A 55,255-nucleotide genomic window follows, 5' to 3' on the forward strand; every position below is an offset into this window, starting at 1 on the left:
GCCCGGTTTCGCACACCAGCCGACATCGCAGCATTCCTCGCTTCCGGCCCCAACCAAAGCAAGATCAAGATGGTGAGTTAAAGATCTGCACGCCCTTAGAACTCCTAACGAAATAGACCTGATGGTTGACGGGAACGAGTAAAGCTCCAGCGGTCCGCAGCAGTTCCCCCGAGGCGGGCACCACGACGAGCGGGCCCGATGTCAGTGCCGTGTGGCACCGTCGGCGCCGTGATCACCGTCATTAGTCGAATCGATCGGGGGGTGCCCAATGGCGGCCAGTGATGAGGCGGCCGAGGAGACTGTGGAAGCCGGTAGCGTCCCGGTCCCAGAGGCGTACGGCGAGAGGCAAGGCCAGGGCCGGCTGCCTCGGGCCTACACGCTGTGGTTCGTCGGCATCCTGGTGTCGCTCATGGGGAATGCGGTCTTCTACTTCGCCCTCGGCTGGGCGGCCAGCGAGTACGGCGGGAGCATCGCGGCGCTGGCCCTGAGCGCGATCACGCTGCCCCGCGTCCTCTTCCTCCTCGTCGGAGGAGCGGTCAGCGACCGCGTCAGCGCGCGCCGTGTGCTGATCACCGGCGACGCGGCGATGCTGGTGTTCTCCGTCGTTCTCACGGCCGTCGCCTACTCCGTGGGTGCTCCGCCCTTGTTGCTCATCGCAACAGGCATTGCGGTCGGTGTCGTCGACGCGTTCTATCTACCGGCCTCGGGATCCATGCCCCGCCGACTGGTACCCAAGGCCCAGTTGCCTCGCGCATTGTCTCTACGCCAGGTCGGCGGTCAGGTGATCAACATGGGAGGCGGTCCGCTGGCCGGTGTGCTGGTCGGCCTGGCAGGGTTCGCGGGCGCCGCTCTCGTCAACGCGGTCACCTTCGCCTTCACCCTCGTCGTCCTGACAGTCATCCGCCCGCAGCACGACGTGCCACCGGCCCCAAGGTCGGACGGTCTCCTCAAGGGAGCCCTGAGTGGGGTGAAGGTGGCCTTCTCCCATCCGGTGCTGCGCCCGGGACTGTGGCTTACCGGAGCGGCGGCCGGTTTCCTGTTGCCGGTGATGTCCCTGCTGGTCCCCCTGCTCGCTCGGGAGGAGCGGTGGAGCGCGGGATCCGCCGGGCTGGTGCTCGGCGCGCAGGGCGTGGGCATGGTGGCGGTCACCCTGGTGGTGGTGAAATGCGGCCCTCTGGGGCGGCCTGGACTGATGGCGGCGAGCGCGCTGATCCTGGCGGGTGTGGGCGTCCTTGCGCTTGGTCTCTCTCCCAGCGCGGCCGTAGCCGTCGCTGCCGGCCTGGTCATCGGCGTCGGTAACGGGACCTTCTCCGCACACATTGCGCCGCTAGTGCTCGCATCATCACCCGACTCCCACCTGTCGCGAATCCAGGCGGTGCTGGTACTCGTACAGAGCTTGGCCCTGTTGCTCATGAACAACGTGCTCGGCGCACTTGTCGACCTTCAGGGCGCCACCGTCATCGTTGTCGCCTGTGCCGTCCTGCTCATCGGCGTGGGGCTCACAGGTCTGACCTCCGGCCCGCTCCGAAACGACCGAACGGGGCTGAGACGCCGCTGACTTCACCCGCCGCTGGGAAGTGCTACCACAGCGATTTGAGACGCCGCCAACAGATCAGAGCGCAGCCGAGGATGAGGAACGCCTCGTGGATGTCATCGCGCATCTCCCAGCGGATCCGAAGTCGGCGGAACCAGTGCAGATGGGCGAACACGCGCTCGACCACCCACCGTTGAGTCCCCAGACCGGAACCGTGCGCAGTGCCGCGGCGGGCGATCAGCGGCTTCACGCCGAGGTCCCAGACCAGTCGGCGGTACTTGTCGTGGTCGTAGCCGCGGTCGCTGAGCACGATGTCCGGACGGCGCCGGGGCCGGCCGTGCTTGCCATGCACGGGAGGCACAGCCTGGAGCAGTGGAATGAGCTGGGTGACGTCGTTGCGGTTGCCGCCGGTCAAGGTGGCGGCAAGCGGGATGCCGGTGGCATCGGTGATCAGATGATGCTTGCTGCCCGTCCTGCCCCGGTCGACAGGGCTTCGTCCCGTCTTGGGCCCCCCTTTAGAGCCCGGATGTGGGAGCCGTCGACGGCTGCCCGGGAGAAGTCCAGGGCGTTCGCGCCGCGGAGTTCGGCGAGCAGGACCTCGTGCAGCTGGGGCCACACCCCGGCCTCGGTCCACTCGGCCAGGCGGCGCCAGCACGTCATGCCCGAGCCGAAGCCGAGTTCCTGCGGCAGGTGTTCCCAGGAGATTCCGGTGTGCAGCACAAACAGGGTGCCCTGGAACACCAGTCGGTCCGGATGCCGCTTGCGTCCCGGGTGCCGAGTTCGGCGCTCGACCTTGGGCAACAGCAGTTCGACCATCGCCCACAACTCGTCATCAACTTCCCACGGCTTCGGCCGAGCCACCCCACACCCCCGGATCAACAGTCCCGGAGTGATCCAACCACCTCGAAGATCATTTCGTTAGGAGTTCTTAAGGGGCAGGCCAGGAAGTGTGCTCCCCGCCGACGCGGGGGTGTTCCTGGGATAGCCGCATCCGAAACATCTCTGCTGCAGTCCTCCCCGCCGACGCGGGTATATGGCGTGGGGATGCGCTGGACTGGGTTCGCCACAGCATTCCCGCTGCCAGAGTGCTGGGGCCCATGTGGGGCGCGGCCTTGCAAAGGCGTTGTGTTGCCGCTCGCGGGTCTGGGCGCTCTGCCGCCGATCCTTGTCGGCGAGGGACAGCATCGTGATCGACGTGCATTGTTGTCGCCTCGTTGTTCTGGGACGAGGCGTTGGCTTGTGCTCTTACCGCGAAGGCTCTGCGCGGACGCCTGCCTGCTTGGGCTGGCCGGTTCCTTGATGTGACGTCGAGGGGCGGGGTCACCCCGTGCGTGCTGGTGGGGTTGGATGCCGTTCTGGAAGTGGACAGCAAACCATGCCAGCAACACGCAACGGCCTGCCCTCGGCGGCTGGGGAATCTCGGCTCGCGCCGCCGAGCTATACCGAGGGGGACCCCCGAGGTTTGACCTTGCTGGATGTCAACGCCCGCTACCTTCCCCATGAACAGTTCCGCCAACTCGTGGCCAACATTCGCTGAGACGGTTGCCTGACCTCTACTCCGCTGGTGTGGAACGTTGAGAGTGGACGGCGCATCGTGCTATCCGGTAATCACCGGACCATGGCCGCGATCGAGGCGGGCTTGGAGCGCATTGGGTGGCTGGAGATTACGGAGCCGCTCCCGCGTCAGCGGCAGATCGCGCTGCAGTTGTCGCACAACGCGATCGCGGGCCAGGATGATCCGGCGATCCTCAGGGAGCTGTATGACGAGCTGGAGTCGGTGGCGTGGCGGCAGTACACGGGCTTGGACGATAAGACCCTGGATCTGCTGGAGCAGGTGGACGTGGCTTCTCTGGGTGAGGCGAACCTCGACTTCGCCAGTGTGCAGTTCATGTTCCTGCCCCACGAACTGGAGCGGGCCGAGGCCGCGTTCGATGCGGCACGGGCGGCTGCGGCTGCGGATCGGCGGTGGGTGGCCGGGCTGGAGCAGTACGAGCCGGTGCTCGACGCGCTGGAGACCTCACGGGCGGCGTACAAGATCGGTAACTCGGCGACGGCGCTCGGCGTGATCCTCGCGGTGTTCGAGCGGCATCTGAGTGAGCTGGCCGAGGGTTGGTTCGATGCGCGCTCGGGAGATGCGGTCCGGGCGGGGACGGCGCCGCTGGAGACGGTGTTCGGCGTACGTGAGATACCGGTCGAGACGGCGGCCGCCGTGCGCGGCGTCATCGACCGCATGGTGCAGGACGGCACCGTGTCGGCGGATGAGCCGTGGCGGGCCCTGGAAGTCCTGGCCGCACAGAGCGAATAGTCGGCCGTCGGCCAGGAGGTGGGCGGTGGCTGAGGGTACCGTGGAGTCCTGGGAGCGGCAGAGGGGGGAGTCGTTCGAGGCGTTCGCCGTGTACCGCGATCTCGGCCCGGTGCGGAGTGTCACGAAGGTGGCACAGGAGTTGGATAAATCCCGTGCGCTGGTGGGCCGGTGGTCGCGGCAGTTCGCGTGGGTGATGCGGGCGACGGCGTACGACCGGGAGCAGGACCGGCTGTTCCTCGCGGAGCAGGCGCAGGCGCGGCGGGATATCGCCCGGCGGCATGCGAAGTTGGCGCAGGCCGTGCAGAGCAAGGCTGTCGCGCGGCTCCAGGTACTTGACCCGCGGGAGCTGTCGCCGTCTGAGTTGCTGCGGTACCTCCAGGTCGCGACCGAGATCGAACGCCGGGCCGTGGGCGAGGCGCCAGCGGCCGAGGCGGGTCAGGGCGAGGGGCAGGGCGCGGAGGTGGCGGCGCTCTCGGATGAGGATCGCCGGGCCCGGATGGAGCAGCTGCGCCGGGAGCTGGAGCGGCGGCTGTCGGACGGGGCGTCGTGAGCAGCGGCCGGGCGAAGCGGCGCATGATTGAGGGGTTCGCGGACCCGTCGACGATGAGTGAGGAGCAGATGCGGGCCGAGGTCGCGGCGCTGGTGCGGGCGGATGAGGCGTCGGCTCGGCGGTGGGCGTGTGAGGTGGCGGACTGTGATGGTCTGCCGCATGAGGGGTGGCGGCACCATCATGCCCGTGCGGCGCAGCGGCAGCCGTCGTGGCCGTGGACGGTGTGGATGCTGCTCACGGGGCGTGGGTGGGGGAAGTCGCGGACGGCTGCGGAGGCGGTGCGGGAGTGGGCGCGGACACCGCGGTTGCAGATCGCGGTGGTGGCGAAGAACGCCACGCTGGTGCGGGACATCTGCTTCGAGTCGCCGAAGTCGGGGCTGCTGGCGGTGTTTCCTCCGGAGGAGGTGGTGAAGTACAGCTCGTCGTTGGGTGAGACGCGGCTGTTGTTGAAGAACGGCACGTTGATACGCGGGTTCGGTGCGGAGACGCCGGACAACTTGCGTGGCTGGGCGTTCGACAAGGCATGGCTGGATGAGTACGCGGCATGGTCCCGGCATACCGCCCAAGAGGTCTACGACATGCTGTGGTTCTGCCTGCGCGAGGCGGAGACGCCGCAGGCGATGATCTCCTCGACGCCGAAGCCGCTGCCGCATGTGAAGCGGTTGGTCGAGCGGGGCCGGGCGCGGGAGAAGGCGCATCGCGAGGGCGGGGAGCCGCCGCGGGTGGTGCTGACGCGCGGGCACATGCGGGAGAACGACGCGAACCTGTCGGCTGCGGCCCGGGAGGAGCTGGAGGAGGAGTACGCCGGCACCCGGCTGGGCCGGCAGGAGCTGTCCGGTGAGCTGCTGGAGGACGTCGAAGGGGCCCTGTGGAAGGGATGGATGCTGGAGGTCGAGGGGTTCCGGCCGAAGCTGGAGCACCTGCCTGACATGCAGCGCCTGGTCGTCGCGGTTGATCCGGCGACCAAGAGCCATGAGAACGCGGACATGACGGCCTTCACCGTGGCGGGACGCGGCTACCCGGTGGAGTCGCTGTTCGGCGACGACCGGCCGCGCGGCTTTCTGCTCCATGCCGAGCAGGACCGGTATACGCCGACGCGGTCGATGCGGCGGGCTGCCGAGCTGTATCACGAGCACCGGGCGGATTGCGTGGTCATGGAGGCGAACAACGGCGGCGATTACTTGCCCGCACTGTTGGAGCAGGTGGATCCGACGGTGAACTGGCGCATCGTCCACGCTACGCGGGGGGAAGCGGGCGCGGGCGGCCCCGGCGGCCCAGCTGTACGAGCAGGCGAGGGTCAGCCATGCGGGCCCGGCGCGGGGATTCGCGGAACTGGAGGAGCAGATGACGACGTTCGTGGGCCAGAGCGAGACAGAGGACTCCCCGGACCTGCTCGACAGCGCGGTGTGGGCGCTGTGGGACCTGTTTCTGGACCCGACGATGCCTCCGCCGCGAGGCGGGGATGACCAGCGGTTGAGCGGTCGGCGGTAGGACGTGGTTGTCGCTTAAGGCTCTACGCGTATAACTTGGCCCGAGCAGCGTTGCGTATTCGTGGTTCGGTGTGTATTTACAGCGGATCGCCGGTGCAAACAGGCGATGACCGCCCCTACGTGTCTAAGGTTGAGGCGGCCTTCGCGGGCTTACATATGGCTGCTACATGAGTGGGTGATGGTCCAGATCAAGGTTGCCGCCTTGATCGCGATCATCGCCCGCTTGCGGCGCTCTTGCGCCTTTCCACTCTCTTCTTCCGTTTTGTTGCGTTTACGTGGTCGTGCGTGCTTGGCCACTGTTCCTCCCTCCGGCCATGGCCGACATGGATAAAGCACTGGGCATGCCCAGCAGGAGGAACAGGGTCAACGTCTGCGATCTTAGGGCGGATTGAGCGGGCTGTCGTACCGTTGCGGATGCAGCGGCACGGGGCGGGAAAGAACCTCCGCTGCCGTCCCGTGAGGCGGGAGCGGGAGTGTCGGGGTCGGTCTTGTGCTGGTCGAGGTGTAGCGGCGCTCGATAGGGTGGCCGACGGCGCGGGGCCGAGTCGTCTGGAGCAGACGTGGACTTGCGTCAATTCGTGATCGACGCCTGGTCGTGGCTGAACTACAAGCCGGTCATGGCCACTGCCGGCCGCCCCGGTGACCGGGCGTTTCCTGAGCTGGCGGCGTACAAGGTGCTGGCGTCGTACGACAACAACCAGGCCGGGCAGCTCGCCGCCGTCGCGGGGGACGATGCGGCGCTGGAGCGGCGGGAGTTGGGGGATGCCGCGAACCTGGTGGACACCGCCCTCGCCTACCTCCTGGGGTCGGAGCAGAAGATCGTCGTGGAGGGCGCGGAGCACGCGGACGAGGATGCGCCCGCCGCGGGGGCGGTGGAGGCGGCCGCGGTGCAGGAGCGGTTGCGGACGTGGGCGGAGAAGGAGCTGCTGTCGTTTCGGATGCAGCAGGCGGAGCGGGCGGCGGTGCTGCTGGGCGACGGTGTGATGGTGCTGGCGTGGGATCCGGTGCGGCGGCGGCCGACGTTGCGGGTGCATGATCCGGGGTTCTTCTTCCCGCAGTGGGCGGATGAGGACGAGGACTTCCCGGCGCGGGTGCATCTGGCGTGGGAGCTGCCGGAGGACGAGGCGGTGGGGCTGAAGGCGAGGGTGCGGCGGGTGACGTACGAGCTGGGCCCGGTCGCCGAGGACACCGAGCCCGCCGGGGACGCGGGCGGGGGTGGTGCGGCTGGGGTGCGGGAGTATCCGTGGGATCTGGGGCGGGCGTCGAACGTGACGTGCTACCTCACGGACGCCGAGTGGCTGCTGGAGGACATCAAGCGCGGTCAGACGCTGGACCAGCTGCCGGCGGACAAGGCTGCCTTCCGGGTCCGGCCGGACGGCACGGAGCTGAACCGGCTCGACTTGATGATCGATTTCGTGCCGGTGGCGCACCTGGCGAACACGATCCCGGCGGCCGGGGAGCACTGGGGGCGCTCGGCCCTGGCCCGGGTCCTCCAGGGCCTGGACGAGCTGGCGGCCACCGATTCGGACGGGTCGGCGGCGTCGGCGACGACGGGCACGCCGATCATCGGGCTGGCCGGGGCGCGGCTTCCGGTGGACCGGGCCACGGGGCGGCCGGAGCGGCTGACGGTGGAGGCCGGTGCGGTGTGGCAGCTGGGCGAGACGGGCCGGATGGATGCGCTCGATACGTCGCCGCAGTTGGCGGAGTTGCGGGCGCGGGTGGATCACCTGCTGGATCGGATTGCCGCGAACTCCGGCATCACGGCTGCTGGCCTGGGGACGTTGGATGCCTCCGAGGTGCCGTCCGGGTATGCGCTGAAGCTCGTGCTGGGGCCGTTGGACGCGCTGACGGCGTTGAGCCGGTCATCCGCTTCCACGATCAATTCCCTCTGGACGCCCTCCAAGGATTGGGTGAATTCTCCCACTTGGAGGTTATTTGGCGCTTCCACCTGGCATCGCCGGGCGATGTTGCGCTCCATGCGCGCAGTCCCCGCAACAACCCGGCCTGGCCCTCGACCGGCACGTTCGCCCACCGGAATCACCGTCGACCGAATCAGCTCGCGATCTCACATCCGCGCCTGCTGCACATCGACGGCAGAGACCTCCACGTCACGGACCTGGACGCCATCGATGGAACACCGATCATCGACATCAGTCCGTGGTTCGTTGAGATGGGCCCCCGAGGAGAAACCCAGCAGCCCAGCTGGCCCACGGAGATGTTGGAAAACTATTGGGCGAGCCCGCCCCGGGCGTGAGCGCTGTCTCGCGCCCAGTATTGCGGTGGTGGCTACTTTGGGTCACCAGGGCGATGGAGTCGGCAAGCAGCGGTAAGGGCGCGGCGGCTCTGTGATGACAGGGTGGTGCGAGGGTCGAGGAGATAGCGCACAAGCCTCAGGAGCCTGGCGACTGTGAGCGAGGGGGCGGTGTGGCGAACGCCTAACCAACTCCCGATCGAACGGGATCGAGGGGGATGTGGCGGGAGGGAAACGGATAGATATGTCCGTTCGTTCGATATTTTCGCAGGTGAGACCGTCACTGGAATGGGTTCGAGTCCCACCCGCCCCACCGTTCATCCCCGGGCAGAATCGTTCTGACCTGGGGAAACGTGCTTTTCGGGGGCGTCTTGCGGGTGGCGCTCGCCTCGCTGAGGTGTGGCGAACGTGAGTTCTCGCGCATCCCAAAAAATGGTCCGTGAGCGCCTTTGACCTGGGATTTTGCGACCGTGCGGCTGTGGGAGTGTCGTGGAACGGTCCCACGGCCGACGGATTATGAGTCCGCTGCGCCGAACGTCCGCACGCTTGGTTCTCCGGCGAGGCAGTCCCGTCTTCTCGGGTTGTAGTGCCCGGCCAGGGGTGTCGTGGCGTCCGTGGCTCGCGGCCGCCTCTCGGTGGCCCGGTCGGGTCTGCCTCGTGTGTGTGGGCCCTCGCAAGGGAATGTTGGTGATGTATCGTGGTCATGTACATCATGGACTCTCGGTGAGGGGTGGCTGGTATGTCTGTTACCCAGGTCGATCTCGATGACGAGGCGCTGGCCGAGGCGATGCGGCTCATGGGCGTCTCGACGAAGAAAGAGACGGTCAACGGGGCTCTGCGGGACTACGTGGCGCGCATCAAGCGGCTGGAGGCCGCCGAGAAGCTGGCCGCGCGGGGCGAGCGGGGTGAGTTCGAGGCCGCGGCTGCGGCGCATGCGGCTGCCAAGCGTGCCCGGCAGGCAGCCTTCGAGTGATCACCTACCTCCTTGACGCTTCCGCCCTCTGGCACCTCTTCCGCACGCCGGGGGCGTTGCTGCCCTGGGAAGGGCACATCGCCGCGGGCGTGTTCCATATCTGCGAGCCCACGCGGGCGGAGTTCCTCTACTCGGCCACCAGCCCGGCCCACCGCGATGAGTTGGCCGAAGAGCTGGATGCTCTCTGCCAGTTCTCACCGATTCCCAAGAACGCGTGGCGCTGGGTAGAGACTGCGCAGTACAAGCTCACCCAGCAAGGGCAGCACCGCGCCGCCGGCGCCATCGATCTCCTGGTGTGTGCGACAGCGGTCCATCACGGTCACACGGTGCTCCACATGGGCAACGACTTTGCCACGGTGGCGGCGGTCCTCAAGGAAGTGCAGCAGCGGGACGTCCGCGCTTGATGCTGTCCAGGGGGCTGCTTCTCGGGGCTGCGTGAGGCGGGGATCTGTCAGGTCTTGCAGGGAGCACCTCCGGTGCACGCGCGCGGACCTGGGATACGGGATCACCCTCGCGTCTGCGGGGTGATCCCTGGTATTTGCTCTGGCTATTTGTGTGTTCCCCGCTCCTGAGGGGCTTGGGGCGGATTCGCAGGTGCTGGCACGTTCATGCCCAGAGTCGTCCCCCGGGAGACCCCGCGTGCCGAGTCCGCGTCACGCCTGCGGAGCTCGCCCAGTATCTCAAGCAAACGTACTTCGTCCTGGCCGTCGAGACGGCCGGTCCCTCGACAGTCGTGATGACCAGCCCCGACGCCGACCAACTGCGGCGGCTCGCCCACCAGTCGCATAGTGATCCGATCCGATCCGATCCGATCCGTTGCCGTGGGTGTGCGGTACGGGTTTCAGTCCTCGGGGGCTGCCATGGTCGCGGCGGAGCGGATGATCTGTTCGATCCCGAACCGGAAACGGGCTCCGAAGTCGACGGACATGAAGTCGTCCAGCGCCGGTGCCAGCCCCGGGAAGCGCTCCGCGTCGGCGAACTCGCGCAGCTGCTCGCGGTCCTGGGTGAGTGCGGCCTGTTCCTCCTGGACCAGGCCGAGGGCGAAGTAGAAGACGTTCCAGGCGGTCCAGGCGGCTGTCCGGGGGGTGGGGCAGCCCTGTCGGAGGGCGCCCACCATGCGGTCGGTGAAGGACACGGTCCGTGCTGCCACGGGGAACGTGCCCGCGACGAGCGCGGCGCCGTCGCGGTGGCCGAGCATCGCCTGCCGCAGTCGCTCCAGCAGCTCGATCACCTGGTCGTCCCACTTCTCGGGCAGGGTCTCCAGGTCGACCTCCCCGAGGACGGCATCGGCCATCGTGTCCAGGAGCCGGTCCTTGGTGCGGATGTGCCACATGACGGTGTTCATGCTGACCCCCAGCTCGCCCGCGATCGCGCGGGTGGAGAGCTTGGCGAGGCCGCCCCGGGCAAGTACGTCGAACGCCGCGTCGATCACGTTGTCGAGGGTGATCCCGACCTTGGCGCGATCGGTGCCGGCTTGCTTCTTGGTCACTGAACAAGTATACCTGCCGCATGGCCATCTTGGTCAGTGATAGAGAAACAGGGTGTGGTGCGGGTGACCGCCCGTCAGGCCGATGCGGCTGCGGGCGGATACGTCGTCGCGGATGTCCGCGACCCCCGCGCCCCACAGGTCGAAAGGCAACACGCATGACCCATCACATCGAGCCGGATGGCGCCTTCGGCAGCCCGAGCGCGGTCGGTCGCAGGCTGGTACCTCGGCCGCTCGGCCGAGTGCTGGAACCCGTTGCGGGCGGGCGGGTACTGGAGCCCGTTCCGGGAGGAACGGTGCTGGAGTCCGTAGCGGGCAGCCTGGCGCTCAGGCCCCTTCCTGGTGGTCTGGTGCTGGAGTCCATCGCGGGCGGACGGGCGCTGGAGTCCGTTCCCGGCGGTTTTGCGCTGGAGTCCGGTCCGGGCGGCTTGGCGCTGTGCCCCGTTCTGGGTGGTTTGGCGTCGGGCCCCGTTCTGGGCGGTCGCGGCGGTCGCGGCGGTCGCGGCGGTCGTGGCAGCCAGGTCGGAAGCGGACAGGAGCTCGTACGATGACCGGCACGAGGGGCCGTACGGCCCGTACAGTCCGGCCCGGCCTGGCGTTGTTCGCGCTCACGCTGGCCGTCTCGGCGGTGCTGCTGGGCAGCACCATCCTCAACGTGGCGCTTCCGACGATGCAGCGCGAGCTCGGGGCCGGCAACACCGAGCAGCAGTGGTTCCTGAACTCCTACACCCTTACCTTCGCGGGCTTCCTGCTCGTGGGAGGCAGCGCGGGCGACCGGTTCGGGCTGCGGCGGCTGCTGGTCTGGGGGACCGCGGCCTTCGCCGTCACGACGGCGGTGACCGGTTTCCTCGGCTCGCCCGTCGCGATCATCATCGTCCGCGCGCTCATGGGCATCGCCGCGGCCATGATCATGCCCACCACCCTCGCGGTGATCCTGCGGGTCTTCCCGGCGGAGAAGCGCGCCCAGGCGATCGCCTCGTGGGCGGCCGCCTCCGGGCTGTCCATCTCGCTCGGCCCGCTGCTCGGCGGCGCGCTGCTGAGCGCGGGCATGTGGTGGGGTTCCGTGCTGGAGCTCGTCGCCCTGATCACCCTCGTCGCCCTCGCCGCCACACTGGCCTGGGTGCCCGAGATCCGGGCGAGCGGGGCCGGGGAGCTGCGCATGATGCCCGTCGCCGGGTCCCTGGGCGGTATCGGCCTGCTCGTGTTCGGGGTGGTGCACGCCACCGACAAGGGCTGGACCTACGTGGGCACCTGGCTGCCCGCCGCCATCGGCGTGCTTGTATTGGCGGTTCTCGTCGTGATCGAGGCGCGGCACCGCGAACCGCTCGTGGACGTCGGCCTCTTCAAGCACGCCTCGTTCACCATCGCCGCGGTGGCCCTGACGCTCGGCTCGTTCGTCGTCTTCGGCTACCTGTACTTCATCACCTTCTACCTGCAAATCCTGCGCGGCTACTCGCCGTTGCAGACCGGGCTGCTGCTCATTCCGCTGTCCGTGGGGCTGGTCGTCGGAGCGCCGCTGTCGCGTGTGGCGGCCGGGCGGTTCGGGGCGCGCGCGACGATCGCCGCCGGGATCGCGCTCATGACGGTCGGGTTCGTCTGCGTGGTCGGGCTGGGAGCCCGTACGGGGGTGGCCTGGTTCGTGGCCGACGCGTTCGTACTGCAACTCGGCTTCGCGCTCGTCCTCGCGCCCGGCATGACACTGGCCTCCTCCTCGGTGCCGACCGAGCGCGCCGGCGCCGGATCGGCGCTGCTGAACACGTTGCGGCAACTCGGCAGCGCGCTCGGCGTCGCGGTCCTCGGGTCCGTCCTCTGGTCGCGGTACTCGGGCCTCGTGTACGACCGGCTCGCCGGCTCCTCGGAGGGCGTCCGTCGCGCGGCGTCGGACTCGCTCGCCTCGGCGCTGGCCACGGGCGACTCCGCCGCGGTGAAGGCCGCCGGGTCGGCGTTCCTCAGCTCCATGCACACGGCGGCGCTGGTCGCGGCCGGGGTGAGCGCGGTCGCGCTGCTGATCACGGTGGTGGTGCGTACGTCCGGGGGGAGGGGGGTCGTTGCTTCGGGTGCTTCGGGTGCTTCGGGTGCTTCGGGTGCTTCGGGTGGTTCCGGCTCCGGTTCTGGCTCTGTCTCCGATTCCGGCTCTGGTTCTGGTTCTGCTGCTGTTTCTGAAGTGTCAGTTCGGGGGTGCGTTTCCGCTGATCGTGACTGATTGCGACTGATCGCGGCCGGGTCCGGTCGGGGTGCCTTGTGGCTCCCGGCCGGGCGTTCGGCTCAGTTCTTCGGCGCAGTTCTTCGGATCGGCTCCTCGGCTCAGGCCTTCGGCTGGGCGAGGCGGGGGAAGAGGGCTTCGGCGTTGCCCCGGTCGATCGCTTCTGCCTGGCCCGGGGCGAAGTCGGGGTACGTCTCCAGGAAGCGGTTGTAGTAGGTGCCCGCCTCCTGCGGGGCGAAGGGCCAGTCGCTGCCGTACAGGACGTGGCCCGGTTCGGCGAACGCCAGGAGAGAGGGCAGTGAACTGGGGCTCGCCGCCAGCGCGGTGTCGAAGTAGAACCGCTTGAGGTCGTGGATCACGTCCTCTGCTGTACGGCTGGTGTCGAGCGCGGTCGCGTTCAGGCCGGCGAAGCGGTAGGCCGCGTAGGGCAGGAAACCGCCGCCGTGCGACAGGATCACCTTCACCTTGCGGTGCCGGCTCAGTACACCGTTGAGCGCCATGTTCAAGGCGGTACGGGTGGTGTCGAAGACGTAGTCGGCGACGGGTGCCGGGGTGCCGGGCAGCAGAGGCATCGGGGGCTGCGCCGGGTGGACGAACACGACCGCCGCGCGCCGGTCGAGTTCGGCCCACAGCGGCTCGAACGCGGGGTCGCCGAGGTAGCGGCCGCCGGTGTTGGACATCAGCACCACTCCGTCGGCGCCGAGGGTGTCCAGCGCGTAGGCGGCCTCCTCCAGGGCCGCGTCGACGTCGGGGAGGGGGACTGAGGCGAAGGAACCGATACGGGTGGGGTGGTCCTTCGCCATTTCGGCGCCGTACTCGTTGACGGCGCGGGCGAGGGTTTGTGCTTGGGGTGCGCGTTGGTTGTCGGTGCTGCGGCCTGTTCCGGTGCCGGTTGCTGTTCCGGTGCCCGTGGTGGTGCCGGTGGTGGTGCCTTTGCCTGGGGCGTTGTTGCTGAGGTGGACGCCGGGTGCTGTGACCGACAGGACGCCGGTGGCGATGCCCTGTTCGTCCATCATCGCGATCGCGTCGGCCGCGCTCCAGGCCGGGATCGCCCAGCCGCCGGAGTCCAGGCCGAGGTCGTTCAGGGCCTTGGCCCATACCGGCGGAACTATGTGCTGGTGGACATCGATGCGTTGCGAGGCGTTCATTTGCCTAACCGCCTAAAGGTTAGCTTGCTAACGACTTCATTTAGTAAGCTAACAAGCGTGGGGGGTATAGGCAACGGCGGAGGGCGTGTGATGCCGGACTCAGGCGTGGGATCAGGTTCGGGTTCGGGGTCGGGGTCGGGGCAGGATTCGGGTGTGGAGGAGCTGGCGCAGGCCGCTGACGCGCTCTTCTATGCGATGCGCCGCGCCCGCTCGGCCGCCGGGCAGGAGGGCTCCGGCCTGACCCTTGCCCAGTTGGCGCTGCTCAATCCGCTGGCGGGCGAGCGGGAGCTGCCGGTGGGGCAGTTGGCCGCTGCGGCAGACGTCAGTGTTCCTACCGCCACCCGGATGCTTCAGCAACTGGAAGGCAAGGGCAGTGTGCTCCGTCGGCGCTCGCCGACCGATGAGCGCCGGGTTCTGGTCAGCCTCACTGAGGAAGGGGTCGATCAGCTCGCGGCCGTACGTGCCCGGCTCCGTGAACGTCAGGCTCGCCTCGCGCGGTTCTCGCCTGCCGAGCGCGCCCAACTCGCTCGTCAGCTGCGACGGTTGTCTGATTTGATCGCCGGTGTGGATGATTGATCGGTGGCGCTCGGCTGGTGGTACCTGGCTGGCGATGCTCGACCGGTGATGTCCGACCGGCGATGCCTGGCTGTCAGTGCCTGACTGTCAACGCCTGGCTGCCGGGAAGTGAAGTTGGGAGCTGAGAGTTGAGGGGGCATCACCTATGGCCATCACGTTGAACCACACCATCGTCCCGGCCGTCGACCATGAGGCGGCGGCGCGGTTCTTCGCCTCTGTCATGGGCTTGGAGTACGGCGGTCCGGACCGGCATTTCGCACCGGTGCGGGTCAATGACTCGCTGACGCTGGACTTTATGTGTGTGGAGAATCCTGTCGGGCATCACCTGGCGTTCGACGTCGACTCGTCGACCTTTGACGGGATCCTGGCCCGCATCCGCGCCGCCGGTGTGCCGTACGGCAGCGACCCCAACGAGCCGGACAACGGCCGGATCGACCACCCGCTGTGCCCGCGCGGACTGTACTTCGTCGATGACGCCCGGAATCTCTATGAGGTCATGTCGTCTGGGTGATTGTCTCTCGCGGCCCCTCGTCGTCTCTCGCCGTCTCTCGCCGTCTCTTGGCGTCTCTTGGCGTCTCCTGGTGTCTCTTTTGTGGGGGGTGTGGTGCTGGGTGGGGCGGTATTGCCGGTGGGTGGGTGCTTGTTTCGTCTCGGACCCTCCGGGTCCAAGGCGCTAGCAGCGGGAGGGGAGGGGGCCGGGCTGCTGTCGGTTTGCTGGCTGCGGGCGGGGTTGTGGCTGGGGTTAGAGAAGGCTCGCTGCGCTTTGCCTGCTGGTTGCTGCCGCGATGGGGTTGGTGCAGGGCTCTTCGGGTGCGGGTGGGTTTGGGGCTCGGGCCTGTGATCCACGGCAGTTGGCAGTGGAGTGCGGCTCGCTGCGCTGCGTCTGGTCGTGGTTTCTGTCCGAGGGGGGTTTCCGCACCCAGGGGAGGGGTCTGAGGGTGTGGAAACTCCCCTCCGACGCCCGCGTGCCCGATATGCCCGGCCTGGCAGGTTGAATGGGCAACCGGTTGGGGTTTCCATCCGATTCCGCGCCCGTTATGGCGCTTTTGCCTGATGGAAACTCCTGCCTACTTGTCGGTAGTCAGCGAGGCCCTCGACGAGGCGGCGGGCCGGGCCGCGCAGCGCAGCGGAGCCCTCCCTGACCTCAACCCCAGGACCGGGCGACAGCCAGCGAACCGGCCCACGCCGCCCACTCCCCGCCCCTGCCGGATCATTGGGCCGCAGCCCACTCCCACCCCCGCACTCGAAAGCCCCACCGAGACCACTTCGCGGCAGCTACCAGCGGGCAAAGCGCAGCGAGCCTTCTCTGACCCCAGCCATGCACACGGCGACGGGCAGCGGACCGACAGTGGCCCGGCCCCCTCCCCTCCCGCTGCTGGCGCCTTGGACCCGGAGGGTCCGAGACGAGAGCCGCAGTCGGCCGGGCGCAATACCGCCCCACGCAACAACAGCCGCCGCGAAGCGCAGCGGCACCATTTCGTGGTCGGAGCCGCGCGGGCCGGCATGGACGGCGAACTTGCCCGTCTCCTGCGCGGAGAGCAGCCGTGGCCAAACGCTTCCCGCCCGTGGAGCGGCACGCCGACCTGATCCGTACCGCCCCGGCATTCGCCTTGATGGGCCATCACTTGACCGAACGGCGCGACGTCGCCCACGGCTTGCGTGGTGCCGGAAGCTGCTGCCCGATCATCACGCCGGAGCCTTTTGAGCCTGGTCACAGGGCAGTCCGGCGTATCGGCCGGAAGATCTCGGCGGTATCGGACCCCTAGGGGTACCTTCCGGCGCCTTTGGGCCGTACGCACCAGAGGGCACTTGCTGATCCGGCCGGAGTTCGGCCTCCGACCCTACTCAGCCCCGCTCAGCAGTCGTTTTGCGGCTGTCGTCGGGCCGTCCGTCTGGATCGTGGATGACAGTGTCTTCGCTCGTGCGCGGGTCGCGGGTGAGAGGGCTGTTGTGAGTGCGGCCGACAGGGAGGCGAAGGTCGGGGTCGGGTCGGGGTGGGATGTGCCGATGGACAGTTCGGAGACTCGGGCGGCCCAGTACTGCTGGTCCGCGATGCGGGGGAGTACTACCTGGGGGGCGCCGGCTCGGGCCGCGGTTGTTGTGGTGCCTGCGCCGCCGTGGTGGATGACGGCGGCGACGCGGGGGAACAGTGCTTGCTGGTTGACCTCGCCCACTGCGAAGCAGTCTTCGGCGTCGTCGATCGGGGTCAGGTCCGCCCAGCCGCGGGCCAGGAGTACGCGGTGGCCCTGGGCGCGGGCTGCTTCGGTGGCGGTGCGGGCGATGCCTTGCGGGGCGTGTGCGGCCATGCTGCCGAAGCCCACGTAGACCGGGGGCTCGCCCTGGTCCAGGAACCGTTCCAGTTCTCGTGGGAGTGGGCGGGTGTCGGGGAGGGTCCATGGGCCCGTCCGTACCAGGTCCAGGTCGGTCAGGCCCACCGACGGGCAGAGCGTCGCGTCGGCCGCCAGCCACGGGCGGTCGGTGAAGACGTGGTCGCGGACGTTGTCCACCGGCGGCAGGCCGAGCGCCGCCCGATGGCGGTTGAGCGCCTCGCCGTACAGCCCGTTCACGCGCTGGGCGTCCTGTTCCCACAGCACCCGGTGGTCGGTCTCGTCCTGCGCGGACTCGGCGCCCGGCCGGGCGCCGGGACGGAAGTGCCGTGACGGCAGGCCGAAGATGTGGAAGCACGCGTACACGTAGGGGATGCCCAGCTTCTCGGCCACGTCCCGTGCGCCGGCCGGCATCAGGCCCGTCGCCAGCAGTGCGTCACACCCCTTGGCCGCCTCCATGAGCGTGGTGAACCGCGCGGCCACCAGCTCCGGGGCGAGCCGGAACGCGTCCTGTGCCGTCGGCGGCTTCGGGCCGGCGACCACTGAGCGCACTGTCGGGCCGAGCGGTACCAGCGGTGCGCCGGCCCGTGCCAGCAGCGTCCTGAAATCGTCGTCCGGCGGCGCGCACACCACTGCCTCCGCCCTGAGTTCCCGCAACCCCACCGCCAGTCCCGCCAGCGGTTCGACGTCTCCGCGCGATCCCCATGCCGTCAGACACACCCGCATTTCGCGACCCCCAGTTCCGCAAGTTCCCGCTTTCGGCCGCTGATTGTGCGGTACGGGCCGGGGCTTGTGGCAAGCCCCCCAGTGCGCTATAGCTTGGAAACGGCAGGGAGAGGTTCGTTCTCCTTGCCTTTTTGCTTTGCCCTCCGGCACCGGTGTCTCGGCTCGTAGGGGAATCCGGCGAACTCGCTGACCGGCGCGGGGCCGGCCACTACCGTGATTGCTTTCCGTAGTGGCGCGAACACGCCCGCCCCGGCCGTCCCCGAGGAGCCGCACATGTCCGATTCCCTGGAGCTGGAACCCCGTGGCCTGGTCCTCGACTTCGGCGGGGTGCTCACCACGTCCGTCGCCGAGTGCGCCCGCGCCTTCTGCCTGCGTGAGGGGCTGGCCCCGGACGCCTTTACGCAGGTGATCTCGGCGGACCCGGTGGGCCGGGCGCTCTTCGCCGACCTGGAGTGCGGCGCGATCGAACAGGCCGAGTGGAACGAGTGCACCGGGCCCCTGCTGGGCGTCGACGGGACCGGTCTCCTCGGCCGCGTCCTGGCCGACCTGCGCCCCGAACCCCTCGTCGTCGACGCCGCGCGGGCCGCCCGGCGTGCGGGCGTACGCGTGGGCGTCCTCTCCAACAGTCTCGGCCGCAGCCCGTACGACCCCTACGCGGGGTACGGGCTCGACACGGAGTACGACGCCGTGGTGCTCTCCGGCGACTACCGGCTCCGCAAGCCCGACCCGGAGCTGTACCCGATCGTGCTGGGGCTGCTGGGGCTGCCCGCCGGAGCGTGCGTGTTCGTGGACGACTCCGCCCGTAACCTGCTGCCCGCCCAGGATCTCGGCATGGCCGTCGTCCTCGACGCCGAACCGGCCGACACCGTCGCCGAGATCACCAGGCTCCTGCGCGGCGCCCCCGCCGAGTCCGGTTCCGGGAGCGGAGAGGGCTGAACGGAGCCGTAATAGCCGCCGGTGGAGGTGAGTTGGTCCATCCGCCCCGCCTGTCGTCAACCGCGACGGACCCGCCGCTCACCGTTCAGGTGGCATTCGGCGTGGCACCCGCGCAAGAGCGCCGCCCCCGCCTCCCGCCCCGCCAAAGTGATCACTTCCGGGGCGCGCAGCGCGCCCCACAACTGGAAGGTGATCGCATGCGAGCGTTCACGCGCGCCCTCGTGGTGGCGGTCTGTGCGGCCGGCGCCGCCCTGACCGTCGTTCCGGTGGCGCAGGCCGCCCCGGACGCGGCCGGCTGCCGCTACTACTACACAAGCTGGGGCCGCGGCCCGAACGGCGAGACCACTGGTTCGGGCGAGTACGGCGAGGGCGCCACCGACCCCGAGGGCCGCGTCTGCCAGAACGGCTGGTGGATCGACCAGAACCCGGACGACGGCCGCTACTAGGAGCTGCCGCCGGCAGTCTTTCGGCGGTATTCGGGTGACATTCCGGGTGCGGGAACAGACCGTTCCGCACCCGGAATTTCTGCTTCCAGGGGATGGTTCCCCGCCCCCGGCGAGCGCGCGGCGCGTACGTGTGCGGGGGCACCGTACCTGGTCGGCTGCGGTGGACGAGGGCCCGGGGCTTCGGAATACGGTGGGGGAACAGCTGGTTTCCCGGCTGGGGATCCGGACCGTATCCGCGAGCTGAGAGGCAAGCATGAGCACCGTTGAGCTCACCAAGGACAACTTCGACGAGATCGTCTCCGGGAACGGTTTCGTACTGATCGACTTCTGGGCCGAGTGGTGCGGCCCCTGCAAGCAGTTCGCCCCGGTGTACGAGAGCGCCGCCGAGCGCCACGAGGACCTGGTCTTCGCCAAGGTCGACACCGAGGCGCAGCCCGAGCTGGCCGCCGCCTTCGAGATCCAGTCGATCCCCACGCTGATGATCGTGCGCGACAACATCGCCGTCTTCGCGCAGCCCGGCGCGCTGCCCGAGGCCGCCCTTGAGGACGTCATCGGCCAGGCCCGCGGTCTCGACATGGACGAGGTGCGCGCCTCCGTGGCCGAGCAGCAGGCCCAGGCGCAGGCGCAGCAGGGCAGCGGGCAGGAGCAGGGCGACCGTGGCTGACCTGCTGCTGATCCGGCACGGCGAGACCGAGTGGAGCCGGTCGGGTCAGCACACCAGCTGGACGGACCTGCCGCTGACCGGCCGCGGCGAGGAACAGGCGACCGCCCTGCGGCCGCTGCTCGCGGGGCTGACGGTGGTACGGGCGCTGGTGAGCCCGCTGGCGCGGGCGCAGCGGACCGCCGAGCTCGCGGGGCTCGGCGACGTCAAGGTCGAACCCGACCTGCACGAGTGGGACTACGGCGCGTACGAGGGCATCTCCACCGCCGAGATCCACCGCACCCGGCCCGACTGGGACCTGTGGCACGACGGCGTCGCGCCCGGCCCCGCCGAGCATCCGGGCGAGACGCCCGAGCAGGTGGGGGCGCGCGCGGATCGCGTGCTGGCGGGCATCGAGCCGCTGCTGGGCGATGACGGCGACGAAGGGGCGGGCGACGTCGTGCTCGTCGCGCACTCGCACTTCCTGCGGGTGCTGACCGCGCGCCGGCTCGGGCTGCCGGCCGCCGACGGCGCGCTGTTCCGGCTCGACACCGGAACGATCAGCCGCATCGGCACCGAGCACGCCCGCCCGGCGATCGTCGCCTGGAACGTCTCCTCGGAGCTGCTCCCCGGGTAGGCCGTGACGGGGGCCGCCGTGGTGGTCCGCTGAGGTTGGTCAGCGGGGTGGATCAGCGAGATGGATCACCGAGGCGGATCACCTAGGCGGATCATCGATATGGGGCGGCGCACGCGGCTTTTGCGGCCCGTGCCCCGCCCCGTTTCGGCTGTTCGGTCCTGTCCGGCCTCGTCTGCCCCAGCCTGCCTTGGTCGCCTCCGCCCCGTCCCGGCGCCCCGAAGCGCGTACGTACGCCCGGCAGCCCCACCGGACCCGGCCCCGCCGCCCCTCAGCCGCTCCTTCGCCCCAGCAGCCCGTACGTCAGCGCCACCAGCGTCACGCAGATGGCCGAGATCGCCAGCGGCCAGTGAATTCCGTGGTGCAGGACGAACCACGCGCCGGCGAACGCGCCCAGCGCCATTCCCAGCACCGAGCCGACGCGGCGGGCCGCCCTCGGGTCGGTGCCGCCGGCCAGGGACGAGTCGGCGGCCAGGCCCGTGAGCGTCATGGTCAGCACCGTCGTGGTCATGTCGGGTACGGCCATCCGGCGGACCGTGGAGTTGCGGATGCCCATGGCGACCGCGAGGACCGCGACCACCGCGTATCGGCGGCCGGTGCCGGTCGTGGTGGCCGCGATGGCGGCGGCGGAGCCGGTCAGCGCGGCCTCGGCCGTGAGTGCGCCGCCGAACCAGGTGTGCGTCGGGCGTTCGGTCATCGCCACCGCGAACCGGCCGGCGAGCACCGCCCCGAGGAGGAAGCCCGCGACGGAGACCAGTGACGCGTAGGCGGAGAAGCCGGGCGCGCCGGCGGCGGCGAAGCCGAGGACGACCACGTTGCCGGTCATGTTGGCGGTGAAGACCCGGCCGAGGCCGAGGTAGCTCACGGCGTCGAGGAAGCCGCTGACGACGGTCAGCGTCAGCATGACGGCGGGCAGTCGGTCCTCCGCGGCCTTCGCGCCGCCGCCGCGCGCCGCGCTCACGCGGGGGAGTGGCCGGGGTCGTCCGGCGGCCCCGCCGTGACCCGTTGCAGCAGTCCCCAGGTGAACTCCGCGACGTACGGCCGCCGCGCCCCCGCCGCGTCCGGCGCCGTGAACGCCAGCCGCCAGCGGGTCGGGGCCGTGCCCTCCATGGGGCGGGCCGGTGCGAACGCGCGCGCCGCCTCGTCGACCGTGCACGTCCACGGGCGCAGGTCCTCGGCCGTACGGAGGCCGGGGCCCGCGGCGTCCGGGGCGCGGATCAGCCACTCGTTCCACACCCCGCCGCCCGGCGCGGTCAGCACCTCGAACCGCAGGTCCGGCCAGAGCGGCACCGGCCAGGTGAGGGCCTCGCAGGTCAGGTCGCCGATGCGGCGTTCGGCCGCGGTCTCGGGCGGGCCCAGCACCGAGCGGTAGCGGGAGACCGTGCCGCGCCGCCGGGAGGAGTGCAGCATGGCCTGCCAGCGGCGGTTCGCCTCGCGCATGTCCGGCCGCTCCACGCCCAGTTCGCGCAGCGCGTCCTCGACCAGGCCCGGCTGGTGGTCGGCCATCCGGCGCAGCAGTACGAGCTGGAACTGGAGCGGGCCGAACGGCGGCGGGGCGGTGGTCGTGTCACGCGTGGAGCTCATGCGCCCCATCGTCGCGCACTCCCGCCCCGCCGGGGCGTGCGGTTCCGGGGAGGAACAGCACCGAATTCACGTAACGGAGCCGGTGGGGCGGGAGTGAGCGGCGCAGCAGTCCGTGGTCGGCGACGTGGGCCGTACGGGCCTGGTGGGCGGCCAGGTCGAACTCCGCGAGCGGCACCCACTCCGCGCCGGGCAGCACCCACCCCCGGTAGCCGTGCTCCGCCAGCAGCGCGAGGACCGGGCCGGGCGGCTGGATGCGGCATTCCAGCTCGACGAAGAGCGCGGGGCGCTCGCGGCGCAGCAGTCGCCGCGCGCCGCGCAGCACGGCCGCCTCGCCGCCGTCCACGTCCACCTTGAGCAGGGTCACCCCGGTGAGCCCGAGGTCGTCCAGGGCCAGGCACGGCACGGTGAGCGCGGCGCCGTGCAGGGGGCGGCGCACGAGCGAGGAGACGCCGCGGTCGCCGCGTCCGCCCGGCGGCAGCCAGAGCGTGGCCACGCCGGACCGGTCGGCGGCCGCGGCCTGCACCACGTCGACGTTGCCGGGCGCGGTGGCGGCCAGCGCGCGGGCCAGGTGCGGCACCGGCTCGACCGTGACGACCCGGTCGGCGCGCCGGGCCAGGGGGCGCGACCACGGCCCGTACCAGCCGCCCACGTCGACGGCGGTGCCGCCGCGCGGGCAGAAGTCCGGCAGCCGGCGCAGCTCCGGTTCGAAGCGCGGGTAGAGCCGGGCGGCGGCCGCGGCGACCAGCCGGGGCGGCAGCCGCCGGGCGCAGCGGGCGGCGAGGGTCACGAGGCGCCGATCCGCTTCAGCAGCCGCTCGTGCTCGTCGTCGGAGACCGGCTCGCCGCTGGTGGGGAGGAGCTGCGGGATGCCGTCGACGATGGGGTAGCGGCGGCGCAGCCGCGGGTTGTAGAGGAGGTTCTCCGTCTCGACGAGGGAGAGCGGTCCCTTGTCGAGCGGGCAGGCGAGGATTCTCAGCAGGGGGTCGTCAGCTCTCATGGCTCAAGTCCTTTGCAGGGGAGGGTTGTCGAGTGCGCGTGTCGTCGCGCGGCAGGGCCAGGAGTACGGCCACGGCCAGTGCGGCGCCGCCCAGGCGCAGCGCGAGGCGCACCGGGTCGGCGGGCAGCGGCTCGCCGAACGCGAACGTGCCGCAGGCGACGGTGAAGACGGAGGTGACCGTCGTGCACACGGGCACGATCAGCGAGGCGCGGCAGCGTTGCAGGGCGGTCTGCGACAGCACCAGCCCGGCGGCCCCGGTGAACAGGAGCAGATACGGGTACGGCGAGGCCAGCAGGTCGAGGGCCGCGCCGCCGATGCCGTGCGTGGTCAGCAGGCCCGACACGCCCTTGATGGCCAGCGAGCTGACCCCGTACAGCAGGCCGACCGCCGACCCGTACTCCACGCCCGTGGGTCGCCGCCCGCGTCCGGCGCGGCGCTCGGCGGCCCCGTACAGCAGCAGCCCCGCCGCCAGCGAGGGCAGGCAGACGGCGAGCAGCGTGCCCGTCGGCGCGGAGCGGCTGATGGGGTCGGCCGCTCCCTGGAGGGAGGCCACGACCATCAGGAGGGCGCAGAGGATCACGGCGATCGACCGCCGCTCGCGGGCGCTCGTACGTTCCCCCAGGACCACGGAGGACAGCAGGAGCAGCAGCACCATCCCGGAGACGAACAGGCCCTGCGCGGCGGCGATGGGCAGCGTGCGGTAGACCGCCAGCTGGGCGGCGAACCCCAGCGCCAGCGCGCACGAACCGCCGATCCACAGCGGGCTGCCGAGCAGCAGCCGCACCACGCGCAGGGGCCTGCCGGAGCTGAGCGCCGGCAGTCCGGTGAGGGCGCGTTTCTCCAGGACGAAGCCCGTGCTGTAGAGGACGTTGGCCAGCAGCGCCGCCAGCACGCCCCACAGCACGGCTACACCTTCCGGGCGTGCGCCAGGAGGATCGAGGCGAGCGAGGGCGCGCGGCAGGCCGCGCGGTCCAGGGGGCGCAGCGGCCGGGGCACGTCGTGGTACGGGGCCCCCGCCAGGCGTACGGCCGCGAATCCGGACGCGGTGAGCAGTTCGCGCAGTGCTCGTGCCGTGAACAGCCGCAAATGGCCCACGACTTGAGTGCCTGGGCGCCCATGGATCTGACGCAGGCTCACTTCCGAGAAGACCGGCTGCACCCCGGCCAGCAGCAGCGCGCGGTTGTACCAGGCGGCCAGATTGGGCGTGGACAGCAGGAGGTGGCCGCCGGGGCGCAGCACGCGGCGGATCTCCTCCAGCGCGCCGTCCGGGTCCACCAGGTGTTCGATCACCTCGCTGAACAGCACGGCGTCGGCGACGCCGGACGCGAACGGCAGCCCGCCGCCGGTCACCTCGCCCCGCACCGCGTACGGCATGCCCCCCGCCGCCCGCCGCAGCGCGCCCTGCGACCAGTCGACGCCGACGAACCGGTGGCCGGGCAGCGCGGCGGACGCGATGGCCGCCGCCGTGCCGTCGCCGCAGCCGACGTCCAGGACGGTGGCCGGCCCGGCCGCCCCCATCGGGCCCAGCGCGCGGGCGAGCATACGGGCCTGGCGGCGGCCCCGGTCCGCGCCCGAGGCGACGGGTACGGCGGGGTCCTCGTAGAAGTCCCGCAGTCGGGGCGCGGTGGTGGCGGTGCCGCTCATGTGCCCTCCTTCGGGCGTCGGAGGTCTGTGGGGTCTGTGGTGTCTGTGGTGTCTGTGGGGTCTGTGGAGTTCGTGGGGTCTATGGATCCTGTGGAATCCGTGGGGTGTGCGGGCGTCGCGGACGTCGCGTCGAGCGCGCGCGTGAAGATCTCCGCGAGCTCCGCGCCCGCCGCGTCGTCCAGCAGCGCGCGGGACCAGCGCAGCGCCACGTGCAGCCGCCCGCCGGTGCTCGCCGTGGTGACGGTCAGGCCGCGCGGCATCCGGGCCGGGGCCGAGAACCACACGGCGTCCGCCCGCCCCGCGTCGCCGAAGTCCAGCGGGTAGGGGAGGCGGCCGATGTTGCTCAGCAGCGTCGTGGAGGCCCAGGGCGCGGCGGCCCGGCGCAGCCCGCGGGTCACGGCCGCTCGTACGCCCACCGGCAGTACGGGCGCGGTCAACAGGGTCTCTCCGAGGCCGAGTTGGGGTCCCGACGTCGACTTGAGCGTACGGGTCCGGGCGGCGGTGCGGCGCAGTAGGCGGGCCACGGCGGCCGGGTCGGGGCGCTCGGCGGTCAGCGCCGCCTCGTCGAGCGGCTCGTCCGCTCCGAAGCCGACGTCGACGAGGCGGGTGCCGTTGCCGATGGGCATGTCGCTGCCGCGGGTGCGGTCGTCCACCGGCATGGTGATCCGCACGGGCCGGGTGGGGGCGGCGCGCAGCAGGTTCCAGCGCGCCACCATCAGCCGGGTGGCGACCAGGAGTTGGTCGTTGACCGTGTACGGAGCGCCGCCGCCCGAATCCCGGTGCGGTCGGCCCGGCACGGGCAGTTCGGCGAGCAGCATGCCGTTGCCGTGCGCCGGGGCGGCCGTCGAGGCGGCGACGCGCACCGGGCGGCCCCTGCCGCGCCGGCCGGAGGCGGGTTCGGGGGCGGGGCCGGGGGCGGGCTTCGCGCGCCGGGGAGCGGGCGGAGCGGCCCGCGCGGGCGAGTTGTCCCGCCCGCCGTACAGCTCGGCGGCGGTCGCCAGCACCCGCAGGCAGGCCGGGCCGTCGAGCGCGGTGTGATTGATGGTGAGCAGCAGGATGCAGCCGCCGCCCGTCCCGTCCGCGCCGGTCACCACGTCCAGCCGGACGGGCGGCGACGCGGACAGCGGCGGGCAGTCGGCGAGCGCGCGCTCCCGGGCCCGTACGAGCGCGTCGGCGCCCCGCGGCGGGAAGGCCACCGGGTCGGTGTCCGGCTCGCCGGTCTGCTCCCACTCGTAGCGCCTGCGCCACCAGGCCGACGGGGCCTGCCGCACAAGGATGCGGGGGTGGCGCAGCAGCGCCTGGTGGAAGGCGGCGCGCAGCCGGCCGGGGTCGGGGCGGGCGGGGAGGTGCGCCTCGATGTGCACGGTCTCCGGGTCCTCGTCCTGGAGGCAGTGCCGGGAGATCTCGTCGACGGTGGGGAAGGGGATGCGGCGCGACGCGCTCCCCTCTGCGCCCGGGCGCGCGGCGGTTCCTCGGTCCACGGTCGTCATGCTCCCTCCGCTGGGGGGTTCGGGGGCGGTGAGGGCTTGGGAGGTGGCGAGGATTCGGGGCCCGGCTCGTACGAGGGGGCGGGCGGAGGGGGCTCATGGGGCGGGCCAGGCGGCGGCTCGTACGCGGGGTCGGGCGGCGGCGGCTCGTAAGAAGAGTCGGGCGGCGGGGCGGCGGCGAGAACCGGGCGCGGCGTCGGCCGCGGCACCGTGACGATCGCCGCCGTCAGGGCGATGACGGCGAGCACCTGGGCCGCGCCGCCGAACGCGCCCTCGCTCATCGCCACCGGCTGCCCGGCCCCGGTCGTCGCCGCGATCATCGCGCCGACCATGGCCAGCAGTGCCGTCGGCACCAGCAGCCAGGGGCGGGCCCGGGCGACCACGGCCAGTACGGGCACGACCAGCGCCAGCGGGCCCGCGACCACCACGAGGACGGCGGTCAGCGCCACGGCCCCCAGGACCCAGCCCGGCGCGGGCGGCGGTGCGGGCGGCTCGGCGGCCGGGCGGCGGCGGACGGAGGCGAGGAGGGCCAGCAGCGCGATGCCCGCCGCGCCGCCGATCAGCCCCGCGTCGTAGGTCGTCGACGGCGCGTACGAGAGCTCGACCGTGCCGCCCTGCCCGGCCGGCACCAGGAAGCCCTGCTGCCAGCCGTCGACGCGCAGCGGGGTCAGCCGTTTGCCGTCGAGGGTCGCGTGCCAGCCGGAGTTGGCGTTCTCGTACGTCTGGAGGTACGCGGCCGGGCCCGCGCCGACGCGCACGGCGCGCCGGTCGCCCGCCCAGTCGAGGGCCTTGGTCGCGCGCGCCGCCGCCGGGGCCGCCGCCTTGCCGCGCGTCAGGCCGACGTCGGTCAGGGCCAGCGGCCCCTGGTCCCCGGCCTCGACGGTGTGCGTGCCGGGCGCGAGCGGCAGCGCGCCGCCGCGGGCCTCGTCGCCGCACAACTCGACCTTGATGGGGCGCCGTTCGGTCAGGTCGCGGACGCGGCCCGACGCCTTGGTCGCGTGCAGGGTGCCGTCCACGGCGAGCGCCGGGCCCCGGCCGCAGGGCAGCGAGAAGCGGGCGGACGGGTCGGGCGGGGGCGTGCGCAGGTCGTCGAGGGCGGGCACGTACACCTCGCTGAGCCCCACGGGGAGCTGTAACTGCCGGTCGGCGAGGGGGTTGTGGACGGTGAGCGGGGCGACCTCGCTGATGGTGATGTCGAGCTGGTCGGTGACGATGGGTTCGAAGCGGGCCTGGCCGTTCTCGTCGACGCCCGCGGTGGCCGCGCCGTACGGGGAGTTGATGAGGACCTGCTGGGGCCGGGTGGAGAGGCCGCCCGCCGCGGCGAGGACGATGTTGTCGATGCTCCGCCGGCCCGGCCAGCGCAGATGGATGACGGGCCGGTCCCCGGCGATCCAGGCGGTGGTGAGGTCGCCGTCGACCAGGTTGCGGGCGCTCAGGGAGTTCCCGGTGCGGGCGGTGGAGTCGGCCGTCGCGGTGACGCGCCGCCGGCTGCCGGGCGCCACGAGGTCGAGGAGCCGGTCGAGTTCGTCGCCGGGCACGGGGAGGGCGGAGGCGGTGACGGAGAAGCGTTCTTCCGCGGAGGTGGTGGTGAACCGGCGGTGCAGGCCGGCCTCGGCGGCGGCCGGTGAGAGTCCGCCCGGGTCGCTGCCGCGGTGCAGCGAGTACGTCTCGCTCGCCGCGTCCGTACCCTGCGCGTCCGTCGGCAGCGCGAGCAGCCGGGCCACCTGGACGCCCGGGATGGAGACCTCGGAGAAGCCCGCGCCGGACAGCCCCGGCTTGGGGTCCTGCGAGGCCAGGATGGTGATCTTCAGCCATTTCGCCTGCCCCGTGGGCGCTTTGACAGGTTGCGTCAGTCCGTTCGGCTGGAGCGGGCTGTCGGCCGTGCCCCGGTCGGTCTGCACGCGTACGAGCGTGGGGGCCGCCCGCGTCCCGTCGCCCGGCAGCGGCGTCAGCTGGATCGAGGCGGGGATCGAGGTGGGCGTGTCGAAGCCGACGCGCAGCCACTGGCCGACCGGGTGGCCGGGGGTGCCCTCGGCCCACGCGGTGTCCGGGTTGCCGTCGAAGGCGTTCGCCGGGTCGTACTGCGGGAGCTGGAAGAGCCAGTTGCCGCTGCTGGAGGCGGTGACCTGCGCCGCGCCGCGCAGCACGGCCGTCGTCTGGTGCCGCACGCCCTTGACCGGCAGGATCTGCTTCGGCGGCCGGCCCGCGTCCTGGAGGCTGTCGGGCAGGTTCCGCTCCTTCGGCCCGTAGGTGTACGAGGTGTTGGTGTTGACGAGCCCGAAGCGGGTGTCGGCGCGGCGCAGCCCGTCGCCGACCGCCTGGAGCGGCGGCGAGCCGATCCCCGGGTGGTTGTCGCCGGTCAGCACGGCGGGTCGGCCGCGCATCGACGGGTCGGCGGAGAGCGGGAGCAGCGACTCGGGGCCGCCGCTGACGACGGCCGTGCCGGAGACCGGCTTCGCGGTGACCGGGCCCGGCCGGGGGGTGTTGACAGGTTCGTAGATCTCGACGGCCTGCTGCCGCGGGAAGAGCCCCTGTACCTGTACGGGCGTCTCGGCGGGGATGCGGCCGCCGGTCAGCAGCGGGCCGAAGGCGGCGGCCCTGCGGTAGCCGGAGGCTTCCAGGGTGCGCTTCACGGTCTGCGGGGGGACGTAGCCGATCTGGTCCGGGTCGAGGTCGTTCCGTACGACCACGTCGTACAGCCCGGCGCGCCCCAAGTAGTCCCGCAGGCCCGGCACTTCGGTGCCCGACATCAGCGCCTGCTCCACGGCGTCCATCGCGCGCCGCGAGCCGGGGGCGCCGAACGGCACGTAGTCGCGCTGCGCCCAGCGGGATTCGGCGAGGACGTCGAGGGGCTGGTCGATGGGGGAGCCCCAGGTGTAGATGCCGTGCGCGGTGGCCGGGACGACGAGGGCGCGGCTGTCGGGGGAGTGCTCCTTGAGCCAGTCCGCCGCCTTCGACCAGTGCGCGGGCAGCTTGGTGAAGGAGCCCGGCTGGAGCACGGTGCCGTTGAGATACGGCCAGGCGAGTCCCGGCAGGAGCAGCAGCGCGGCCAGCGCCGGGGCGAGCCGGCGGCCGGGCACGGGGCGGGCGCCGCGCCGCTCGGCGGCGACGGCCGTCAGGTGCGCGAGGCCGAAGGACAGCGCGAGGGCCAGCCCCGGCTGGAACTTGTAGATGTTCCGGAACGGCCGCAGCCAGCCGTCCAGCCACCCCTGGACGGTGGCGTGGAAGGGCGCGCCGTACGCGCCGCCGTACCCGGCCAGCGCGATGAGCGCCACGCTCAGCACGGTCAGCAGAAGCCAGCGGCGCTCGGGCAGGTCGCGCCGGGCCAGTCCGGCGAGGCCGAGCGCCGCGGCGAGCCCGGAGCCGATGATCGCGACGAGGGCGGTGGCGGCGGCCCAGCCGCCGGGCAGCCAGGGTTCGCCGAAGTTGAGGTAGGCGACCCAGTTCCCGGCGCCGCGCAGCAGCTCCGTCGCGGACATGGTGGCGGTCGTGGTGTCCGCCTGCTCGATGTACGGCATGAAGTTGTCGCCGTAGTGCCCGAGCAGCAGCAGCGGCACGCTCCACCAGGCGGTGGCGAGGACCACCCCGGGGACCCACCACGCGAGGAGGGCGCGCTGGCGGGGGCCGCGCGGCCGGGAGAGCAGGTACAGCGCCACGGGCAGCAGCGCGGCGAGCGTCGAGGCGGCGTTGACGCCGCCCATGAACGGGATCAGCAGCGCGGACCGGGCGGCGGCCACCCGCGCGCTCGCCGTCTTCGAGGCGAGCGGCAGCAGCACCCACGGCAGCAGCGCCCCCGGCAGCGCCGCGGCGGCGGTGGACCCGATGACGATGGTGAACGTCGGCCACAGCGCGTAACCGACGGCGCCGAGCAGCCGGGTCGCGGGCGAGCCGACGCGCAGCCGCTCGGCGAGGCGCAGCGCGCCCCAGAACGCGGCGGCGACGATGACCGACATCCACAGCCGTTCGGCCAGCCAGACCGGCAGCCGCACGAGGTGGGCGAGGGCGTAGTACGGCAGGGTCGGGAACGCGTAGCCGACGTACTGGTCCGAGATGCCCCCGAAACCGCCCCGGTCCTGCCACAGCGACCCCAGGTCGTGCAGGAACCCGAACGGGTCGGCGACGACGCCCAGCTTGGTCTCGAAGGTCATCCGGCCCGGCGCCCGCACCAGGAACGCGACGAGCGCGAGGGCCCAGAACCCCAGCAGCCACCGCCGGCCGCGCGGCGGCTCCGGCCCGTCGCCCGCACGCCGGGCGGCGGCGCGCGGCCGGTCCGGCCCGGCGGGGGAGGGGACGAGCGTCGCCTCAGTCACGCCCCTCACCCCGCCGTGGAATCCGTCGCAGGGGCAGCAGACCGCGAACCGTCATAGGGGGACCGCCTCAGTATCAGCAGCAGATTCCAGGTGGCGACCTCCCGCAGCCCCGGCACCCGGGTGACCGCCTCCGCGAGGAACGGCGCGTAGCGGGAACGGGCCGTGAGCACGGTGACATCGGGCAGGGCGCGCACATGGCGGAGGGTGGGGCCGATATGGATGGGGAAGAGGTTCTCGCCCACGGTGTGCTTGGCGGCGCGGCCCGTGCGCCGCCGGTAGCGGGCGCGGGCGCGGTCCGCGCCGAGGTAGTGCCAGGGGCTCGTCTCGTGGCCGCCCCAGGGGGAGAGCCAGTTGGTGAACGCGACGTAGACCAGCCCGCCGGGCCGCGTCACGCGGATCATCTCGCTGAGGAAGGTGCGCGGGTCCGCGACGTGCTCCAGCACGTTGGAGGAGAAGCAGACGTCGGCCGCGCCGTCGGCGAGCGGCAGCAGATAGCCGTCGGCGAGCACCGCCCCGGCGGGCGGGGGCCCGTGCGCCGTCAGCTCCCGTACGTCGGGTTCGAAGAGGTAGCCGCGGGCGCCGCGGCGCCGGAACTCGGCGGTGAAGTGCCCGCTGCCGCCGCCCACGTCCACCACGAGCCGGTCCCGCAGCGGCTCGTACCGCTCGATCTGCCGGGCGGCGTCGCGCGCGAGGAGCGCGTAGCACCGCTCGGGCTCGGACTGCTCCCGCAGGAAGGCGCGGAAGAGGGCGGCGGACCGGGCGATCGAGGGGTCCCGCACCGCCGCTCACCGCCCGTACGGGGCCGGCGCGGCCGCCAGGCACGCCTCCGCCGCGACGGCCCGGAAGCCGCGGACCGTGCCGCTCCAGGGGAACCGCTCGGCGCGCAGCCGCGCCGCGCGGCCCAGCGCGGCGCGCCGCTCCCGGCTGAGGGCGAGCGCGCACCAGGCCTCCGCGAAGGCGGAGTCGCCGGCCGCGAGGAGGCCCGTACGGCCGTGGTCGACGGAGTCGCGCAGGCCGGGGACGTCGAAGCCGATCGCGGGCGTCCCGCGCACGGCGGCCTCGGTGACGACCAGGCCCCAGCCCTCGACGAGGGAGGGGTGCAGCAGCAGCCAGGCGGCGCACAGCAGCCGGTGCTTCTCGGCCTCGTGGACCCGGCCGGCGAAGGTCACGCCGGGGCCCGCGAGCGCCTGGAGCCGGGCCCGTTCAGGACCGTCGCCGACGATGACGAGCCGGCCGCCGGTCAGGGGCCGCACCCGCTCCCAGAGCCTGAGGAGCAGATCGACGCGCTTGTACTCGACCAGCCGGCCCATGGCGACGAACAACGGCTCCGGGGATTCGGGGAGCGGCGCCGGGGGCCGTTCGACGCCGTTGTGCACGACGCGGATACGGTCCTGGGCCACGCCCAGGCGCAGCAGCGCCGAGGCGGTGGAGCCGGACACGGCGACGATGAGGTTGCGGCGGTGGGCGTCGGCGAGCGCCCAGCGTTCGAGGCGGGCGCCGAGCCGCGCGGCGGGGGCCGGGTAGCGCAGCGGCCACAGGTCGGTGTGGACGTGGTTGACCAGGCACAGGGTGGGGCCGCGGTGCCACAGGGGCGCGAGGTAGGGCATGCCGTTGCAGACCTCGACGAGGAGGTCGCAGCCGCCGACCCGCCGGTCGAACTCGTGGCGCGCGCGCAGGAAGTGGGCGGCGTCGCCGCCCGCGGAGACGACGCGGTAGCCGTGGTGGGCGGTGGGGCCGCCGCATACCAGGGTGACCTGGTGGCCCTGGGCGGTCAGGCCCTCGGCGAGGCGGTCGACGAGGATTTCGGAGCCGCCGGCGGCGGGGTTGCCGAGGTCGCGGCGGGCGAGGAAGACGATCCGGCGGGGGGTGGGGGAGGGGGAGAGGGAGAGGGAGAGGGAGAGGGACGGGGGGTCGGATCTGGGTGTCGGGGTGGGGGTTGGTGTCGGGCCCGATCTCGGTGCCGTGTCGGATCTCGGCGTCGGGCCGGGGCACGGCGGAAGGGCGGAGCCGGGCGTTGGGCCGGGCGTTGGGCCGGGGCCCGGCGTCGGGGCGGGGAGCGCGGCAGGGGGGACCGCGGTAGGGGACGGGGACGGCCGTAAGTGCTGGGGCATCGCCGCTCCAACTCGTCTTGGGGTGCGGAGCTTTGTGGGGGAACGGTGCCGGGCGGTGCGCGGGGTGAGTTCGTCAGTGTTCGCCGACGCGTGCGGCGCGGCTACTCACCGAGGTGACAATTTCCGCCCTTCCTGGAGCTGACGGCTCGTCACTTCATGCGCCGTCAGTCGGCACGAGTGGCCCCGCGCACCAGCAGCAGCACGCCTCCCGCCGCCGCGAACACCCCGACGACCGCCGCGCCGAGCGGCGCCGTCTCGCCGATCAGCCGCAGCTTGCGGTTCTCGCGCCGCGCGACATCGACCTGTTCGCGCTGGGTGCCCGGGGTGAACGCGACCCCGTCGCCTTGCAGCAGCGTCACCGCGTCCCGCCGCCCGCCGGGCGCGCGGAGCGTCACATGCGGCGACAGCGAGGCGTTCAGCACCCGGCCCGTACGGCGGTCGACGACCAGGTCGATACGGTCGTTGGCGTACCACTCCTCGGCCTGCACCTGACTGCGCCGGGGCTGGCCCACGACCGCGCCCGGCACCTGCCTGCTGCCGGTCCGGGTCGGTCGCACGCTCCCCGTGAAGCGGTACCCCTGGTAGCCCCGCACCCGCTCCACACCCGCGAAGCGGAGCGGGATGGTCGAGCCCAGAGTGTTGTCCCACCAGCGGTAACCCCGCTTCTGCACATCGAAGGGGAACTTCAGGTAGGCCTCGCCCTCGAAGGGGGAGGGGGACTCGCCGCAGCAGTGCACGGGCGCGTTGGTCCGGCGGTCGGTCACCAAGCGCTCGGTGGTCCACTGGAACGATCTGCGCGGATCTCCGAGTTTCAGCGTGCGCGGGGTGTCGATCGTCGTGGACACGTCCCAGACCGCCCGGCCGCTGCGGTCGGAGGCCGCCACGTCGCCGAGCACCCGCCGGGTGATGGTGATCTTCTGGCCGCTCCTGACCTCGGTCGCCTCGGCGTCGTAGTAGCGGCCTTCGCCGGTGAACACCGTCGTGGCGTTGACGTCGACGGACGTGCGTTTCGCGTGGGGTTCCACGTACCAGGTGAGCATCGGCGCGAGCACCAGCAGGAAGACGCCGGCGCCGAGCAGGATCAGCGGGACCGGCGGAGTCGGGCGACGCATAGGGGCACTCCTCGGGGGGAGGGCGGGGCGATCCGGGCGCGCACATCGCGTACGGGCCGGGAACCGTAGGCGGCCCTTGACGGAGTGTCAATGCTCCAACGATCCTGCACACGTTCGCAGTTACCGGGGCCGGGCCGGGGCGCAGCCATCGGAAAGGGGCTCGACGCGCCATGTCCAGACTGCTCGCCGCCGCCGTGACCGCCGCCTTCGCCGCCGCCCTCGCCGTCGGCGCGGCGTTCGGCATCGTCGCACTGCTCGGCATCACCCCGGACCAGCCGAACGACCCGCTCGTGACGTTTCCGGCGGTCACGGCGGAGGGCACGCCGGCGCCGTCCGCGAGACCGTCGCCGTCTTCTTTGGGCCCGTCGCCGTCTTCGCCTTCGGGACCGCCGTCGTCTTCCAGCCGGCCGTCGTCGCCGGGCCCGTCGCCGTCGTCCTCTTCGAACCCGGCGCCGGGAGGCCGGTGACCGTGCCCGCGCCGCGCTCCGCCTGGCAGGACGTGCCCAGCTCGCAGGTCCGCCGGTTCTCCGCGCTCGCCCTCGCCGACGTGCCCGAACTCGCCCACGACATCCTCCGCCAGATCCGCCGCGAATTCCCCCACCTCACCCTCGTACCCGACGAGTCCGGCGAGCCCATGGCGCTCGTCGGCATCCGCAGGGCCCTCGAACAGTTCGTCCGGCAGTTGGCCACCGGGCCGGACCGGCCGCCCGCGCACCCGCCCGTCTTCCAGGAGTTCGGCCGCGGCCAGATGCTGCACGGCCGCAGCCTCGACTCCCTTCAGGCCATCTACCGGCTCGGCGTGAAACTCGCCTGGCGCCGCCTCGCCGAACTCGGCGGCCAGGCCGGCATCCCCGCCCCCGCCATGTACGAACTCGCCGAATCCGGCTTCGACTACCTCGACGGCCTCGTCGCCGAGACCATGCGCGGCTACGCCGAGGCCGTCGCCCGGCAGACCGGCGAACGGCTGCGCCTCCAGCGCCGCCTGCTGGACCTGCTGCTCACCGAGCACCACCGCAAGGACCCCGCCGACGCGCTGGCGGAACACGCAGCCCGGCTCGGCTGGCCGCTGCCCGCGCACGTCGCCGTCGCCGTGCTGCTGCGCCCCGCCCGCGAGGCCGTGGCCCCCGCCGTCGGCCACGGCGTCCTGCTCGACATGGAGTGCGAGCAGCCCCGCATGGTCGTACCCGACCCGGACGCCGCCGGCCGCCCCGAACTCCTGCGCCGGGCCACCGCCGGCTGGTCCGGCGCGATGGGCCCGCCCGTACCGCTGGCCGAGGCCGCGAAGTCGCTGCGCTGGGCCGGTGCGGCCGTACGCCTGATGGAACTGGGCCAGCTGCCGTCCGGGGCGCTGCTGCACTGCACCGAGCACACCGAGGCGCTGGTCCTGCTGCCGCCCGCCGAACTCATCGAGGACCTCGCCCGCCGCCGCCTCGCCCCCCTGCTGCACTGCGGCCCCACCCAGAGCCGCCGTCTGGCCGAGACGCTGCTCGCCTGGCTGGAGACGCGCGGCGGCGCGCCCGAGGTCGCGGCCCGGCTCGGCGTCCATCCGCAGACCGTCCGCTACCGGCTGCGCCAGATCAGGGAGTTGTGGGGCGACGAGGTCGACGACCCCGACCGCCGCTTCGAACTGGAACTGGTGCTGCGGGCCAGGCGGCTGCGCGGCGAACTCCCGGCCCCAGGCCGTTGAGCTCCTGGCCGCTGAGTTCCCGGCCCCTGGCCGATAAGCTCCCGGCCCTCCGCCTGGCCCGGGGCGAGCCCGCCTCCGGGGGCGGCGCGGCCCATCGCTTAGGGTCTGGTGAGAATTCCCCGCGCTTACGGAGGGCCGATGGCCGCGAAGACCGACACGGCGCTGCTGCAGTTGCGCAAGGTCAGCCGGTCGTACGGCGACCGCCAGGCGCTGCACCCGATCGACCTCAGCCTGGCCGCCGGCACCTGCACGGCCCTGTTCGGGCACAACGGCTCCGGCAAGTCCACCCTGCTGCGCATCGCCGGCGGCCGGGACACCCCGACGAGCGGCAGCGCGCTGTTCGCGGGCCGTACGATCTCCGAGGACGACCCCGTCGTACGGGCCAGGGTCGCGATGGTCGGCGACACCGTCGCCTGCTACCCGGACCTCACCGTCCGCGAGCACCTGGAACTGGTCACCGTCGCGCACGCCGTGGAGGACGCCGACGGCTGGATCGACGAGGTGCTCGCCGACCGCCGGCTGTCCGACCACGCGAAGGCGCTGCCCGGTTCGCTCTCCTCCGGCCAGATGCAGTCGCTGCTGCTGGCCGCGGCCCTCGTACGCCCCCGTGACCTGCTCGTACTCGACGAGCCGGAGCAGCGGCTGGACCCCGAGGCCCGGCAGCGCCTCGCCGAGCTGCTGATTGGCGAGAAGGAGGACGGCGTGGCCGTGCTCCTCGCGACCCACCAGGCGGATCTGGCCGAGGCGGTCGCGGACCGCATGATCGCGCTGGAGGACGGCGCGGTGATCGCCAAGGGCGCTCCGGCGGCGGTCCTCAAGAAGCTCGGTGTGCGGTCATGAGCGTGCGCGAGGGGGGCCGGGGCGGGGCGGCCGGCGCCGAGCCCGTCCAGGAACACGACCCAGTCCAGGAACACGAGCCCGTCCAGGAACACGAGGATGAGGACGAGGTCTGGAGCGAGGAGCACGACGACCGCACCGCCGAGACGCTCCGCTGGCTGCGGGACAAGCGCCGCGCGCACCAGCGCCAGCGCCGCCGCGACACGGCCGTCCTCATCTACTGCGTGATCCTCGCGGTCATCGGCTACGGCAGCGGCTTCGTCATCCGCTTCCTGCGGGAACTCCAGGTCAGCGCCGACTACAGCGGCGTCGGCGACGACGTGCGGCACACCCTGCCCGCCGTGTTCGTCGGCGTGACCGTGGGCCTCGCCCTGTTCGCCGCCCGCGAAGCGCTGTGGCGCGGGCCGGTCGTCGTGCCCGGCCCGAGCGTGGGCTGGGTGCTGGCCCACCCGGTGCGCCGCGCCGCGGTGCTGAAGCCCAAGTTCCGGTTCTCCGCCGCGCTCGCCCTGGCCCCCGGATTCCTGACGGCCGTCGCCGCGGCCGTGGTGCTGCGCGTCATCGACCTGGCGTCGTTCGGCGGCGCCCTGCTCGCCGCCCTCCCGGCGGCGCTCTGCCTGCCGCTGCTCGCCGTCACCCTCGGCATGATCGTCGAGGGCAGGCCCCGGCTGGCCCGCCGGGTGCGTCGGCTGACGGTCCCCGCCGTGCTCCTGCTCGCGCTCCTGGCCGTACAGGTCGGACTCGCGAGCGGCGGGCACCGGGTCGCCGCCCTGGAGTGGATCGAACTGTGGTCCGGCCCCTGGGGCTGGGCCGCGCAGCCGCTGATGGCCGCCACCGGCGGATCCGCGCCGGGCTGGCCCGCGGCCGTCGTGCTGCTCGCGGCCGCCGCCGCGGCGGCCCTCCACTACGGGCACCGGCAGGCCGCGCACGTGCCCACCGCCCAGCTGCGCAGCCGCGCGGCGACCTCCTCCGCCGTCTCCGCCGGAATGTGGTCCCTGGAGCTGCGCGCCGCCAAGCTGGCCGTACTGGAGTCGGGCGGCGGCGAGCCCACCTGGCGCGTCAGCGTGCGGGCGCCCCGCAACAAGTACCTGGTCGTCCTGTGGCGGGACCTGCTGGCCCTGCTGCGCACCCCCGGCAGGCTGGGCCGCGCCCTGACCTGGGCGGGGTGCGCCGCCCTGACGTCCGGCCTGGGCGTGGAGCTCGGCGGCGAGAAGCGGGTGGTCGGGCTCGTCCTGGGCCTGCTCTTCGGCTACTTCGCGGTCGGCGCGCTCGCCGAGACCGCGCGCCTGGAGACGGACGACATCCGCCGTGCGGCCTGGTCCCCGTTCCGCTTCCGGACCCTGATGCTCCAGCACGCGATCGTCCCCGCCGTGCTGGGCGCGCTCCTCGGGCTCCTCGCGGCCGTGCCGTACGCGATGGCGGGCGTGCGCTGGCCGCTGCTGCTGATGCCGGTGTGCGCGGTGCCGTTCGCCGCCGCCGCCGTCTTCGCGGCCTGCCGCGGCCCGGCCCGTACGGACCTGATGTTCGTCGGCGGCGGCCTGCCCACCGGCGGCGCCGGGCCCTTCCTGTTCATGGCCTGGTACGCGGCCGGGCCCCTGGTGTCGATCGGCGGGCTGACGTTCGTACTCAACTCCGCTCTCTCCCGCGGCCTGGACGGGCGCGGCGTGCTCGACACGGCCTGGATGGCGGCGGCGCTGACCGCCGGCCTCCTGCTCTTCGCGGCGCGCTCCGCGAACAAGCTGATCCGCCGCTAGGTCCCCTCGGGGTCAGGGGCCGTGGTCATCTTCCGGTTCCGTCCCCGGGCGGGGGAGCAGGATGGAGGCCGGCGTCCCGGGCGAACAGTGCGGCCTGCACCCGGTTGCCCACTTCCAGCGCCGCCAGGATGCGGCTGACGTGGGATTTCACGGTGCTTTCCCGCATTCCCAGGACGGCGGCGATCTCCGCGTTGGACGCCCCGTCGGCCAGGAGGCCCAGCACATCCGTCTCGCGCGGGGTCAGCCGTCCGATGCGGGCCGCGGCGTCCCGTACCCGGCCGCCCGCCGTGCGGTGGTAGCGGTCGACGAGGCGGCGGGCCGCTGCCGGATGGAGCATGGCCTGGCCCTCGGCGACGACATGGACGGCCCGGACGATCTCGGCGGGGTCGGTGTCCTTGAGGAGGAACCCCGAGGCGCCCGCGGCGATCCCGTCGTACACGTACTGGTCCAGGTCGAAGGTCGTGAGCATGACGATCTGCGGCGGCCGGGGCAGGGCCCGCAGCCGTTGTGTGGCGGCGATTCCGTCCATACGGGGCATCCGTACGTCCATCAGGGCCACGTCGATGCTCCGCGTCGAGGCCAGGTCGAGGGCCTCCAGCCCGTCGCCGGCCTGCGCGACGACCGAGATGCCCGGGTCGTCGGCGAGGATGTCGGATAGGGCGAGGCGGACCAGGCGGTCGTCGTCGACGATCAGCGTGCGGATCATCGCGCTTCCCGGGCGGGGCGGACACCGGCGCCCTGGTCGAGGGGGAGTTCGGCGGCGATGCTCCAGCCGCCGGACCCGGCCGGACCGTAGTGCAGCCTGCCGTTCAGGGCGGTGACCCGCTCGGCCAGTCCGATCAGACCGTATCCGCCGGTCGCGGCCGGGTCCCGGGGCGCTGTACCCGGGCCGTTGGCGACTTCGACGGTGGACAGGGGCGGGCCGTACCGCACGGTGACCCGCGCAGAGGCGCCCGGTGCGTGTTTGCGGGCGTTGGTGAGGGACTCCTGGACCAGGCGGTGCACTGCGAGCTGGTGGCTGGCCGGGACGTCGTCGGCGCTGCCCCGGACGTCGGCCTCGATCCGCTGCCCCGCCGCGCGGGCCTCGTCGAACAGCTCGGACAGCTCCTGTAGTCCAGGGGTACGGGCGTCGGCGCCCTCGGTGTGGTCGCGGAGCGCCCCGAGGACGTCGCGCAGGTCACCGAGCGCCTGCGTGGAGGTGGTGCGCAGCTGGGCGATGCGTTCGGCGACCGGCTCGGGCAGGTCGTCGGCGCGTCGGCGCAGCGCACCCGCGTAGAGGGCGAGCAGGCTGAGGCGATGCGCGAGGACATCGTGCATCTCGGCCGCGATCCGCGCCCTCTCGTTCAACCTCGCCTGCTCCGCCCGCAGTTCACGCTCCACGCGGAGGTGTTCGACCTGTGCGGTGAGGCTCGTGACGAGCCGGCGCCGGCTGCTCGCCCACAGGCCGAGGGCCAGGGCCAGGCCGAACGGCATGACCGGCCCGTAGGACCGTACGCTCCACAGGAGTTCGTCGCCCTGGAGGAAGTGGTTGCCGATCAGTGCCGCCACCGCGGCCAGCGCACCGGCCGCGAGCCGCCCCCGGGAGGCGAGGTGGAAGACGGCGATCAGGAGCGGAAGCGGGTCGCCCAGCCAGGCGGCCGCGAGCGTGGTGACGGCCAAGGTGACGGCGGGGAGCCGGTATCTGAGGAGCAGCGACAGGCTGGTGACGGCCGCGCCCGCGACCCGCGGGTCCAGCAGATCGCCGTCGGCCGCGCCGACCACGGCGGTCTGCACCGACAACTGGACCACCAACGCGATCAGCAGGGCCTCCGCCCACCAGGGCCACTGACGAACGTCCGTACTCAGCACGGGTAAAGCGTAGGCATCCAAGGTGTTCCTCTCCTCCGCCCACCGGCGATCACGACCCCCTACTTTCGTACCGTACGGCCGTCGACCGACAGCCGAGGGCACGGTTCGCGCCGCTTCCTAGCGTCGTGGTCATGGAATCGACGTACGTGAACCCGCCGGCCGAGACCGCCGTCCCCCGCCCGCCGGCCGAGACCGCCGCCCCCCGCTCCGGGGCCCGGCCCGGCTTCCTCCGCGAAGCCGCCCGCACCTTCCGCGCCACCGGAGCCGTAGCGCCGAGCAGTAGGCACCTCGCCGACCGCCTCGCCGCCCCTGTACGGCAGTCGGTCATGGCGCGGCGCCGCCCCACGGCGATCCTGGAGGTGGGCGCGGGGACCGGCCCTGTGACTCGGGCGCTGGCCGCGCTCAGCGGTCCGGCCGACCGGCTGGACGCCGTCGAGATCAACCCGCGCTTCGTCCAGGTCCTGTCCGACTCGCTGCGCACCGACCCGGTGCTGGCGGCGGCGGCCGACCGGATCAGGATCCTGCCCGGATCGATCACCACGATGCGCTTCGACCGGGACTACGACGTCATCGTGTCGTGCTTGCCGTTCGCCAACTTCGAGCCGGATCAGGTGCGTTCGATACTGAGCCGCTATCTGTCCGTACTGGTTCCCGGCGGCCACCTGACGTTCTTCTCCTACCTCGGCACACACGCCGTGCGCACTGCCTTCAGCAGCCGCGCGGAGTCCGCTCGGCACCGTGAGGCCGGCGCGGTCCTCGGGGAATTCGCCCGGCGGCACGGCGGGCGGCAGAGCGTGGTGTGGCGCAACCTCCCGCCGGCCCGGGTATGGCACCTACGGGCCCCGGAGCGGCCCGCCCGGCGCGCGGACGCGGACGCGGCCTGACACCGCCCCGGATCAGGGGTAGTGCTCCGCCCGCGCGGCCGTGATCAGGGCGGAGACGTCGCCCCACTCCAGCCCCGCCACCCGCGCCCGGCGCATCCAGTCGTCGAGCTCGCCGCGCAGCGGCGAGTCGGCGAGCGGCCTCGCCTTCGCCTGCTGCGCCGCCGCGCTGCTCACGAACGTGCCGACGCCGGGCCGGGGCTCCACCAGCCCCTGGTGCTCCAGTTCGCGGTACGCCTTCAGCGTGGTGTTGGGGTTCAGCTTGGTGTCGCGGGCGACCCTGGCCGCGGTGGGCAGCTGGTCGCCCTCCAGCAGGATGCCCAGTCGCAGCGCCTCCTGGACCTGCTGGACGATCTGGAGGTAGGCGGCCATGCCGCTGTGCCGGTCGATACGGAACTCGACCACTAGCGCCCCCTCTCCATCTCTTCCCGCGCGCCGGATGCGTCCGCCGCCTGTTTCGCCGCACGCCCTGGCGTACTCACATCCGTACTCACATCGGCCTGCGTCGGACCCACCACAGGATGAAGACGGTGATGGCCGCCGCCAGCGCCAGCAGGATTCCCGCGCCCAGCCACTGCATGCCCTGCATCTGGTCGTAGCCGAAGTATTCTACGTAGTTGTTCACGATGCCGAGCTTGGCCCGGCAGGCGTCCGGGTGCGCGTCGCCGACGCAGGTGCCGAAGCCGTAGAGCTTGTTGTCGGCGGTGGAGATCCAGTTGTCGATCTGCACCGCGCCCGAGGGCAGTTTGTCGATGCCGTCGCTGTCGAACGGGAAGGTGAGCACGCGGGGGCTCGCGAGCATCGGCCGTACGTAGTCCCACACGATCTGCACCGCGAAGCCGACGACGAGGGTCAGCGCCATGGCGGCGATCGCCCGCCGGAGGAGCATGCCGATCGCGACGCCCGTGACGAGCATGAGCAGCGAGAAGGCCACGGGCATCGGTCCGGTGACGTCGAAGACGTCGGATCCCAGCCAGTCGCCGCTGGAGACCAGCAGGCGCGCGGGCTTCCACAGCCAGGTGAAGGCCGCCGCGAGCGCCGCCGTGCACACCAGCGTGATCGCCGCCGCCATGCCGAGCTTGGTCGCGATCCAGCGGTCGCGGCCGGTCGCCTGGGTGGTCACCAGCTGCGCGGTGCCGCTCTCCCGGTCGGACGCGATCAGCGGGGCGCCGAGGAAGACGCCGATCAGGGCGGGCAGGGACTGCAGCGACTCGGACGCGTCCTGGAAGAGCGAGTCGTAGAGGCTGTGAAAAGACTGGTTGCCGTCGCCTTTCCCCGAGTGGTGCAGGAGGTCCACCAGCCCGGTGCGCTGGTAGATCATCACCGCGGAGCCGATGACTCCCGCCGCGATGAGGAGCCAGAAGGCGATCCGGTGCTGGCGCCAGACCAGCCAGACGAGTCCGTGCAGGACGCGTGGCCGCCGCTTGGCGGGTGTGGTCCCGGTGCGTGCCGGTGCTGTCGTGCTCATGCCGCCGCTCCCTGCTCCTCGACACGGGCGCTGGGCGTCAGCAGCGGCGGGGCGTCAGGCGCCCGCAAGTACCCCAACAGGACTTCCTCCAAAGTGGGTGTGCTGATCCGCCAGTCGTTCCCGACCTTGCCCTCCGGGCGGATCAGGGCCGTGAACTGGCGGCCGACGGTGTGGGATTCGATGACGGTGTGCTGGGCCAGCCGCGGCGGAACGCCGTCGTCGGTCTGCGCGCCGGTCACCAGGGAGTGCGCGGGCAGCAGCGCGTCGACCTCGCCGGCCAGCCGGACCCGGCCCTGCGCGACGACCACCAGGTAGTCGCACATGGTCTCCAGCTCGGAGAGCATGTGGGAGGACATCAGCACGGTCGTGCCCTGCTCCGCGGCCTCGGCCATCAGCAGGCCCGCCATCTCGTGGCGGGCGAGCGGGTCCAGGTCGGCCATCGGCTCGTCCAGGAGCAGCAGTTCGGGGCGCTTGCCGAAGGCCAGCGCGAACGCCACGCGGGTGCGCTGGCCGCCGGAGAGCGTGCCGACGCGCGAGTGGAGGGAGAGGTTCCCCGCCCGTACGATCCGCTCGGCGAGCTCCTGGTCCCAGGTCGGATTCAGCTCCTGCCCCATGCGCAGGGTCTCCTCCACGGTGAACCGCGTGAACAGCGGCTTGTCCTGGGCCAGGAACGAGCTCTTGGCGAGCACGGCCGTTCTGGACACCGGCACGCCGAACAGGTGCAGCGTCCCCTCCGTGGGCTGCACGAGCCGGGTCGCCATGCCGAGGAGCGTGCTCTTGCCCGCGCCGTTGGGTCCTACGAGCCCGCAGATCCGGCCGGCCGGCAGCCGGAACGAGCAGTCCCGCACGGCCCACTTGCGGCCGTACCGCTTGCCGAGCCCGCGCGCCTCGATCGCGTCAGTCACACGCTCTCCCTACCTTGCTAATTAGCTAGTCCCCTAGTGGAATGAATAGTGAAGGCCGGGCGGGCGGGGTGTCAATACGGGCCCGAGGGGGCGACGCGGAGTGAGGTGTGGCCGACGTCACGTGACCGGAGGGGTGGGGGTCGCGCGGGTTCCGCCTCGGGAAGGGCGAGGAGCGTCCTCGGGGCGAACCGGGTGAACGGGGGGCGGCACCGGCCTTTATTCGACCGGAATTGTGCCGCTTGGCGTGATCGGAATGAAATAGTCCGCGGTGGCGGATCGGATTCCGTTTAGCGATATCGCGTCAACGTGCCGAGTGCGGAATGGAATAGTCCGCCGAAGAGCCCCAATTGCCGGGATCATGAAGTGATATGTTCCCGGCAGTTCTCGGACTCGGCTTTGCGCGGCCGCCGTTGGCGTCGCCGCGCGACCATTGGGGGAAAGCTGTGGTGAGGTTCGGTCCCGGGCGTGGATTCTCCGAAAACCCGGTCGAGGCCCCGGTCCTCCCGGTGCGGGGGTGATCCGCCGACGCCGCGCGGGCGCACATGAATTCACGCACGGCGTGGATCCGGGGTGCTGTACGAACGACAACGGAGGACACATGATCACGCGAACTTCCCGTGGGCGGCGCGCCGCCTCAACGCTGCTGACCGTGGCCGTCGTGGGCGTGGCCCTGGCCGCCTCGCCGGTGAACGCGGCGGCGCCGCCCGTCTGGGAGACACTGCCCCAGCCCGTCAAGAACGCGGCCGCGGCCATTCTCCCGTTCGACGGGCAGAACTCCGTCGTCACCACCAGGCAGGGAGAGTGCGGCGACTGCGACTTCGACCAGCGGCTGTGGCAGCGGAACGGGACGGCCTGGACGGAGCTGAAGCTGCCCGCCAAGGGCGTGGCCGACACGGTGACCGGCACCTCCCCCGACGACCTGTGGGCGATCGGCCGTCATGACGGCGGTGACGGCACCACCTGGCAGGTCAACCACTACGACGGCGCCAAGTGGTCGGCCAACCTCAGCCCCGACGCGAAGAGCGTGGAGATCCTCGCCGCCAAGGCCGTCAGCCGCACCAGCCTCTGGGGCGTCGGCGACACCCGGGTCGACACCGCGATCGTGCCGACGGTGAACCACTGGGACGGCGAGACGTGGAAAACCACCAAGTTCGACGATGTGGAGGGCTATCTGGGCGCTCTCCAGGTGAAGTCGGAGAACGACATCTGGGCCGTGGGCGCCACCGACGCCGGCGGGGTCGCCAACGACAATCACCAGGGGCTCGTCATGCACTACGACGGCACCAAGTGGACGCGAATTCCGGTGCCTTCGATCCCGAAGGTGAGTACTTACCTCGACAGTGTTATCAGTAACGGGCCGAACGACGTATGGGTGTCCGGGACCGTCCGGGACGAGCGGGGCCTGGGAGACAAGCGGACCGGTGCGTACGTCATTCACTGGGACGGCAAGAGCTGGACCCACCGGGATGTTCCGGGCAAGGAAGCGGTAACGGCCAAATCCTTTGCCAATTATGACGGAAAGCTCTATGCCGGGCTTTCCGGCAATCAGAAGCTGGTCCGCTGGACCGGTTCCGCCTGGGAGCAGGTCGACGGGCTGGAGCCGTATATGTTCGGCGTCCACGAGCTGACCACCGCCAAGGACGGCTCGCTGTATCTCACCGGCGCCAGGGGGACGTTCTTCGGTTCCATCTACTACCAGCAGCGGCTGGCCGCGCCCGCCGCGCGCTGATCACGCGTCTGAGGGCCGCCCGTCACCGAGCGGCGGGCGGCGCTTCAGGCAGACCGGAGCCCCGGGCGATCGCCGTCCGGGGCTCCGTCGCGCTCCGGTCCAGTCCGGTCCGGTTTATATCGATCAGGCCGGGTCGACGCCCAGCATCCGCTGGAGCAGCCCGCGCAGGACCGTGCGCTCCGCGACCGACAGCCCGGCCAGCGGCTCACGCGCGAAGTGCAGCGAGTCCTTCAGGTGGTCGGCCGTGCGCTTGCCCTCGGCCGTCGTGGCCGCCAGCTTCACCCGGCGGTCGTCCGGGTCCGGCTGCCGCTCGACGAGGCCGCGGCCCTCCAGGCGGTCCACGATCCCGGTGATGTTCGACGGCTCGCACTTGAGCCGCACGGCGATCCGGCGCATGGGCAGCGGCTCACGGGCGAGCAGTGTCAGCACGCGCGCCTGCGCGCCGGTGAGGGAGTGCTGGGCGGCCGCGTCCTCGTACTCCTCGTGGTAGCGGGCCACGACGGTGGCGATGAGGTCGACGACCTCCAGGGTCAGTGCGTCTGTACGAGTGGCCATGAGGACAAGGATAGCGTTTTGCTTGACAACATGAAATATCCAGATGCATTGTTCTTTCAGGTACTGAAACATCTGGAACAGCAGGAACATCAGGTACTGAAGCACTAGGAGGCTTCGCTTCATGTCATTGCCCACGACCGGCCGCGAATGGCACCTCGTCGCCCGCCCGCAGGGCTGGCCGGAGCCGGAGGACTTCGCGCTGCGCGAGAGCGCCGTGTCCGAGCCCGGCGACGGACAGATCCTGGTCCGCAACCTGCACATGTCGGTGGACCCCTACATGCGGGGCCGCATGAACGACGTCAAGTCGTACGTGGCCCCGTTCCAGCTCGACCAGCCGATGGACGGCGGGGCGGTCGGCGAGGTCATCGCCTCCAAGGCGGACGGGTTCGCCGTCGGCGACCACGTCCTGCACGGGCTGGGCTGGCGCGAGTACGCCCTGCTCGACGCCGCGGGCGCCGCCAAGGTCGACCCTGAGGCCGCCCCGCTCACCGCCTACCTCGGCGTGCTCGGCATGACGGGGCTGACCGCCTACGCGGGGCTGCTGGAGGTCGCCTCCTTCAAGGAGGGCGACGCCGTGTTCGTCTCCGGCGCGGCGGGTGCGGTCGGCAGCGAGGTCGGGCAGATCGCCAAGCTCAAGGGCGCCTCCCGCGTCATCGGCAGCGCGGGCTCGGACGACAAGGTCAGGCTCCTCACCGAGGAGTACGGCTTCGACGCCGCCTTCAACTACAAGAACGGCCCCGTGGCGAAGCAGCTCAAGGAAGCCGCCCCCGACGGCATCGACGTCTACTTCGACAACGTCGGCGGCGAGCACCTGGAAGCCGCGATCAGCTCGTTCAACCTGCACGGCCGCGCCACCATCTGCGGCATGATCTCCCAGTACAACGCGACCGAGCCGCCCGCCGCCCCGCGCAACCTCGGCCTCGTCATCGGCAAGCGGCTGCGTCTGCAGGGCATGCTCGTCCGCGACCACACGGCGCTCCAGCCGCGGTTCGTGGAAGAGGTCTCCTCCTGGGTGCGCTCCGGCGAGCTCAAGTACCGCGAGACCGTGGTGACCGGCATCGACAGCGCGGTGGACGCCTTCCTCGGCATGCTGCGCGGCGAGAACACCGGAAAGATGATCGTCAGCCTCGACGACTAGGCTCGTCCGTACGCCGCCGTGGACGCGTGCCCGCGGCGAACCAGCAGGAGGATCTCAGCATGAGCACTCAGTCCGTGGACGTTCTCTACACCGCTGTCGCAACGGCCGAGAACGGCCGTGACGGCCGCGTGGCCAGCGACGACGGCCAGCTCGACGTGGTCGTCAACCCGCCCAAGGAGATGGGCGGCAGCGGCGCCGGCACCAACCCCGAGCAGCTCTTCGCCGCCGGTTACAGCGCCTGTTTCCAGGGCGCGCTCGGCGTCGTGGCCCGCAAGGAGAAGGCCGACATCTCCGGCTCGACCGTCACCGCCAAGGTCGGCATCGGCAAGACCCCCGAGGGCGGCTTCGGCCTGAAGGTCGAGCTGGTGGGCTCCATCCCGAACGTGGACGCGGCCACCGCCAAGGACCTTCTGGAGAAGGCCCACCAGGTCTGCCCGTACTCCAACGCCACCCGCGGCAACATCGAGGTCACGCTGAGCGTCGCCTGACCCCGGCCCGCATGAAGGCCGCACCCCGCCCCGGGGTGCGGCCTTCGTCGTACGCGCAGCCGGCTGTACGAGCCGTCACCGCGTCGCCGCCCGTACGAGCCGTCACCGCGCCGCCGCCGGTACGAGCCGTTCCCGCGCCGTCGCCCGTACGGACCGCCTCCGCGCCGCCGTCCGTACAGATCGCGTTCGCTCCGTCGCCCGTACGGCGCCGTCCCGACCGGCGACTACGCTTGCCCGCCATGCGAGATCTTGTGGCGGGGGCGGGCTATCTCATCAAGGGACAGCGCTGGATCGCGGGGCACCGGCGGCTGTGGGGGCTCGGGATGCTGCCCGCGCTGATCACGCTCGTCGGGTACGCGGCCGCGGTCGTCGCGCTCGGCTACTGGGCCGGCGACGTCATCGGCTGGGCGACCCCGTTCGCCGACGGCTGGCCCTCGCCCTGGCTCGGCCTCTTCCGCGGCCTGCTCGCCGCGCTCTTCTTCGGCGGCGGACTGCTCCTCGCCCTCCTCTCCTTCACCGCCGTCGCCCTCTTGGTCGGCGAGCCGTTCTACGAGGCGATCTCCGAGCAGGTCGACCTCGCCGAGGGCGGCACGGCGCACGAATCGGGGCTGCCGCTCTGGCGCGAGCTGTGGATCGGCACCGTGGAGTGCGTCCGCGTGCTGGCCCGCGCCGCCTGCTGGGGCGTACTGCTCTTCGCGCTCGGCTTCGTGCCGGTCGTCGGCCAGACCCTGATCCCGGCCGTCGGCTTCTGCGTCTCCGGCTTCTTCCTCACCGAGGAGCTGACGGCCGTCGCGCTCCAGCGGCGCGGCGTGGCGCTGCCGGACCGGCTGCGGCTGCTGCGCGGCCGCAAGCTGCTCGCCTGGGGCTTCGGCGTGCCGCTGACCCTGCTCTTCCTCGTGCCGGTGGTGGCCGTCTTCGTGATGCCGGGCGCCGTGGCGGGCGCGACCATGCTCGTACGGGACCTCACGGGCGAGGCGACGGCGGACGACGACGATGCCGACAACAGCACGGACGACGGCGCCGACGACACCGCTCCCCGCCCCGTGAGCTGACGCCGCGTCCGGAGTGTGGCGTTCCGGCCCGGTTCGGCGCGGGGCGACAATAGGGGGATGTCCTTCGCCCAGCTGACCACCGACCCATACGCCTTCGCCGCCCCCTTGTTCGCGAGCACCGGACAAGGGGCCCGGCAGTTCGCCGAGCTGGGGATCGCGCTCCTGCTCTCCTCCCTGATCGGGCTGGAGCGGGAGGTACGGCAGAAGAGCGCCGGGCTGCGCACCCACACCCTCGTGGGGGTCGGCAGCGCCCTCTTCATGGAGGTGTCGATACACGGTTTCGGGGCGGTGGCGGGGCTGGAGGGCGTCGAACTGGACCCCTCCCGGGTGGCCGCGCAGGTCGTCTCCGGTATCGGGTTCATCGGCGGCGGCCTGATCTTCGTGCGGCGCGACGCCGTGCGCGGCCTGACGACGGCCGCGACCATCTGGCTGACCTGCGCCGTGGGCATGGCGTGCGGCGGCGGACTGCCGCTGCTCGGGCTCGCCGCGACGCTGGTGCACTTCATCGTGGTGCGCGGCTTCCCGATGATGACGCGGCGGATGGTGTCGATGCCGTCCGTGGAACAGGTGGAGCTGCGGCTCTCCTACCGGACGCGCAGCGGGCTGCTGGGGCGGGTGCTGGAGCTGTGCACGAGCCGGGGGTTCCTGGTGACGGACGTACAGGTGGACTCCGCCGAGGGCGAGGCGGGCGGCCAGGCGGCCGTGGTGCTGCGGCTCGAAGGGAAGGGCTCCGCGCATCCGCTGGTGGAGGAGCTGACGGACTGGGACGGGGTCTCCGAGGTCGGGCTGCGGTCCCACCGGGAGAGCACGGAGTAACGGGCGTTCAGGCGGGCGGTCAGCCCGGCGGTGGCGCGGGCGACCTGGACGCTCAGGCGGATGGCTCGTCGAGCAGCGCCGCGAGCGGCCTGGACGCTCAGGCGGACGACCCGCCCGGCAGCGCCGCGACCGACCCCGACGCTCAGACGGACGGCCCGCCCAGCAGTGCCGCGAGCGGCCCACGCGCTCAGGCGGGAGGCGCCTCGCCCAGCAGTGCCACGAAGGTGCGGAACGCCGCCGGCATGTCCACGGCCTCCGGGTCCAGCAGCCACTGGTACTGCAACCCGTCCAGCACCGCCACCAGCAGCGGCGCCACCGCGTCCACGGGCATCCCGTTGGGCAGCCGTTCGCCGTACTCCGCGCGGAGCGAGGCCGCCGTGTCGGCGCGCACCCGTTCGTAGCGGCGGGTGAAGAACCCGCGCGCCGGATGCTCCTCGGTCACGCTCTCGCCGAGCAGCACGGAGAAGGTCCGTACGACGCCGGGGCGCATCGCGTTGTACTCGACGAGCGAGGCGAGCAGGCCGAGCGGCCAGCCGCCCGCGCCGCCGCTCGGCCCGGAGCCGGTGTCCCACCGGTCGCGGTCCTCCAGCACGGCGAGCAGCAGTGCTTCCTTGGTGGGGAAGTGGTGCAGCAGCCCCTGCTGGGTGAGGCCGACGCGCTCCGCGACGGCGGCGAGCGTCGCGCCCCGGTAGCCGCGCTCGGCGATGACTTCGAGGGTGGCGCGGAGGAGTTCCGCGCGCCGCTCCTCGCCGCGTGCCCTGACTGCCATGGGCCGCTCCTTCGAACTGTATTGCGATTACGTAACGACACCTACCGCGCTACAGGCAGGGCGCGGGGTCATAGTGTCATTATTCGCCTAATCGGGCTTTTGGTATCGATGAGGAGGCGCGGCCGTGGCCGACGTGACTCAGGACGCGACAGAGGCCGTCGAGTCGGCGCTCGCCCGCCTCGACCTCGACGCCAAGGCGCGGCTGCTCGCCGGCCAGGACATGTGGTCGCTGCCCGCGATCCCCGCCATCGGCCTCGGCTCCCTCGTGATGTCCGACGGCCCGATCGGCGTCCGCGGCGTCCGCTGGAGCGCCGACGACCCCTCCATCGCGCTCCCGAGCCCCACGGCGCTCGCCGCGACCTGGGACCCCGCCCTCGCCCGTACGGCCGGCCGGCTGCTCGCGCAGGAGGCCCGCCGCAAGGGCGTGCACGTACTGCTCGCGCCGACCGTGAACCTGCACCGCTCGCCGCTGGGCGGGCGGCACTTCGAGGCGTACAGCGAGGACCCGTGTCTGACGGGCGAGATCGGGGCCGGTTACGTGGCCGGGGTGCAGGACGGCGGCGTCGGCACCACCGTCAAGCACTTCGTGGCCAACGACGCCGAGACCGAGCGCTTCACCGTCGACAACAAGGTCACCGCCCGCGCCCTGCGCGAGCTCTACCTCGCACCCTTCGAGGCCATTGTCCGCAAGGCCCGCCCCTGGGGCGTCATGTCCGCCTACAACAGCGTGAACGGCGCCACCATGACCGAACACCGCCGCCTCCAGCGGGAAGTGCTGCGCGGCGAGTGGGGTTTCGACGGCTTCCTCGTCTCCGACTGGCTGGCCGCCCGGAACACCGTACGGGCCCTCACCGGCGGCCTCGACGTGGCGATGCCCGGCCCGCGCACCGTCTACGGGCCCGCGCTCGCCGCGGCCGTACGGGCGGGGGAGGCCGCCGAGTCCGACGTCGACGACGCCGTCCGGCGCGTGCTGCTGCTCGCCGCCCGCGCCGGAGTCCTGGAGGGCGCGCCGCCCGCGGTCGCGGCCGCCGACCTGCCCGCCGCGATCGACGGCGTCGCGCTCGCCCGCGACATCGCCCGCCGGTCCTTCGTGCTCCTGCGCAATCGCGTACGCGACGGGGTCGCAGCCCTGCCCCTCGACCCGGCCGGGGTGCGCCGCGTCGCCCTCCTCGGGGCCGCCGCGCGCGATGTCCGCGTCCTCGGCGGCGGCTCGGCGCAGGTCTTCCCCGACCATGTCGTCGCGCCGCTCGACGGGCTGCTCGCCGCCCTCCCCGAGGGGGTGCTCGACTACGCCGTCGGCGCGGAGTCCGGGGACGAGATCACCATCGCCGACCAGGGGTTCGCGCTGCGCGCCGTCTGCCGCGACGCGGCCGGGCGCGTGCTGGGGGAGCGGAGCCTGCCGACGGGCCAGGTCCAGTGGATGGGCGACCTGCCCGACGGCGTCGCCTTCGACGCGCTGCACACCGTCGAGGTCGTCGGGACCTTCACCCCGCGCGAGAGTGGCCCGCACGCCTTCGGCACGAAGGGGGTGGGCCGCTTCGCGCTGACCGTGAACGGAGAGAGGGTCTTCGACGGCGAGCAGGGCGTGGCGAACGGCGACCTCTTCGACGCGGTCCTCGGCTCGCCCGTGGAGCGCGGCGAGGTCGAGCTGACGGCGGGCGAACCGGTCGCCGTCAGCCTCGCCTACACCGTGCCGAAGTCCCCGGACGTGCCGATCGCCGCCATCGCCTGCTGCCTGATGCACCGCGAACCCCGGCGCTATCCGCGGGAGTTGATCGAGGAGGCCGTGGCCAAGGCCGCCGCGGCGGAGGCCGCGATCGTCGTGGTCGGCACCACCGAGCGGGTCGAGAGCGAGGGCTTCGACCGCGACAGCCTGGCCCTGCCCGGCCGCCAGGACGAGCTGGTGGCCCGCGTCGCCGCCGTCAACCCGCGCACCGTCGTGGTGGTCAACTCCGGCTCCCCGGTGGAGATGCCCTGGCGCGAGGACGTCGCGGCGGTGCTGCTCGGCTGGTTCCCCGGCCAGGAGGCGGGCTCCGCGCTCGCGGACGTACTCCTCGGGACGGCGGAGCCCGGCGGGCGGCTGCCCACCACCTGGCCGGCCCGGCTCGCGGACGCACCGGTCGTGCGCGTCACCCCGACGGGTGGCGAACTTCCGTACGAGGAGGGAGTGTTCATCGGCTACCGGGCCTGGGAGCGGTCCGGCGCGCGCCCCGCGTACCCCTTCGGGCACGGGCTCGGCTACACCGACTGGTCGTACGACGCCATCGAGGTGACCGGCGACACCGTCACCGTCCGCGTCCGCAACACCGGGGCGCGGCCCGGCCGCGAGGTCGTGCAGATCTATCTGGCGGTGCCGGACGGCGACACCGTCGAGCGCCCCGCGCGCGTCCTGGCGGGCTTCGCCGCCGTCGAGGCCGAACCGGGCGACAGCGCCGAGGTGAGCGTCCAACTGCCGCGCCGGGCCGCCGAGATCTGGGACGAGAAGGTCGGCGGCTGGCGGCTCGTCCCCGGTACGTACCGTGCGGAGGCGGGCCGCAGCGTCGCGGACCGCCGCCTCGGCGCACCGCTGACGATCGCGTGAACCGGCCCACGGCGGCGCGCCGCCCTATGGCTGCGTCACCTTGCGGTACGCCATCGCGGCCAGCTCCCGCTGGCCCTCCTCGCTGGGGTGGAACCAGTCCCACTGGCTCAACTCGGCCTCGGTGAACCGGAAGCCGTTGACCGCGCCGTCGTAGCGGCACCGCCGGTCCTTGCCGCAGACGTCCTTCAGCACGGCGTTGTACGCGGCCACCCGCTGTTCGACCTGCCCGCGCCGCGCCTCGGAGGCCGTGTCCACGGCGTCCGAGTCCCCGAGCATCGAGGGGCAGATCCGGGCCAGTTTCCAGACCTGCTTGCCGAGCGGGTCCGCGCGCCCCTCGGCCCAGAGCCTCTTCAGGTCCGGCACGCTCGCCACGTACACCTGCGTCTTGGGCAGCGAGCGCCGCAGCTCCTTCATCGCCACCTCGAAGTCGGCCCGGTACTGCGCCACCGACGTCATGTCGGCGACGTCCGCGCGGCACGCGTCATTGGCCCCCATCAGCACCGTCAGCAGCTCCGGCCGGTGCGGGAGGGCCTTGCCGAGCTGGCCGGGCAGGTCGGCCATCCGGGCGCCGGTCTTCGCGTAGTTCCAGCTGTGCGCCGCCGGGGACGGCAGCAGCCGCCCGGCCAGGCTGTCGACCTTCGTGCCGGTGGCCCAGGACGCCTCGGGGCAGTCGGACAGCGGTGAACAGGCGTTGAAGCCACGGGTGATGGAGTCGCCGAGGGAGGCGATGGAGGCGGGGCGGGTGTTCCACGCGGGGGTGGGCTTGGGTGTGGGCTTGGCGGCGGAGCCGCCCGTGCCGGTGGAGCCCTTGTCGTCGCACCCGGCGGCCCCGGCGACGGCGAGGGCCGCCGTCAGGGTGGCGACGGCGGCCCGTGCGAGACGGCGGCGACTCCGTGCGGTCCTGCCCCGCATCCCTGTTCCCCCTCCGGCCGATGGGTGATATCTCTTCTTGACCGACGGTACGTCACCCGTGCAGTGTCACCGCACGATAGTTTTTCCCGTGGCAATTGGGCTCCGCCCCGTTCGGGCGCGTACTCCGGTACTGTTCGGATCACAGCACGTCACATCCTGTCCCTTTTCGGGATAATTGCTCCCAATAGTGTTTACTGTTGGTAACCTCGTTGGCTGGTGCGGGAGTGATCATTGGGGCAGAATGGCCGATGCTGCCCCAGGCGGGACCGGCACGGCGCGAGGCCGCTGGGGAAGGCGTACCTCGAACCGCACTGGAGGTCCCGGTGACGACACGTGGAGTTCTGTACGTGCACTCCGCGCCACGCGCGCTGTGCCCGCACGTCGAATGGGCCGTCGCGGGCGTACTCGGCGTACGCGTCACGCTCGACTGGATCAGACAGCCGGCCTCGCCGGGCACCTGGCGGGCCGAATTCTCCTGGCAGGGCCAGGCCGGCACCGCCTCCAAGCTCGCCTCCGCGCTGCGCGGCTGGCACCTGCTGCGCTTCGAGGTGACCGCCGAGCCCTGCCCCACGGCCGAGGGCGAGCGCTACAGCTCCACCCCCGACCTCGGCATCTTCCACGCCGTCACCGGCATCCACGGCGACATCCTCATCCCCGAGGACCGGCTGCGCGCCGCCCTCGCCCGATCCGCCCGCGGCGAGACCGACCTCCAGGCCGAGGTCGCCAAGCTGCTCGGCAAGCCGTGGGACGACGAGCTGGAGCCCTTCCGGTACGCGGGCGAGGGCGCCCCCGTGCGGTGGCTGCACCAGGTGGTCTGACGCCGAGAAACGTGAGAGCCGCGCTTGTGCGGAACGCGCGAGGGCCCGCCCGGTCAAGGAGACCGGGCGGGCCCTCGTACGTACGGCTACCGCGGGATCAGAGGGTGCGGAAGGCGAGCACCACGTTGTGGCCGCCGAACCCGAACGAATTGTTCAGCGCGGTGATCGGACCCTCCGGCAGCTGCCGGGCCTCGTCCCGGACGACGTCGGCGTCCGCCTCGGGGTCGAGGTTGGCGATGTTGATCGTCGGCGGAGCGACCCGGTTCTTCAGCGCCAGCACCGACGCCACGGTCTCGACGCCGCCCGCGCCGCCCAGCAGATGACCCGTCATCGACTTGGTGGCCGAGATCGCCATGTGGTCCACGTCGTCGCCGAAGACCTTGCGCAGCGCCTTGATCTCCGCCACGTCGCCCTGCGGGGTCGAGGTCGCGTGCGCGTTGATGTGCGCGATCTCGACGGGCTTGATGTCGGTGGAGTCCAGCAGGTTCTGCAGCGCGTGCGCGATGCCGCTCCCGGAGGGCTCCGGCTGGGTGATGTGGTGGCTGTCGGCCGAGATGCCCTGGCCGGCCGCCTCGCAGTAGACCGTGGCGCCGCGCCGCGCGGCGTGCTCCGCGGACTCCAGGACGACGACGCCGGCGCCCTCGCCCAGGACGAAGCCGTTGCGGTCGACGTCGTACGGGCGGGAGGCGCCCTGCGGGTCGTCGTTGCTCTTCGACATCGCCATCATGTTGCCGAACGCGGCGATGGGCAGCGGGTGGATCGCCGCCTCGGTGCCGCCCGCGACGACCACGTCGGCGCGGCCGGTGCGGATCATCTCGATGGCGTAGCCGATGGCCTCCGCGCCCGAGGCGCAGGCGCTGACCGGAGTGTGCACGCCCGCACGGGCGCCGACCTCCAGGCCGACGTTGGCCGCCGGGCCGTTCGGCATCAGCATCGGCACGGTGTGCGGGGAGACCTTGCGGACGCCCTTCTCCTTCAGCACGTCGTACTGGTCGAGAAGGGTGATCACGCCGCCGATGCCGGAGGCGATGACCGTGCCGAGCCGGTGCGGATCGACGCTCGCGTCCTCGCCGGCCTTGGCGGTGAACCCCGCGTCCGCCCATGCCTCACGGGCCGCGATCAGCGCGAACTGCGCCGACCGGTCCAGCTTGCGGGCCTGCGGGCGGGGGATGCTCTCACCGGGCTCGACCGCACTGCGGGCGGCGATCCGGACGGGCAGTTCGGCCCACCGCTCGCCCTCCAGGGCATGCACGCCGGACCGGCCCGCGAGCATCCCTTCCCAGGTCGATGCGCTGTCGCCACCCAGAGGTGTGGTTGCGCCGATACCGGTGACGACCACGGTGCGATTGGTCGCGTTCACAGGAATTCTTTCTCCACGTGTAGAGGGGTCTGAATCAACGGCGCCACCGCCGGGTGGCGACAAACGCGTCGGCTGTCAATCAGTCCTGGTGCTTCAGGATGTACGAGACGGCGTCGCCCACCGTCTTCAGGTTCTTGACGTCGTCGTCGGGGATCTTGACGTCGAAGCGCTCTTCGGCGGCGACGACGACC

Annotated in this window: 52 protein-coding genes and 2 pseudogenes (1 of these 54 cut by a window edge); 27 read left to right on the forward strand and 27 right to left on the reverse strand. The window is 72.0% G+C overall.

Annotated features, from left to right (window positions below; translation table 11 throughout):
- Nucleotides 1-268: 268 nt before the first annotated feature.
- Nucleotides 269-1,558, forward strand: coding sequence for an MFS transporter (locus AB0I22_RS21370; protein WP_363132418.1), 1,290 nt, complete (start codon nucleotides 269-271; stop codon nucleotides 1,556-1,558).
- Between the two features lie 22 nt (nucleotides 1,559-1,580).
- On the opposite strand, the gene AB0I22_RS21375 is transcribed toward AB0I22_RS21370, so the two are convergent.
- Nucleotides 1,581-2,350 (reverse strand): IS5 family transposase gene (locus AB0I22_RS21375; protein WP_363132419.1). Its coding sequence is split into 2 segments (ribosomal slippage): nucleotides 1,581-2,050 and nucleotides 2,050-2,350, totalling 771 coding nucleotides; the frame shifts between segments, so codons are not numbered across the junction.
- An 802-nt stretch (nucleotides 2,351-3,152) separates the two neighbouring features.
- Between AB0I22_RS21375 and AB0I22_RS21380 the strand changes: the two genes are divergently transcribed.
- From AB0I22_RS21380 to AB0I22_RS21395, 4 genes and pseudogenes are all read left to right on the forward strand, one after another.
- The gene (locus AB0I22_RS21380) at nucleotides 3,153-3,839 is read left to right on the forward strand and encodes a hypothetical protein (RefSeq protein ID WP_363132420.1); all 687 of its coding nucleotides are present in this window, start codon (nucleotides 3,153-3,155) and stop codon (nucleotides 3,837-3,839) included.
- 25 nt (nucleotides 3,840-3,864) lie between these two features.
- The gene (locus AB0I22_RS21385) at nucleotides 3,865-4,389 is read left to right on the forward strand and encodes a hypothetical protein (RefSeq protein WP_363132421.1); all 525 of its coding nucleotides are present in this window, start codon (nucleotides 3,865-3,867) and stop codon (nucleotides 4,387-4,389) included.
- Between the two features lie 227 nt (nucleotides 4,390-4,616).
- Nucleotides 4,617-5,258, forward strand: a pseudogene (locus AB0I22_RS21390) (terminase family protein); the annotation flags it as partial.
- A 409-nt stretch (nucleotides 5,259-5,667) separates the two neighbouring features.
- Nucleotides 5,668-5,880, forward strand: a complete 213-nt coding sequence (locus AB0I22_RS21395; RefSeq protein ID WP_363132583.1) for a hypothetical protein — start codon at nucleotides 5,668-5,670, stop codon at nucleotides 5,878-5,880.
- 149 nt (nucleotides 5,881-6,029) lie between these two features.
- On the opposite strand, the gene AB0I22_RS21400 is transcribed toward AB0I22_RS21395, so the two are convergent.
- Nucleotides 6,030-6,176 (reverse strand): hypothetical protein, encoded by a 147-nt coding sequence (locus AB0I22_RS21400; RefSeq protein WP_363132422.1) that lies wholly within the window; start codon nucleotides 6,174-6,176, stop codon nucleotides 6,030-6,032.
- Nucleotides 6,177-7,728: 1,552 nt separating this feature from the next.
- Between AB0I22_RS21400 and AB0I22_RS21405 the strand changes: the two are divergent.
- The 3 genes and pseudogenes from AB0I22_RS21405 to AB0I22_RS21415 form a co-directional block, all read left to right on the forward strand.
- Nucleotides 7,729-8,133: pseudogene (locus AB0I22_RS21405) on the forward strand (SAM-dependent methyltransferase); the annotation flags it as partial.
- Between the two features lie 736 nt (nucleotides 8,134-8,869).
- Nucleotides 8,870-9,103 (forward strand): type II toxin-antitoxin system VapB family antitoxin, encoded by a 234-nt coding sequence (locus tag AB0I22_RS21410; RefSeq protein WP_249590070.1) that lies wholly within the window; start codon nucleotides 8,870-8,872, stop codon nucleotides 9,101-9,103.
- Nucleotides 9,100-9,507 carry a PIN domain nuclease gene (locus AB0I22_RS21415; RefSeq protein ID WP_363132423.1) on the forward strand — a complete coding sequence of 136 codons (408 nt, stop codon included), beginning with the start codon at nucleotides 9,100-9,102 and terminating at the stop codon, nucleotides 9,505-9,507. Before AB0I22_RS21410 ends, AB0I22_RS21415 begins: the two co-directional genes overlap by 4 nt.
- Nucleotides 9,508-9,944: 437 nt before the next feature.
- On the opposite strand, the gene AB0I22_RS21420 is transcribed toward AB0I22_RS21415, so the two are convergent.
- Nucleotides 9,945-10,592, reverse strand: a complete 648-nt coding sequence (locus AB0I22_RS21420) for a TetR/AcrR family transcriptional regulator C-terminal domain-containing protein (RefSeq protein ID WP_363132424.1) — start codon at nucleotides 10,590-10,592, stop codon at nucleotides 9,945-9,947.
- 544 nt (nucleotides 10,593-11,136) lie between these two features.
- Between AB0I22_RS21420 and AB0I22_RS21425 the strand changes: the two genes are divergently transcribed.
- Entirely contained in the window at nucleotides 11,137-12,792 is a 1,656-nt protein-coding gene (locus AB0I22_RS21425; protein WP_363132425.1) for an MFS transporter, read from the forward strand.
- Between the two features lie 101 nt (nucleotides 12,793-12,893).
- Here the strand turns inward: AB0I22_RS21425 and AB0I22_RS21430 are convergent, their stop codons facing one another.
- Nucleotides 12,894-13,940, reverse strand: a complete 1,047-nt coding sequence (locus AB0I22_RS21430; protein WP_363132426.1) for an amidohydrolase family protein — start codon at nucleotides 13,938-13,940, stop codon at nucleotides 12,894-12,896.
- Nucleotides 13,941-14,093: 153 nt separating this feature from the next.
- On the opposite strand from AB0I22_RS21430, the gene AB0I22_RS21435 reads away from it, so the two are divergent.
- Nucleotides 14,094-14,516 (forward strand): MarR family transcriptional regulator, encoded by a 423-nt coding sequence (locus tag AB0I22_RS21435; protein ID WP_363132427.1) that lies wholly within the window; start codon nucleotides 14,094-14,096, stop codon nucleotides 14,514-14,516.
- A gap of 145 nt (nucleotides 14,517-14,661) precedes the next feature.
- Nucleotides 14,662-15,027 carry a VOC family protein gene (locus AB0I22_RS21440; protein WP_363132428.1) on the forward strand — a complete coding sequence of 122 codons (366 nt, stop codon included), beginning with the start codon at nucleotides 14,662-14,664 and terminating at the stop codon, nucleotides 15,025-15,027.
- A gap of 1,330 nt (nucleotides 15,028-16,357) precedes the next feature.
- Here AB0I22_RS21440 and AB0I22_RS21445 read toward each other — a convergent pair.
- Entirely contained in the window at nucleotides 16,358-17,569 is a 1,212-nt protein-coding gene (locus tag AB0I22_RS21445) for a glycosyltransferase (RefSeq protein WP_363132429.1), read from the reverse strand.
- 273 nt (nucleotides 17,570-17,842) lie between these two features.
- Here AB0I22_RS21445 and AB0I22_RS21450 point away from each other — a divergent pair, with 273 nt between their 5' ends.
- The 4 genes from AB0I22_RS21450 (at nucleotide 17,843) to AB0I22_RS21465 (ending at nucleotide 20,228) form a co-directional block, all read left to right on the forward strand.
- A complete protein-coding gene (locus AB0I22_RS21450; protein ID WP_363132430.1) occupies nucleotides 17,843-18,505 on the forward strand; it encodes an HAD-IA family hydrolase in 663 nt (220 codons plus the stop codon).
- Nucleotides 18,506-18,702: 197 nt separating this feature from the next.
- Nucleotides 18,703-18,951: a hypothetical protein gene (locus tag AB0I22_RS21455; protein ID WP_363132431.1), complete on the forward strand. Its 249-nt coding sequence runs from the start codon at nucleotides 18,703-18,705 to the stop codon at nucleotides 18,949-18,951.
- 253 nt (nucleotides 18,952-19,204) lie between these two features.
- Entirely contained in the window at nucleotides 19,205-19,615 is a 411-nt protein-coding gene (gene trxA, locus AB0I22_RS21460) for a thioredoxin (RefSeq protein ID WP_363132432.1), read from the forward strand.
- The gene (locus AB0I22_RS21465; protein ID WP_363132433.1) at nucleotides 19,608-20,228 is read left to right on the forward strand and encodes a histidine phosphatase family protein; all 621 of its coding nucleotides are present in this window, start codon (nucleotides 19,608-19,610) and stop codon (nucleotides 20,226-20,228) included. Before trxA ends, AB0I22_RS21465 begins: the two co-directional genes overlap by 8 nt.
- Nucleotides 20,229-20,496: 268 nt before the next feature.
- On the opposite strand, the gene AB0I22_RS21470 is transcribed toward AB0I22_RS21465, so the two are convergent.
- The 11 genes from AB0I22_RS21470 to AB0I22_RS21520 all read right to left on the reverse strand — a co-directional run bounded on the left by AB0I22_RS21470 (nucleotide 20,497) and on the right by AB0I22_RS21520 (nucleotide 33,469).
- Nucleotides 20,497-21,186, reverse strand: coding sequence for a YoaK family protein (locus AB0I22_RS21470; RefSeq protein WP_363132434.1), 690 nt, complete (start codon nucleotides 21,184-21,186; stop codon nucleotides 20,497-20,499).
- Nucleotides 21,183-21,809, reverse strand: coding sequence for a hypothetical protein (locus tag AB0I22_RS21475; protein ID WP_363132435.1), 627 nt, complete (start codon nucleotides 21,807-21,809; stop codon nucleotides 21,183-21,185). Before AB0I22_RS21475 ends, AB0I22_RS21470 begins: the two co-directional genes overlap by 4 nt.
- Nucleotides 21,793-22,596 carry an FkbM family methyltransferase gene (locus tag AB0I22_RS21480; protein WP_363132436.1) on the reverse strand — a complete coding sequence of 268 codons (804 nt, stop codon included), beginning with the start codon at nucleotides 22,594-22,596 and terminating at the stop codon, nucleotides 21,793-21,795. Before AB0I22_RS21480 ends, AB0I22_RS21475 begins: the two co-directional genes overlap by 17 nt.
- The gene (locus AB0I22_RS21485) at nucleotides 22,593-22,805 is read right to left on the reverse strand and encodes a Trm112 family protein (protein ID WP_363132437.1); all 213 of its coding nucleotides are present in this window, start codon (nucleotides 22,803-22,805) and stop codon (nucleotides 22,593-22,595) included. Before AB0I22_RS21485 ends, AB0I22_RS21480 begins: the two co-directional genes overlap by 4 nt.
- On the reverse strand, nucleotides 22,795-23,709 hold the full coding sequence (locus tag AB0I22_RS21490; protein WP_363132438.1) for a DMT family transporter: 915 nt from the start codon (nucleotides 23,707-23,709) through the stop codon (nucleotides 22,795-22,797). Before AB0I22_RS21490 ends, AB0I22_RS21485 begins: the two co-directional genes overlap by 11 nt.
- Nucleotides 23,710-23,711: 2 nt before the next feature.
- On the reverse strand, nucleotides 23,712-24,449 hold the full coding sequence (locus tag AB0I22_RS21495) for a methyltransferase domain-containing protein (protein ID WP_363132439.1): 738 nt from the start codon (nucleotides 24,447-24,449) through the stop codon (nucleotides 23,712-23,714).
- A complete protein-coding gene (locus tag AB0I22_RS21500) occupies nucleotides 24,446-25,939 on the reverse strand; it encodes a condensation protein (protein ID WP_363132440.1) in 1,494 nt (497 codons plus the stop codon). Before AB0I22_RS21500 ends, AB0I22_RS21495 begins: the two co-directional genes overlap by 4 nt.
- Nucleotides 25,936-30,246 carry an alpha-(1->3)-arabinofuranosyltransferase family protein gene (locus AB0I22_RS21505; protein ID WP_363132441.1) on the reverse strand — a complete coding sequence of 1,437 codons (4,311 nt, stop codon included), beginning with the start codon at nucleotides 30,244-30,246 and terminating at the stop codon, nucleotides 25,936-25,938. Before AB0I22_RS21505 ends, AB0I22_RS21500 begins: the two co-directional genes overlap by 4 nt.
- Nucleotides 30,247-30,251: 5 nt before the next feature.
- On the reverse strand, nucleotides 30,252-31,025 hold the full coding sequence (locus AB0I22_RS21510; RefSeq protein WP_363132442.1) for a class I SAM-dependent methyltransferase: 774 nt from the start codon (nucleotides 31,023-31,025) through the stop codon (nucleotides 30,252-30,254).
- A 6-nt stretch (nucleotides 31,026-31,031) separates the two neighbouring features.
- Nucleotides 31,032-32,357 carry a glycosyltransferase family 4 protein gene (locus tag AB0I22_RS21515; protein ID WP_363132443.1) on the reverse strand — a complete coding sequence of 442 codons (1,326 nt, stop codon included), beginning with the start codon at nucleotides 32,355-32,357 and terminating at the stop codon, nucleotides 31,032-31,034.
- A gap of 164 nt (nucleotides 32,358-32,521) precedes the next feature.
- Nucleotides 32,522-33,469: a DUF3068 domain-containing protein gene (locus AB0I22_RS21520; RefSeq protein WP_363132444.1), complete on the reverse strand. Its 948-nt coding sequence runs from the start codon at nucleotides 33,467-33,469 to the stop codon at nucleotides 32,522-32,524.
- A gap of 170 nt (nucleotides 33,470-33,639) precedes the next feature.
- Between AB0I22_RS21520 and AB0I22_RS21525 the strand changes: the two genes are divergently transcribed.
- From AB0I22_RS21525 to AB0I22_RS21540, 4 genes are all read left to right on the forward strand, one after another.
- Nucleotides 33,640-33,936: a hypothetical protein gene (locus AB0I22_RS21525; RefSeq protein WP_363132594.1), complete on the forward strand. Its 297-nt coding sequence runs from the start codon at nucleotides 33,640-33,642 to the stop codon at nucleotides 33,934-33,936.
- 2 nt (nucleotides 33,937-33,938) lie between these two features.
- Nucleotides 33,939-35,156 (forward strand): helix-turn-helix domain-containing protein, encoded by a 1,218-nt coding sequence (locus AB0I22_RS21530; RefSeq protein ID WP_363132584.1) that lies wholly within the window; start codon nucleotides 33,939-33,941, stop codon nucleotides 35,154-35,156.
- Nucleotides 35,157-35,294: 138 nt separating this feature from the next.
- Complete coding sequence (locus AB0I22_RS21535) at nucleotides 35,295-35,996, forward strand: ABC transporter ATP-binding protein (protein ID WP_363132445.1); 702 nt, start codon at nucleotides 35,295-35,297, stop codon at nucleotides 35,994-35,996.
- Entirely contained in the window at nucleotides 35,993-37,744 is a 1,752-nt protein-coding gene (locus AB0I22_RS21540) for a hypothetical protein (protein WP_363132446.1), read from the forward strand. The genes AB0I22_RS21535 and AB0I22_RS21540 overlap by 4 nt, the downstream gene beginning before the upstream one ends.
- 25 nt (nucleotides 37,745-37,769) lie before the next feature.
- On the opposite strand, the gene AB0I22_RS21545 is transcribed toward AB0I22_RS21540, so the two are convergent.
- Nucleotides 37,770-38,450, reverse strand: a complete 681-nt coding sequence (locus tag AB0I22_RS21545; RefSeq protein WP_363132447.1) for a response regulator transcription factor — start codon at nucleotides 38,448-38,450, stop codon at nucleotides 37,770-37,772.
- Nucleotides 38,447-39,592, reverse strand: coding sequence for a histidine kinase (locus AB0I22_RS21550; RefSeq protein WP_363132448.1), 1,146 nt, complete (start codon nucleotides 39,590-39,592; stop codon nucleotides 38,447-38,449). The genes AB0I22_RS21545 and AB0I22_RS21550 overlap by 4 nt, the downstream gene beginning before the upstream one ends.
- 131 nt (nucleotides 39,593-39,723) lie before the next feature.
- On the opposite strand from AB0I22_RS21550, the gene AB0I22_RS21555 reads away from it, so the two are divergent.
- Nucleotides 39,724-40,476 carry a methyltransferase domain-containing protein gene (locus tag AB0I22_RS21555; protein WP_363132449.1) on the forward strand — a complete coding sequence of 251 codons (753 nt, stop codon included), beginning with the start codon at nucleotides 39,724-39,726 and terminating at the stop codon, nucleotides 40,474-40,476.
- 12 nt (nucleotides 40,477-40,488) lie between these two features.
- Here the strand turns inward: AB0I22_RS21555 and AB0I22_RS21560 are convergent, their stop codons facing one another.
- The 3 genes from AB0I22_RS21560 to AB0I22_RS21570 all read right to left on the reverse strand — a co-directional run bounded on the left by AB0I22_RS21560 (nucleotide 40,489) and on the right by AB0I22_RS21570 (nucleotide 42,846).
- On the reverse strand, nucleotides 40,489-40,845 hold the full coding sequence (locus AB0I22_RS21560) for a GntR family transcriptional regulator (RefSeq protein WP_363132585.1): 357 nt from the start codon (nucleotides 40,843-40,845) through the stop codon (nucleotides 40,489-40,491).
- A 118-nt stretch (nucleotides 40,846-40,963) separates the two neighbouring features.
- Complete coding sequence (locus AB0I22_RS21565; protein WP_363132450.1) at nucleotides 40,964-41,941, reverse strand: ABC transporter permease subunit; 978 nt, start codon at nucleotides 41,939-41,941, stop codon at nucleotides 40,964-40,966.
- Nucleotides 41,938-42,846, reverse strand: coding sequence for an ABC transporter ATP-binding protein (locus tag AB0I22_RS21570; RefSeq protein WP_363132451.1), 909 nt, complete (start codon nucleotides 42,844-42,846; stop codon nucleotides 41,938-41,940). Before AB0I22_RS21570 ends, AB0I22_RS21565 begins: the two co-directional genes overlap by 4 nt.
- Nucleotides 42,847-43,444: 598 nt before the next feature.
- Here AB0I22_RS21570 and AB0I22_RS21575 point away from each other — a divergent pair.
- On the forward strand, nucleotides 43,445-44,575 hold the full coding sequence (locus AB0I22_RS21575) for a hypothetical protein (protein WP_363132452.1): 1,131 nt from the start codon (nucleotides 43,445-43,447) through the stop codon (nucleotides 44,573-44,575).
- A gap of 123 nt (nucleotides 44,576-44,698) precedes the next feature.
- Here the strand turns inward: AB0I22_RS21575 and AB0I22_RS21580 are convergent, their stop codons facing one another.
- Entirely contained in the window at nucleotides 44,699-45,130 is a 432-nt protein-coding gene (locus tag AB0I22_RS21580) for a MarR family transcriptional regulator (RefSeq protein ID WP_363132453.1), read from the reverse strand.
- A gap of 121 nt (nucleotides 45,131-45,251) precedes the next feature.
- On the opposite strand from AB0I22_RS21580, the gene AB0I22_RS21585 reads away from it, so the two are divergent.
- On the forward strand, nucleotides 45,252-46,268 hold the full coding sequence (locus AB0I22_RS21585) for an NADP-dependent oxidoreductase (protein ID WP_363132454.1): 1,017 nt from the start codon (nucleotides 45,252-45,254) through the stop codon (nucleotides 46,266-46,268).
- A 59-nt stretch (nucleotides 46,269-46,327) separates the two neighbouring features.
- Nucleotides 46,328-46,756, forward strand: a complete 429-nt coding sequence (locus tag AB0I22_RS21590) for an organic hydroperoxide resistance protein (RefSeq protein ID WP_363132455.1) — start codon at nucleotides 46,328-46,330, stop codon at nucleotides 46,754-46,756.
- Here the strand turns inward: AB0I22_RS21590 and AB0I22_RS21595 are convergent.
- The gene (locus AB0I22_RS21595) at nucleotides 46,737-46,997 is read right to left on the reverse strand and encodes a hypothetical protein (RefSeq protein WP_363132456.1); all 261 of its coding nucleotides are present in this window, start codon (nucleotides 46,995-46,997) and stop codon (nucleotides 46,737-46,739) included. The genes AB0I22_RS21590 and AB0I22_RS21595 overlap by 20 nt on opposite strands.
- Between AB0I22_RS21595 and AB0I22_RS21600 the strand changes: the two genes are divergently transcribed.
- Both AB0I22_RS21600 and AB0I22_RS21605 read left to right on the forward strand, forming a co-directional pair.
- Entirely contained in the window at nucleotides 46,996-47,808 is an 813-nt protein-coding gene (locus tag AB0I22_RS21600) for an EI24 domain-containing protein (protein WP_363132457.1), read from the forward strand. The genes AB0I22_RS21595 and AB0I22_RS21600 overlap by 2 nt on opposite strands.
- A 57-nt stretch (nucleotides 47,809-47,865) precedes the next feature.
- Nucleotides 47,866-48,624 carry an MgtC/SapB family protein gene (locus AB0I22_RS21605; RefSeq protein WP_363132458.1) on the forward strand — a complete coding sequence of 253 codons (759 nt, stop codon included), beginning with the start codon at nucleotides 47,866-47,868 and terminating at the stop codon, nucleotides 48,622-48,624.
- A 187-nt stretch (nucleotides 48,625-48,811) separates the two neighbouring features.
- Here AB0I22_RS21605 and AB0I22_RS21610 read toward each other — a convergent pair whose 3' ends face one another.
- Nucleotides 48,812-49,393 carry a helix-turn-helix domain-containing protein gene (locus tag AB0I22_RS21610; RefSeq protein WP_363132459.1) on the reverse strand — a complete coding sequence of 194 codons (582 nt, stop codon included), beginning with the start codon at nucleotides 49,391-49,393 and terminating at the stop codon, nucleotides 48,812-48,814.
- Nucleotides 49,394-49,517: 124 nt separating this feature from the next.
- On the opposite strand from AB0I22_RS21610, the gene AB0I22_RS21615 reads away from it, so the two are divergent.
- Nucleotides 49,518-51,974, forward strand: a complete 2,457-nt coding sequence (locus tag AB0I22_RS21615; protein ID WP_363132460.1) for a glycoside hydrolase family 3 C-terminal domain-containing protein — start codon at nucleotides 49,518-49,520, stop codon at nucleotides 51,972-51,974.
- A gap of 24 nt (nucleotides 51,975-51,998) precedes the next feature.
- Here AB0I22_RS21615 and AB0I22_RS21620 read toward each other — a convergent pair whose 3' ends face one another.
- Nucleotides 51,999-52,886, reverse strand: coding sequence for an SGNH/GDSL hydrolase family protein (locus AB0I22_RS21620; protein ID WP_363132461.1), 888 nt, complete (start codon nucleotides 52,884-52,886; stop codon nucleotides 51,999-52,001).
- Between the two features lie 323 nt (nucleotides 52,887-53,209).
- Between AB0I22_RS21620 and AB0I22_RS21625 the strand changes: the two genes are divergently transcribed.
- A complete protein-coding gene (locus tag AB0I22_RS21625) occupies nucleotides 53,210-53,704 on the forward strand; it encodes a DUF3145 domain-containing protein (protein ID WP_363132462.1) in 495 nt (164 codons plus the stop codon).
- A gap of 97 nt (nucleotides 53,705-53,801) precedes the next feature.
- On the opposite strand, the gene AB0I22_RS21630 is transcribed toward AB0I22_RS21625, so the two are convergent.
- Nucleotides 53,802-55,064, reverse strand: coding sequence for a beta-ketoacyl-[acyl-carrier-protein] synthase family protein (locus tag AB0I22_RS21630; RefSeq protein ID WP_363132463.1), 1,263 nt, complete (start codon nucleotides 55,062-55,064; stop codon nucleotides 53,802-53,804).
- A 79-nt stretch (nucleotides 55,065-55,143) separates the two neighbouring features.
- A protein-coding gene (locus AB0I22_RS21635) for an acyl carrier protein (protein WP_030876438.1) crosses the window boundary here: on the reverse strand, nucleotides 55,144-55,255 show its 3' end. 137 nt of this gene lie beyond the right edge of the window; the window shows 112 of its 249 coding nt (coding positions 138-249); its start codon lies beyond the right edge, outside the window — the gene reads right to left on this strand; the stop codon is at nucleotides 55,144-55,146.

Origin of the sequence: Streptomyces sp. NPDC050610 (assembly GCF_040654875.1) — a bacterium.
Classification (GTDB): Bacteria; Actinomycetota; Actinomycetes; order Streptomycetales; family Streptomycetaceae; genus Streptomyces.

Excerpts from the sequence above, each read along its gene's own strand:
- AB0I22_RS21475 (WP_363132435.1), bottom strand. The coding sequence starts at position 21,809 with ATGAGCTCCACGCGTGACACGACCACCGCCCCGCCGCCGTTCGGCCCG.
- AB0I22_RS21410 (WP_249590070.1), top strand. The coding sequence starts at position 8,870 with ATGTCTGTTACCCAGGTCGATCTCGATGACGAGGCGCTGGCCGAGGCG.
- AB0I22_RS21610 (WP_363132459.1), bottom strand. The coding sequence starts at position 49,393 with ATGGCAGTCAGGGCACGCGGCGAGGAGCGGCGCGCGGAACTCCTCCGC.
- AB0I22_RS21380 (WP_363132420.1), top strand. The coding sequence starts at position 3,153 with ATGGCCGCGATCGAGGCGGGCTTGGAGCGCATTGGGTGGCTGGAGATT.
- AB0I22_RS21520 (WP_363132444.1), bottom strand. The coding sequence starts at position 33,469 with ATGCGTCGCCCGACTCCGCCGGTCCCGCTGATCCTGCTCGGCGCCGGC.
- AB0I22_RS21430 (WP_363132426.1), bottom strand. The coding sequence starts at position 13,940 with ATGAACGCCTCGCAACGCATCGATGTCCACCAGCACATAGTTCCGCCG.
- AB0I22_RS21585 (WP_363132454.1), top strand. The coding sequence starts at position 45,252 with ATGTCATTGCCCACGACCGGCCGCGAATGGCACCTCGTCGCCCGCCCG.
- AB0I22_RS21565 (WP_363132450.1), bottom strand. The coding sequence starts at position 41,941 with ATGAGCACGACAGCACCGGCACGCACCGGGACCACACCCGCCAAGCGG.
- AB0I22_RS21555 (WP_363132449.1), top strand. The coding sequence starts at position 39,724 with ATGGAATCGACGTACGTGAACCCGCCGGCCGAGACCGCCGTCCCCCGC.
- AB0I22_RS21450 (WP_363132430.1), top strand. The coding sequence starts at position 17,843 with ATGTCCGATTCCCTGGAGCTGGAACCCCGTGGCCTGGTCCTCGACTTC.
- AB0I22_RS21545 (WP_363132447.1), bottom strand. The coding sequence starts at position 38,450 with ATGATCCGCACGCTGATCGTCGACGACGACCGCCTGGTCCGCCTCGCC.
- AB0I22_RS21600 (WP_363132457.1), top strand. The coding sequence starts at position 46,996 with ATGCGAGATCTTGTGGCGGGGGCGGGCTATCTCATCAAGGGACAGCGC.
- AB0I22_RS21370 (WP_363132418.1), top strand. The coding sequence starts at position 269 with ATGGCGGCCAGTGATGAGGCGGCCGAGGAGACTGTGGAAGCCGGTAGC.
- trxA (WP_363132432.1), top strand. The coding sequence starts at position 19,205 with ATGAGCACCGTTGAGCTCACCAAGGACAACTTCGACGAGATCGTCTCC.
- AB0I22_RS21445 (WP_363132429.1), bottom strand. The coding sequence starts at position 17,569 with ATGCGGGTGTGTCTGACGGCATGGGGATCGCGCGGAGACGTCGAACCG.
- AB0I22_RS21620 (WP_363132461.1), bottom strand. The coding sequence starts at position 52,886 with ATGCGGGGCAGGACCGCACGGAGTCGCCGCCGTCTCGCACGGGCCGCC.
- AB0I22_RS21580 (WP_363132453.1), bottom strand. The coding sequence starts at position 45,130 with ATGGCCACTCGTACAGACGCACTGACCCTGGAGGTCGTCGACCTCATC.
- AB0I22_RS21605 (WP_363132458.1), top strand. The coding sequence starts at position 47,866 with ATGTCCTTCGCCCAGCTGACCACCGACCCATACGCCTTCGCCGCCCCC.
- AB0I22_RS21515 (WP_363132443.1), bottom strand. The coding sequence starts at position 32,357 with ATGCCCCAGCACTTACGGCCGTCCCCGTCCCCTACCGCGGTCCCCCCT.
- AB0I22_RS21595 (WP_363132456.1), bottom strand. The coding sequence starts at position 46,997 with ATGGCGGGCAAGCGTAGTCGCCGGTCGGGACGGCGCCGTACGGGCGAC.
- AB0I22_RS21425 (WP_363132425.1), top strand. The coding sequence starts at position 11,137 with ATGACCGGCACGAGGGGCCGTACGGCCCGTACAGTCCGGCCCGGCCTG.
- AB0I22_RS21535 (WP_363132445.1), top strand. The coding sequence starts at position 35,295 with ATGGCCGCGAAGACCGACACGGCGCTGCTGCAGTTGCGCAAGGTCAGC.
- AB0I22_RS21440 (WP_363132428.1), top strand. The coding sequence starts at position 14,662 with ATGGCCATCACGTTGAACCACACCATCGTCCCGGCCGTCGACCATGAG.
- AB0I22_RS21485 (WP_363132437.1), bottom strand. The coding sequence starts at position 22,805 with ATGAGAGCTGACGACCCCCTGCTGAGAATCCTCGCCTGCCCGCTCGAC.
- AB0I22_RS21560 (WP_363132585.1), bottom strand. The coding sequence starts at position 40,845 with ATGGCCGCCTACCTCCAGATCGTCCAGCAGGTCCAGGAGGCGCTGCGA.
- AB0I22_RS21525 (WP_363132594.1), top strand. The coding sequence starts at position 33,640 with ATGTCCAGACTGCTCGCCGCCGCCGTGACCGCCGCCTTCGCCGCCGCC.
- AB0I22_RS21575 (WP_363132452.1), top strand. The coding sequence starts at position 43,445 with ATGATCACGCGAACTTCCCGTGGGCGGCGCGCCGCCTCAACGCTGCTG.
- AB0I22_RS21590 (WP_363132455.1), top strand. The coding sequence starts at position 46,328 with ATGAGCACTCAGTCCGTGGACGTTCTCTACACCGCTGTCGCAACGGCC.
- AB0I22_RS21540 (WP_363132446.1), top strand. The coding sequence starts at position 35,993 with ATGAGCGTGCGCGAGGGGGGCCGGGGCGGGGCGGCCGGCGCCGAGCCC.
- AB0I22_RS21495 (WP_363132439.1), bottom strand. The coding sequence starts at position 24,449 with ATGAGCGGCACCGCCACCACCGCGCCCCGACTGCGGGACTTCTACGAG.
- AB0I22_RS21500 (WP_363132440.1), bottom strand. The coding sequence starts at position 25,939 with ATGACGACCGTGGACCGAGGAACCGCCGCGCGCCCGGGCGCAGAGGGG.
- AB0I22_RS21455 (WP_363132431.1), top strand. The coding sequence starts at position 18,703 with ATGCGAGCGTTCACGCGCGCCCTCGTGGTGGCGGTCTGTGCGGCCGGC.